Source organism: Actinokineospora iranica (genome assembly GCF_900101685.1).
Taxonomy (GTDB): domain Bacteria; phylum Actinomycetota; class Actinomycetes; order Mycobacteriales; family Pseudonocardiaceae; genus Actinokineospora; species Actinokineospora iranica.
This window is the reverse complement of record NZ_FMZZ01000006.1, coordinates 284,727-341,529: the sequence shown is the minus strand read 5'-3', so window position 1 is coordinate 341,529 and position 56,803 is coordinate 284,727. Positions and strand designations below refer to the sequence as shown.

The window sequence follows — 56,803 nt, the reverse complement described above, 5'->3', positions numbered from 1 at the left end:
GGACACCCTGCGGTCCCCGGGCGGGTGCCCGTGGGACGCGGAGCAGACCCACGAGTCGCTGCGGCAGTACCTGGTCGAGGAGTGCTTCGAGCTGCTTGAGGCCATCGACGACGGCGACCGCGTCGCGCTGCGCGAAGAGCTTGGCGACGTGCTGCTGCAGGTCCTGTTCCACGCCCGGGTCGCGCAGGAGCACGACACCGAGGCGTTCTCGGTGGACGACGTGGCTGGCGACCTGGTGGCCAAGCTCGTCGGCAGGCACCCGCACGTCTTCGCCGGTGGCGACCCTGCCGTGCGCGACGCCGCCAGCCAGGAGCACCGCTGGGAAGAGCTGAAACAGCGGGAGAAGCGCCGCGAGTCCAGTGTGGACGGTGTGGCGACCGGGCAGCCCGCGGCCGCGCTGGCCGCGAAGCTCACCCAGCGCACCGCCCGCGCCGGTCTGCCGCCGGACCTGCTGCCGCACGGCGACGATTACGGCTCCCGGCTCTTCGCGCTGGCCGCCGAGGCGAAACTCGCGGGCCACGACCCCGAGGGCGACCTGCGCGCGGTCGCCAGGGCCTTCGCCGCGGCCGTGCGCGCCGCCGAGGCGGCCGCCCGCGCGGAAGGCATCGATTCCGCCCGAATGGACCACGCCACCTGGCGCGCGCACTGGCCCACGCGGTGATCATCGGCCGGAGAGGGCCGCACCTGTCGGCGGCTATGGCTAACTTGGCAGGGTGACCGACGCCTATCTCAGATTCCCCCACCTGCATGAGGACCTGATCACCTTCGTCGCGGAAGACGACGTGTGGCTGGCACCGGCCGATGGTGGCCGGGCGTGGCGGCTCTCGGCCGACCAGGTTCCGGTGACCAATCCCAGGTTCTCCCCGGACGGCGCCACGATCGCCTGGACGAGCACCCGAGACGTCGAACCGGAGGTGCACGCCGCCCCAGCGGGCGGCGGCCCCAGCGAACGGCTCACGCACTGGGGCGACGTGCGCACCGCCGTGCTCGGCTGGACGCCGGGCGGGCGGGTGATCGCCCGCACGACGGCAGGCCGCTCGTCCCTGCGGGCGAGTTGGGCGCACGCTGTCCCGCTCGACGGGACGCCCAGTGAACAGCTTCCCTATGGGCCGGTCGGCGCCCTCGACATCGCCGCGTCCGGCGCGGTCGTCCTCGGCTCGGTGATCTCCCGCGAACCCGCGTGGTGGAAGCGCTACCGGGGCGGCACCGCTGGCAAGATCTGGGTCGACCCGGACGGCGCAGGCGAGTTCGCCCGCATCCTGTCCGAAGTGGACGGACATCTGGTCGACCCGATGTGGGTCGGCGACCGGATCGCGTTCCTGTCCGACCACGAGGGCGTCGGCAACCTCTACTCCTGCGCCGCCGACGGCTCGGACCTGCGCAAACACACCGAGCACGAGGACTTCTACGCGCGCAACGCCAGCACAGACGGCGCCCGCGTCGTCTACCACCGCGCAGGCGAGGTGTGGCTGCTCGACGGACTCGACGCCGCGCCGCGCCGCGTCGAGGTGCGCCTGGGCGGGCCGCGCGGCTCCCGGCAGCCCCGCCCGGTCACCGCCCGCGCGCACCTTGGCGACGTGGGGCCGGACAAGACCGGCCGCGCCAGCGCCGTCGAGGTGCGCGGCACCGTGCACTGGGTGACCCACCGCGACGGCCCGGTCCGCGCGCTCGCCGTCGAGCCCGGCGTCCGCGCCCGGCTGCCGCAGGTGCTCGGCGACACCGGCCAGGTCGTCTGGGTCACCGACGCCGACGGCGAGGACGCCCTGGAGTTCGCGCCGGTCGCGGGCCGCGAGCCCGGCGTCAGCCCGCGCCGCGTGGCGGGCGGCCAACTCGGGCGGGTGCTGGAGCTGGCGGCCTCACCCGACGGCCGCCGGGTCGCCGTGGTCACCCACGACGGGCGGCTGCTGCTGGTCGACGCCGACGACGGCGAGGTCCGCGAGGTCGTCCGCGTCCAGGAGATGGACCCGACCGGCCTGGTGTTCTCCCCGGACTCGCTGTGGCTGGCCTGGTCGCACCCCGGCCCGAGCCCGCTGCGGCACATCCGCATGGTCAACACCACCGACCTGAGCGTGGTCGACGTGACGCCGCTGCGGTTCGTCGACTCCGACCCCGCGTTCACCCTCGACGGCAAGCACATCGCGTTCCTGTCCACGCGCAGCTTCGACCCGATCTACGACGTGCACGTGTTCGACCTGTCCTTCGCCAACGGCAGCAGGCCCTACCTGGTGCCGCTGTCGGCGATGACCCCGTCTCCCTTCGCACCCGTCCGCGAGGGGCGGCCCTTCGGCGACCCGGACGACAAGGACGCGGGCGACGACGGCGCGCCGCGCACCTCGGTCGACATCGAGGGCATCGAGGACCGGGTGGTGGCCTTCCCGGTGCCCGCCGCCCGCTACTCGAGCCTGCGCGCGGCCAAGGGCGGCGTGCTGTGGCTGCGCGACCCGCTCACCGGCTCTCTCGGCGACGACCTGGACGACCTCGGCGAAGACGCCCCGCGCTCCGTGCTGGAACGCTACGACCTGGTCAAACTCAAGGTCGACACGCTGGTCGACGGCCTCGACGAGGTGTGGACCAGCGGCGACGGCACCCGCATCGTCGTCCGCGACGGCCGCTCCCTGCGGGTCCTGCCCGCCGACCGCAAGGCCGACTCCGACGACGGCTCCGAGGACAACATCAGCGTCGACCTGAGCCGGGTCCGCGTCATCCTCGACCCGGCGGCGGAGTGGCGGCAGTCCTTCGACGAGACCGGCCGCCTCATGCGCGACCACTTCTGGCGCGCCGACATGAACGGCATCGACTGGGCGGGCGTGCTCACCCGCTACCGCCCACTCGTGGAATCGGTCGGCTCCCACGACGAGCTGGTCGACCTGCTGTGGGAGGTCCACGGCGAGCTGAACACCTCACACGCCTACGTCACACCACCCCGCGGCGGCGCCGACCACAAGCGTCGGCTCGGCCTCCTCGGCGCCGACCTCGCCCGCGACGCCGACGGCGCCTGGCGGATCACCGCGATCGTGCCCGGGGAGAGTTCCGACCCCCGCGCCCGCTCCCCCCTGCGCGCCCCCGGCGTCGGCGCCCGCGTCGGCGACGCCATCGTGGCGGTCGACGGCAGGCCAGTGGACCCCTTACGCGGCCCAGCCCCCCTCCTGGTCGGCACCGCGGGCAGCCCCGTGGAGCTGACCATCGAACCCAAGGGCGGCGGCGCCACCCGCCGGGTGGTCGTGGTCCCGCTGCTGGACGACATGCCGCTGCGCTACCAGGCCTGGGTCGCCGACCGCCGCGCCCACGTCCACGCCGCGTCCGACGGCCGCATCGGCTACCTGCACGTGCCCGACATGGTCGCCAACGGCTGGGCGCAACTGCACCGAGACCTCCGCCTGGAGATGCGCCGCGAAGGCGTCGTGGTCGACCTGCGGGAAAACCGCGGCGGCCACCTGTCCCAACTGGTGGTGGAAAAACTCAGCCGCCGCATCGTCGGCTGGGGCCGAGCCCGCGACGGCTACTACGAAGAGACCTACCCCCTGGACGCCCCCCGCGGCCCGGTAGTGGCGGTCGCCGACGAGTTCTCCGGCTCCGACGGCGACATCGTCAACGCGGCGATCAAGGCCCTAGGCATCGGCCCGGTAGTCGGCACCCGCACCTGGGGCGGCGTAGTCGGCATCGACATGCGCTACCACCTGGTCGACGGCACCCTGGTCACCCAGCCCCGCTACGCCACCTGGATGGAAGGCTCCGGCTGGGGCATAGAAAACCACGGCGTCGACCCAGACATCGAAGTCGTGGTCACCCCCCAAGACCACGTGGCAGGCCGCGACCCCCAACTGGACACAGCCATCCGCGTGGCCCTGGACCACCTGGCCGAAAAACCTGCAGCCACCCCACCCGACCTCCCCCCACCCGGCTGACCCCCCACCCGGCGGTGGCCTTGAGACGTTCCCTCTTGGCCACCGCCGGACAGGTATCCGGCAGACTTCGGTGGCCAAGGTCGGTCACCGTCGCGTGCCTAGGGACCAAGCTGTTGTGAATTGGGCAGGTAGGCCTCGACTGCGCAGGCTTCCGCAGTCGTCACCTCAGTGGGTGAGCCGCTGTTCGTCACTGTGGCTGGTCGGGGCCGAGCCAGGCCGCGAAGTTCGCCACTGTGTCGGACTTCCGCCGGTCCAATGCGGCGATACCGCGCAACGTGTCCCGCACCATCGGGTGCAGGCGAGTTTGTTGGGGAGCCACCTTGCGCGCTCGGTTCAGTGCGTCAAGAGCCTTGGCTCCGTTTCCGCTGAGCAAACAAGCGCGTGCGGTGTCCTGCCAGTGGTGTCCAGCTCGCGGAGGCGCGACCGACTCCGGCAGACGCAGTGCGAAGCCTTCTTGCGCGGCCAGCCCTGGGTCACCGGCCTCCAACTCGACCGCTACAGAGTGGATACCAACGTTCGCTTGTCCGAAAAGAGTCCCGTATGCGTCCGACTCGCCGTCGACATGCGCGGCTACCTTCCGGGCCTCACTAAGGTGTTCTCGCGCTATATCCGGCCTCCTGAATCGCGCCGCCACAATCGCTCCGGCGAGGTGCCCATAACCTCGTACCGCGAGCGCGCCCTCGTCGTTTCCCTCGACCTGATTCAGGCCTTGCTCGATCAGCGTCAAGCCCACGTCATGACTGTCGTGGTACATCAACACACGCGCCCGCTTGATGAGCCCTTGGGGTGCGTACAGCGGATCGTCCGCACTCGCGGCATAGACGTCCAACCGGTCCAAAGCAGGTGTGGTCAGCTCCAGATAGCCGAATCGGCGCGCGATCCGCTCGACGGTTGCGTACGCGCTCGCCAACAGTGAGTAAATTGCTCCGCGCTGTTCGTGACTTGACACTGAATGGAGTGCCCCGTGAAGCTGGCGAATAAGCAGCGGAAGACGGGCCAACGCTTGCCGTCCTCGATCATTTCGATAGCGTATGTTGATGGCATCGAGCGAGCTTCGTAGCTCGTCAAGTGGCAGCGGCTCGATAGGTCGCACATGGTGACCCTCCGCCAGGATCGTACGGAGATCGTTTAGTCCGCCAAGCCCTCCCTCTCGTTCGATTATTTCTCGATAGGGCGTGCCGGTCAATTCATCGACACCTTTTCCTAGCACTCTCCCGACGGCGGACAAGAAACCCGGAGACGCAGGCTCAATGCCACGCTCTACCTTGCGGATCATGGAGACCGAATAGCCGGATTCGCGGGCAAGTCGATCTTGCGTCCAGCCCTTCAACCTGCGTGTCGTGGCAATGCGCGCACCGGGGTACTCGCGGTCCGTGTCTGTCACAGGGTCCTCCCGCCCGGTTGATCGAATGTTCTCACTTCGAGGGTACTCGCTGGACTCGTCACCCGAACGGACTGTCGCTTTACTGTCACTCAAGGTTCACGCCTGCGCTTACCGTGTGTTTCGGCAGGTCAGAGCTCCCACGCGGGGTAGCGGGGGAGCGCGACTGGGAACGGAGGAACGGGCCGCATGGGTAGGCGAGTAGTAGAGCGAGTGGCACGTGGATCGCGATGGCGCCTGCGACGATGGGTCTTGAGACGGGTCGCTCCTGTTCCACTGCCTGCGGTGCTTGCCGCTGGTCGGGAGTCGGTGTGTGAGCGGACGGCGTTCATCGCTCCCGCTGGACCTGTCTTTGACGGTGACGGTTTGCTTTTGGTCCCCCGGTACATGTCCCTTGTGGATCGAAACTCGGGTCGTGAGATAGCCGCTGCCCGTGGTGAGAGGCAGCCATGACGTCGACCGAGTCGATTATGCGCGTGTTGTGGGATGAGCTTGTTCGGCAGGGGCGGTGGACTTTCTATTTGTTCGGGGAGCGCGGTTCTCCTTATGCGCAGGGTGCGGTGTCGACGTGGCCGCATGTGCAAGACGTCCTGATTGTGTGGGATGAGTCGGACGCGATCGCATACCGGTCGCCGCGCGTTGAGGGGAGTGAGTTCGCGCCGACGCACGTGCTCAGGGACTATGTCTATCGAGGTCCGACGACGTGGACCCTGCGGTGGATTCTGGCGTGTGCCCCGCCCACGGACACGTTGCTGCCGTTGGATGCGGTGCCGCCGGGCTTTCCCATGCCGCGCAGCAGACTGCGACCCGCTCGGATTTTCCCACCAGGAGTGAAGGCTGGGGAGGTCCAGGCATAGTAGCTCCCCGCGCCGTTCGCCGCGCTCACCCGGACACCTTCCTGAAATCAAGGCTCCACCAATGGAATACAACTATGAAGTTATTGCACCAACCAGATGACGATCGTGCGGCCGAAGCGCTGGTCAACATCGAACTTCGGAATCCGGTTATCGCTCGTTGGCGGGCGATGATCGGTGATCCCTACGTGGTGCAGACCGATCAGGTGCTGCTGCGAATCTACCGTCGGATGAAAGTGACGTATATTTGCCGAAATGCTGAAATGGTCGACATGCGCGCGGCGTTCGTCGCCAACGAGGTCAGCGCGGAGGAACGCCGCGCGGCCATAGCGCGGTACGAGGCATGGAAAGTCAGGGCCGAGGGCTTCCGCTGCCTTCTGACCCGAGACGGGGAGAACATCATCTCCCTGGATGAAGCCGTACGACGAGGCTTTTGGAAGATGAGCCGAATCGAGAAAGGCCAGATTTCGGACTATACGGGCCTGACTGCCCTGCTTGCGAGCGAACAATCAACACAGCGCGCAGGCGCGCGAGGCCACCGATCTTGTGAGGTGGCCTAGTGAACGTCCTGGTTCCCTACATCACCAGGTGGAGCGGTGAGGACACCGCCCCGTTCCGGATCGTCGCCCGGCGGAATGGCATCGGCTACGCCGACGAGACCTTGGGCGAGCGGGACTCCCGGGGAATCCTCTGGACCCGCACCCCGTCCCGCCACGGCCAGGGCAAACCTGTGTTCGGGCAGATCCACGGCCCCCGCCAGCGCCGGGCGATGCGCAACCTGCTGTGCCAGGTCTGCGCAGGCCCCGCAGACCAGTCCACCGACGGGGTGCTGTGGATCTTGCAGGACCAGCGCGCGGACTGGCCAGGGTGGCCGAACCGCATGGGCGTCACCGAACCGCCCATCTGCCTGCCGTGCGCCGAGCTGTCCGCCCGCCTCTGCCCAGCACTGCGCCGGGGCCGAGTCCTCGTCCGGGCAGGCGCCCACCCACTCGCCGGGGTCCTCGGAACGCAGTACCGGCCCCGCCTCGGCACACCCGTCAAGACGGAAACCGGACTGGTCACGTTCGACAGCCCCCACATCCGCTGGACCCTCGCCGCCCAACTCTTCCGCGAACTCGACAACTGCACGATCCTGGAGACCCCGTGACCACAGCCAAGCAGTCACGACGAGACCTGCTTGACGACTTCGAGCGGCTCTGCGAGCACATGACCGAACGACAACTACGCGCGCTCTGCGAGCTTCTACGATCCTTTCTCGACACCCAACCAGCCCAGGCGAGCCGCTTGGCAGATCATGCCCCTGCCGACTGAACCCGGACTTCCCCGCTCGATCGGTAGTGCAAGGAGCACCCCCGTCCCCTGCCAACCGGCACCAGCGCCCGCCCGGTGCTCGATAGGGCGGAACTAGCCGCATACTCGAGCACCTGCCAACCACTCCACCCCCATCGAGCCAGCCCTCAGCCCCCCAACTCAGCAGCCTTCCGCGCATAAGCGGAAGCCCCACTGAACACATCCACCCCGTACTTCCGGGACTCGTTGTAAGTCAGCACAGCCTTCCACCACCCAGCCCCGGTAGCGAGATCACCACCACTCGCACACAGATACCGAGCAGCGGTAAGCGCGGAATCGTCCACATTCTGTGGGTCCGGCAGCGCGCCGTCCCCACTGGCCCGCTGCGACCACCGAGCCCAAGTGGTCGGCAGGAACTGCATCGACCCAACCGCGCGGTCCCACTGCGGATCGCCGTCCAGCCGACCGTCGTCTGTGTCCGGAATGGCCTTGACCCCGGGTGACCCGTCCAGCGGAACCCCGATGATCGGCTTGGACAGTGTGCCGTCCGACCCGACTCGGCTGCCGCTGTAGTGCCCATGGTGCGACTCGACCCGACCGACCCCGGCGAGCGTCACCCAAGTCAGGTTGCAGCCAGGCGTCCGGTCCCGAGTAGCCAACTCGGCATTGGCGTAAGCGATCGCGGTCCGCGCCGGAATGTCGGTCTCCGAGGCGATCTTCTCCGCCCACGCCCGCAGGTCCTGCCCGGCGGGCGTGGGCCGAGCCTGCGGCGCCGCGGCGCCGGGAACGACGTCAAGCAGCGGCACCACAAACCGGTCTTCGCCGGCGGGCGGACGTTTTGGGGGGTTCGCGGCGTCCAGGAGCAGGAACGTCGCCCCGGCCAGGGTGATCAGCACGGCGACCAAGAGCAGGCGCGCGGCCAGGTTGGGGCCGCGGCCCGGGGGTGGCTCGGGCGACGGCCATGAATCGACGGGCAGCGTGGTCGGCGGGGGTGTCGGAGATGCGGCCACGAAATCCAGGTTACGTGTGCGCGCGCCCGGATTCCGCCCGCCGTGCGCCGAAAGCCCCCTGGCAGCCTGGTCAACCAGCGGAAACACCGTCCGGCTTGACGGCTTGCAGCGCGTAGATCAGCGGGATGCGCGGCGCGCTGTCGGGCAGTCGGTACCAGCCGCCGTCCGGGTTGGCCATCGTCGACCAGCGCCGCCACGGCAGTCGCTCGGTCTCGCGCAGCAGCGTGATCCGCAGACCTGCTCCGACCAGGGCGTTGACGACCTCGCCGATGCCGTGTGGCCACTCGTAGGAGACCTTCGCCTCGGGAAGTGGGGGGCCGTCGGTGTAGGTGCGGGTGCCGTCGTGTTCGACGCCGCCGCGGCCGCCGAGGAAGTCGTGCCGCAGCAGCAGGTCTTCGCTGCCGTCCGCGGGCGGGGTGGGGCCGAGCGCGTTGAGCAGCGGGTGGAACTCCACGACGTACACCTGGCCGCCGGGGCGCAGCAGCGCGGCGACCTGCTCGGCCCAGGCGGGCAGGTCGGGCAGGTAGCAGATGGCGCCCTTGCCGGTGTAGACGATGTCGAACCGCTCCCGGCCGAGCGCGTCGGCCGCGGCGTGCACATCGGACTTGACGTAGTCGACGGTCACGCCTTTGTCCCGCGCGAGCCGCTGGGCCGCCCGCACCGACTCGGCGGAGATGTCCAAGCCCACCGTGCGCGCCCCGCGCCTGGCGAAGGCGATCGTCTCCGCGCCGATGTGGCATTGCAGGTGGGCGACGTCCTTGCCGTCGAGGTCGCCCAGGTCGTCCCATTCGAAGTCGGCGAACCAGACCTCCGGGTCGCGGTTGGCGACGTCGTAGAAGGCGCTGGCGACATGGATCGGGGTGCGGGCGTCCCAGTTGGCCTCGTTGGCCTGGATCATCCGCTCGGTCGCGCTGTCGAATCCCATGATCCCATCCTGGACTGGGAAACCGGACGGCGTGAACCCCGGAAAACTATCGGTCGCGTTCGACGGAGATGCGGGCGTTGACCTCGCCGAGCGCTTCCTGGTATTCCGGGACGGGGTTCATCGCGACCGCGATCCGCAGTTGCGTCTGCGCCTCGGGGAGCCTGCTCTGCCGCTGCAGGGTCTTGCCGAGGGCGAACCGCGCGTAGTGGTCGGTCGGGTCCAGTTCCAGCACCCGCAGGAACGCCTGTTCGGCCCGCCGCAGCTGGGCCGAGCCCAGGTAGGCGCGGCCAGCGAGCAGTTGGACGCTGGGCGCGTTGGGCTCCGCGTCGAGGACGGGGGCCAGGGCGGCCAGGGCGTCGAGCGGCCTGCGTTGCGCCACGAGTGACTCCGCGTGGCGGAACGCCTCGAACGTATTGCCTGGCTCCTCCGTCATAGTCAGATCAACACTACCTGCGTAAGCGCTGTTCCTCGACCCTCCGCAGGAGTGATCGCCGGGTGTCGCCCGTATCCCGGAGGTGCCTTCGTCAAGTTTTGAAACTGGCCCGCTACGCTCGTCTTGGAGTAGTACGACGCTTTGTGAGGAGCACCACGTGGCTGTCATCGAGCAGGTCGGCGCACGCGAGATCCTGGACTCGCGCGGCAATCCCACCGTGGAGGTGGAGGTCGCGCTGGACGACGGGACGCTGGCCCGCGCCGCCGTGCCCTCCGGGGCGTCGACCGGTGAGCACGAGGCGGTGGAGTTGCGCGACGGCGACGCGAACCGCTACTTCGGCAAGGGCGTGGAGAAGGCCGTCACCGCGGTCCTCGACGAGATCGGGCCCGAGTTGCAGGGCATCGACGCGGTCGACCAGCGCATCGTGGACCAGAAACTGGTGGACCTCGACGGCACGCCGGACAAGTCCCGCCTCGGCGCCAACGCGATCCTGGGCGTGTCGCTGGCGGTGGCCAAGGCCGCTGCCGAGTCCAGCGGCCTTGAGCTGTTCCGCTACCTGGGCGGCCCGAACGCGCACGTGCTGCCGGTGCCGATGCTCAACATCCTCAACGGCGGCGCGCACGCCGACACCGAGGTGGACATCCAGGAGTTCATGATCGCGCCGATCGGCGCGGAGAGCTTCCGGGAGGCGCTGCGCTGGGGCGCGGAGGTCTACCACTCGCTCAAGTCGGTGCTCAAGAGCAAGGGCCTGGCCACCGGCCTCGGCGACGAGGGCGGCTTCGCCCCGAGCCTGACCACCAACCGCGAGGCCCTCGACCTGATCATGGTCGCGATCGAGAAGGCGGGCTACACCGCGGGCCGCGACGTCGCGCTGGCGCTGGACGTGGCCGCCACCGAGTTCCACTCCGACGGCGCCTACACCTTCGAGGGCGCGAAGAAGAGCGCCGAGCAGCTCATCGCGTACTACACCGAACTGGTCGACGCCTACCCGATGGTGTCCATCGAGGACCCGCTGTCCGAGGACGACTGGGACGGCTGGGTGCGGCTGACCGCCGAGCTCGGCGAGCGCGTCCAGCTCGTCGGCGACGACCTGTTCGTCACCAACCCCGACCGCCTCGAAGAGGGCATCGCCCGCCGCGCGGCCAACGCCCTGCTGGTGAAGGTCAACCAGATCGGCACGCTGTCGGAGACCCTGGACGCGGTGACTCTTGCCACCTCTTATGGCTACCGCAGCATGATGAGCCACCGTTCCGGTGAGACCGAGGACACCACCATCGCCGACCTGGCCGTTGCCACCGGTGTCGGCCAGATCAAGGCGGGCGCCCCCGCGCGCAGCGACCGGGTCGCCAAGTACAACCAGCTCCTGCGCATCGAGGAGACCCTGGGCGACGCGGCGCGGTACGCGGGCGACCTCGCGTTCCCCCGCTTCACGCCGGAGTCCTGACCCCGATGGTCGGACGCGGCGCCGAACGCGGCGGTCGCGGGCGGCGGAGCGAGACCTCCGCCGCCCGCAGACCCGAGCGCGTGCGGCGCCGCGCGCGTCCGACCTCGGCGCAACCCCCAGCGGAACCCCCTCGTCCGGCCAGGTCGGCGGGACCCCAGAAACGACGCAAACGCGGCGCCATCCTGGGCCTGTCGACCACCCGACGGGCGGCGGTGTTCGCGACGGTCGTCTGCGCGCTCGCCCTGAGCGTGGCCGTCCCGCTGCGCACCTACCTGTCGCAGCGCTCGGATGTGGAAGTCCAACAACAACGCCAGGCCGAGTTACGCGCCAAGGTCGACGAGCTGCAGCAGCGCAAGGAGCAGCTCGCCGACCCCGAGCAGGTGCTGGCCGAGGCCCGCAGGAGACTGCGGTACGTGATGCCGGGAGAGACGCCGTACATGGTCGAGTTGCCACCGGAGGCGGGCGGCCCTGGCGCGAGCCAGGAGCCGACCCAACCCATTCCCGACCAGGCCTGGTACCAGGCCCTGTGGGACGCGGTGACGGGGGAGCGCCGGTGACCCTGGAACCCGTGACCGAGGCCGACCGCGAGATCGTCGCCGCCCAGCTGGGCCGCGCTCCCCGCGCCATCCGCGCCGTCGCCGCCCGCTGCCCCAGCGGCCACCCCGCCGTCATCCAGACCAACCCGAAGCTGGAAGACGGCACGCCCTTCCCCACCCTGTACTACTTGACCTGCCCCAAGCTGGCCGCCGCCATCAGCACCCTGGAAACCACGGGCGTCATGAAGGACATGACCGACCGCCTGTCCACCGATCCGGACTTGGCGGCCCACTACCTCCAGGCCCACAAGTCCTACCTGGCCGAACGCGACGCCCTGGAGCCCCTGGGCACCGATGTGACAGCGGGCGGAATGCCGGGCCGGGTCAAGTGCCTGCACGCCCTGGTGGCCCACTCCCTGGCCACGGCCCCCGGCACCAACCCCTTCGGCGACGAGGCACTGGCCCTGCTGGCCCCCGCTTGGCCCACCGGCGACTGCGCCGCGGTGTAGTTCCTAGGCGGTGTGCTCGATCTGGATCAGATTGCCGCAGGTGTCGTCAAGGACAGCCGTGGTGACCGGCCCCATCTCCAACGGCTCCTGGGTGAAGCGCACCCCGAGTTCCCGCAGCCTGCGAAACTCAGCGTGCACGTCTTCGACGGCGAAGGCCGTAGCCGGAATCCCGTCCGCGACCAGCGCCTCCTTGTACGGCTTCACCGCCGGATGCCCGTCGGGCTCCAGCAGCAGCTCAATCCCGTCGGGGTCCTCCGGCGACACCACGGTCAGCCACCGGTCCGTCCCCACCGGCACCTCGGTCTTCTTCACGAAGCCCAGCACGTCGGTATAGAACCGCAGCGCCTTTTCTTGATCGTCAACGAACACGCCAGTCAGATGAATCCGCACCGGTCTCTCCCTGTGCATCAGGCCTGAGCCACCGAGTAACGATGCGCTCAAGCGGTTCAGTGTTCAATTCGTGAAACTTGTAGCGCCCCTCGCGCCGCGAAACGACCAACCCAGCACCCTCCAACACGGCCAAGTGCTGACTGATCGCCTGCCGCGACAGCCCCAACCCGTACTTGGTCACCAGCCGCCCGCAAATCTCGAACAAGGTCTGCCCATCCCGCTCCACCAGCTCATCCAGGATGCGCCTACGGGTGGGATCGGCCAGCGCCTTGAAGAGATCCTCCGCCACACCCCCACCATAGGCAAGTCACCACTTGCCTATCAACTCGGGTCCCTCTCCCAGCGTCACCAGGTGCTCGGCGCGTCGAGCAGGAGCAGCAGACCGCTCTCCTGCCTGCCGGACCCGGCCCTGCCAACCCCACGGTCAACCCACCTGAGGGGTGACCCGATCAATCAGAGATCCCACATCGACCCCACGCGCAAGCGTGCCCAAAGTCCGGCCGGAATCTGCCAGTCGAGCGAGAAAAGCGTCAGCCATCGCGGGAACATGCCGCAACAGCAGGCTTCCCTGCAAGGACAGCGTGATCAGCTCGGCCAACCGACGCGCCCGGGCGGGCTCGGCGGTCTTCACCTCGGTCCACAATGACGCCACCACGGCATCGAGTCGATCGTCAATCCCGGCGGTGGCCGACAACTCGGCCAGCAAAGCGTCCACAGTAGACGAGTCTCGCGACAGCGCCCGCAGGACGTCGAGCGCCGTCGCATTCCCCGAACCCTCCCAAATGGACATCAACGGCGCCTCGCGGTACAGCCGGGGCATCCCCGACTCCTCCACGTACCCGTTGCCGCCCAGGCACTCCAACGCCTCCGCCACCACCATCGGCGCCCGCTTGCACACGTAGAACTTCGCCGCGGGCAGCGCGATCCGCAGCAACGCGCCCGCGCCGCTGTCCACTTCGGCCGCCAACCGCAGCCCCAGCACCGTCGCGGCCGCCGACTCCAGCGCCAGGTCCGCGAGCACCGCCGCCATGGCGGGTTGCCGACGCAACACCGTGCCGAACGCCGCTCGGTGAGCCGCGTGGTGGGCGGCCTCCGACAGCGCGATACGGATGTTCGCCGTCGACCCGAGCACGCAGTCCAACCGGGTCATCGTGACCATCTCGATGATGGTCCGCACCCCGCGGCCTTCGTCGCCGACGCGCCAGCCGACCGCGCCCGCGTACTCGATCTCCGCGGACGCGTTGGACTTGTTCCCCAGTTTGTCCTTGAGCCTTTGCAACCGCAGCGCGTTGCGGCTTCCGTCCGGCAGGACGCGGGGTAGGACGAAGCAGGTCAGGCCGCCGGGGGCCTGCGCGAGGGTCAGGAACAGGTCGTTCATCGGCGCCGAGGTGAACCACTTGTGCCCGACCAGCGAGTACGTGCCGTCCGCCAGCGGTGTCGCGGTGGTGGTGTTCGCGCGGACGTCGGAGCCGCCCTGTTTCTCGGTCATCGACATGCCCGCGAGCAGCCCAGCCTTGCCGCCCGGTTCGCGCAGGCCGGGGTCGTAGACCGGCGAGGTCAGGCCGGGCTCGAACCGCGCGGCCAGGTCAGGGGCGTGCCGCAGCGCGGGCACCGCGGCGTAGGTCATCGAGATCGGGCAGCCGTGTCCGGCCTCGACCTGGGACCAGAGGGTGAACGCGGCGGCCCTGCGCAGGTGGGCGTGCTCGTCCTCGGCCGCCCACGGCGCGGCGTGCAGGCCGTGGGACACCGCCCGCGACATCAGCCAGTGCCACGACGGGTGGAACTCGACCGCATCGATCCGGTGGCCGTAGCGGTCGTGGGTGCGCAGGACCGGCGGGTGCTCGTTGGCGAGCCGCCCGTGCTCGCGCGCGGTGTCCGAACCGGACTCCAGGGCCAGCGCCGAGAGCGAGCCGACCACCGTGTCGGAGCCGAACGCGCTGACCGCGCCGACCAACGCGGGGTCGCAGGCGAGCGGGTCGAATCCGGACAGCGGCGGGGCCTGGTTCACGACCTCGTGGGTCGCGCCGACGGCGTCCTCGGTGGCGGTCATTACCCGAGGGTATCCGGACTCAAACGGATCTTAGCCGACCAATTTTTGTCTCTCTGGGTTAACAACGGTCGTCCAAAAGGGCAAGTTGATGACGACTTTTGAATCTTTATTACGTGAATGTAGCCACGGACGGTGACTCCCGGGGAGAGATGAGGCACAGTGGTTGACCAGGACGAGCGTCACACAGGTCGGCTAACCGCCGGCGGTCACACAGGGCGAGGGACGGGGTCACGGTGAGTGTTCCGAAGGCCAGGGGCAAGGTCGGCAAGCACCGGCACCAGAAAAAGCGCAAGCGCGGGGCGGCCGCGGCGGCGGGCGCGCTGCTGCTCGTGCCCGTGGTCGCCGCGGGCGAGCCGACGGACTGGGTCACCCAGGAAGACATCGGCCCGATCGCCCTCGCGGGCAACGTGGGCGGCGGCCTGATGGGTCTGACCGACCCCAGCAAGGTCAGCGCCAACGGCGCGATGCCGCAGAGCCAGCAGCTCGGCGCCGAGGTGCTCGAACTCGCTGCCACGCCCGCGCTACTGGCCCAGGGCGCCGGTCCCGAGGTGTCGATGCCCGGCGGCCCGCTCGGCATCCCCGGCGTGATGCTGCAGGCCTACATGCGCGCCGCGCAGACCCTGGCCACCACGACCCCGGGCTGCCGCCTGGACTGGCCGCTGCTGGCCAGCATCGGCCGCATCGAGTCCAACCACGCCCGCGGCGGCCGGGTCGACGCGAACGGCCTCACGGCCACGCCGATCCTGGGCCCGGTGCTCAACGGCGGCGGGTTCGCCGCGATCGCCGACACCGACGGCGGGTCCTACGACGGCGACGCCCGGTGGGACCGCGCGGTCGGGCCGATGCAGTTCATCCCGTCCACCTGGAAGGGCTACGCGTCCGACGGCAACGGCGACGGCAAGACCGACCCGAACAACGTCTACGACGCCACCCTGGGCGCGGGCAAGTACCTGTGCTCCGGCGGGATGGACCTGTCCAACCCGCAGCAGCGCGCGACCGCGGTGTTCCGCTACAACCACTCCGACAGCTACGTGCGCACGGTCCTGATCTGGGCCGAGGCCTACGCCAAGGGCGTCACGCCGGTCCCGACCACGCCGGTCGCCGCTGCCGAGCAGCTGGCGATCCAGAAGCCGCTGGTTCCGCAGCAGCCGGGCACGCCTGCCCCGGGCACGACCCAGCCGGGAGCGCCGTCGCAGAGCACGTCGAGCACGGTCCCGCCGTCGTCCTCCGCGCCCGGCGCCACGTCGTCCGCGCCGTCGTCCACGCCGCCGAGCAGCAGCGCGCCGACGAGTTCGGCGACCCAGCCGTCCACGACGCCGCCCGCCACGACGTCGCCCGCCACGACGACGCCGCCGTGCCCGACCGGGCCGGTGGCCCCGCCGACCAGCACCACGGCGCCGACGGCGACCGCGACGCCCAACCCCTGCGCCACTCCGACCACGACCCCGCCGTCGAGCGCGTCGACCCCGCCGTCGAGCACCTCGGCTCCCGCGTCGAGCACCTCGGCCGCGGCCTCGACCTCGGGTCCGGCAGGTTCGAGCGTGGTGACCAGCTCGTCCTGACCGAGCGCGCGAAGCCGAGACACGGAGGCCGCACCATACTCTTCGGAGTGTGGGCGGCCTCCGTGGTTATCCACATCCTCTGAAGTCATCCACAGGCGCGGCGGACTCACAGCCGACGCGCCCGCCCGCCTTTAGGCTGCGGACATGACCAGGGTTGCCGCCATCGACTGCGGGACTAACTCCATCCGGCTGCTCGTCGCCGACATCTCGGTGCGCGACGACGGTTCCTTCTGGCTGCGCGACGTGCACCGCGAGATGCGGGTCGTCCGGCTCGGCCAGGGCGTAGACGCGACCGGCGTGCTCGCGCCCGACGCGCTGGCCAGGACCTCCGCCGCGCTCGCCGACTACACCGCGATCATGCGGCGCAAGGGGGTCGAGCGGGTCCGCATGGTCGCCACATCGGCCACCCGGGACGCGAAGAACCGCGACGAGTTCTTCGCGATGACCCGGGCGCTGCTCGGCGTCGAGGCCGAGGTGATCAGCGGGGACGAGGAGGCGCGGCTGTCCTTCGTCGGCGCGGTCGGCGACCTCCCGCCCGAGGACGGCCCGTTCCTGGTGACCGACATCGGCGGCGGCTCGACCGAGCTGGTGCTCGGCGACTGGGACGGCGCCCGCGCCGAGGTCCACGCCGCGCTGTCGGTCGACATCGGCTGCGTCCGGATCACCGAGCGGGCGCTGCGCGGCGACCCGCCCGGCGCGGCCGAGGTCGCCGAGGCCAGGGCGCTGGCGGCGCGGGTCCTCGACGAGGCGTTCGCCGCGGTGCCGGTCGAGCGGGCGCGGACCTGGGTGGGGGTGGCGGGGACGGTGACGACGCTGTCGGCGGTCTCCCTCGGCCTGCCGCGGTACGACCCGGAGAGCATTCACCTGAGCAGGCTCACTGCCGACGAGATCGCCACCATGACGAGTCGTATGCTTACGGCCAGTCACGATGAACGGGCAGCCATCCCGGTGATGCACCCCGGCCGGGTGGATGTGATCGGCGGCGGCGCTGTGATCGTGCAGACTCTTGCGGAGAGGATTTTTCGTGAGACGGGCATCACGGCTTTGCTTGTCAGTGAGCACGACATCCTCGACGGGATAGCACTGTCAGTGGCGGAGGTGGCCGACTCTGTGTGACAGCTCAGAGGTCGTCTCAACCATGACCTGACACTTTTTGGACAGAAATGTGTCCGCCTAGCGGGCACTTGCCGATCCGACTATCCGCCAAATGGATGAACTACCTTCGATTGTGACTCGTTTGTGACGTCCGTGATCGCCGTGGTAATCGCCCCTCCGGTTAACTTCCATTCACTTTCGGAGCGGGCGGTTCCGCTTCGTGACCGACGGAGCCGATGGCGGACCAAGCCCGAGAGCACGTCGACAAGAGCCTGGGAGGAGACCCATGCGTAAACCACGCTGGATAGCGGCGTCGGTGATGCCGCTCGCGCTCGCGCTCACGATCGCGGGGTGCGGCGGGGGCAACGAGGACGGCGGCTCCGGAGGAGGCGCGGGGAGCGGCGACGGCGCGCTATCCGTCTTCGGCACCGAGCCGGAGAACCCGCTGGAGCCCGGCAACACCAACGAGGCGGGCGGCAGCAAGGTCGTCCGCGCTCTGTTCACCGGCCTCTATCGGTATGACGCGGTCACCGGCAAGCCCATCGAGGCGATGGTGGAGAAGTTGGAGACGACCGACTCCAAGGTCTTCACCATCAAGATCAAGTCGGGCTGGAAGTTCCACGACGGCACCGACGTGAAGGCCAAGAACTTCGTCGACGCCTGGAACTACACCGCCTACAGCCCCAACGGCCAGCAGAACGGCAGCTTCTTCGAGCAGGTCCAGGGCTACAAGGACGTGCACACCGATGACCCGGACGGCACGGCGGGCCCGCAGAAGGCGCCCGAGCCCACGGCCAAGGAGATGTCCGGCCTCAAAGTCGTCGACGACACGACCTTCGAGGTCACCCTGTCGGCGCCGTTCGCGGTGTTCCCGCTCAAGCTCGGGTACAACCCGTTCATGCCGCTGCCGGACTCCTTCTTCGCCGACCCGAAGACCTGGGAGGCCAACCCGGTCGGCAACGGCCCGTTCCAGTTCGTCTCCCGGCAGCCGAACTCGCACATCACCCTGACCCGCTTCGACGGGTACAAGGGTGACGACGCGCCGAAGTTCAAGGACCTCACCTTCAAGATCTTCCAGACGAACGAGGCGGCCTACACCGCGGTCGTCTCCGGTGAGCTGGACTTCCTGGACACCGTTCCGCCTTCCGGCCTCGCGGGCGGCAAGTACAAGCAGGACCTCGAAGGCCGCAACAACTCCGTCCCGTACATGGGCAACCAGACGCTCACGGTCCCGTCGTACGACCCGACCTACCAGAGCACGGACCTGCGCAAGGCCATCTCGATGTCCATCAACCGCCAGGAGATCATCGACAAGATCTTCGACGGCACGCGCATCCCCGCCGACGGCTGGGTCAACCCCGCGGTCCCCGGCTACGCCAAGGACCAGTGCGGCGAGGTCTGCACGTTCAACCCGACCAAGGCCAAGGAGTACCTGGCCAAGTCCGGCTTCACCGGCTCGATCTCGCTCAAGACCAACGCCGACGGCGGCCACAAGGACTGGATGACCGCGGTCTGCAACAACGTCATCAACACCCTGGGCATCGGGTGCACCTACGACCCGATCCCGACCTTCGCCGAGACCCGCCAGCAGATCAACTCGCGGCAGATCCGCGGCCTGTTCCGGTCGGGCTGGATCGCGGACTACCCGTCGATCGAGAACTTCATCAACCAGCTCTACCGCACCGGCGCGTCCGCCAACGACGGCGAGTACAGCAACCCCAAGTTCGACGAGCTGGCGGCCAGGGCCGACGCCTCGCTCTCGGTGGACGAGGCCAACAAGCTCTACCAGGAGGCCGAGCGGCTGCTGGCCGAGGACATGCCCGTCATCCCGCTGTGGAACCAGACCTCGCAGTACGGCTGGTCCGAGCGGCTGGACAACGTCCGCCTGACCACGCTGCGTGAACTGGACCTGTCCACCGTGACGGTCAAGAACTAACCAGGGCCACTCCGGGCCGGGGCGCGGCGATCCCGTGCTCCGGCCCGGAGTCAGGTGGGGAGAAAACTGATGGGACGCTACGTCCTCCGACGGCTCTTGCAGCTGATCCCGGTCTTCATCGGGACCACGTTCTTGATCTACTGGCTGGTCTGGAGCCTGCCCGGCGACGAGTTCTCCGGAAAGTGCGGCGACCGGCCCTGCCCCGACTCCTACATCAACCTGATGAAGGAGAAGTTCAACCTCGACGACCCGCTGATCGTGCAGTACGGCAAGTACATGCTCAACCTGCTGCAGGGCGACTTCGGGGAGACCTTCCGGGGCATCGAGGTCGGCGACCTGATCGCCGAGGCCTACCCCAACACCATCCGGCTGGCGCTGGTCGCGCTGGCCATCGAGGCGCTGATCGGCCTGACCGCAGGAATCCTGACCGGCCTGCGCGGCCGGGGTTTCCTGGACAACCTGACGCTCGTCTCGACCCTGTTCCTGATCTCGCTCCCGGTGTTCGTCACCGGCTTCGTCCTGCAGATCGTGCTCGGCTTCGAGCTTGGCTGGATCAAGACGACCGTGTCGGCGTCACCCGCGCCATGGGAACAGCTCATCGTGCCGGGCTTCGTCCTGGGCAGCCTGTCGATGGCGTACGTGACGCGGCTGACCAGAACCTCGATCGCGGAGAACAAGCGGGCCGACTACGTGCGCACCGCGGTGGCCAAGGGGCTGCCCCAGCGCCGCGTGGTCGGGGTGCACCTGCTGCGCAACTCCGCGATCCCGGTGGTCACCTTCCTCGGCACCGACCTGGGCAACCTGATGGGCGGCGCGATCGTCACCGAGGGCATCTTCAACATCAAGGGCATCGGCAACCTGGTCTACCGGGGCATCCTCGGCAAGGAGGGCCTGGTCGTTACCGGCGTCGTGACGCTGCTGGTGATGGTGTACCTGCTCTCGAACCTGCTGGTGGACATGCTCTACGCCGTCCTCGACCCAAGGATTCGCTATGACTGACCCGAGCACCGCGGCCAGCGGCGCCGCGGTGACCACGGCCGCGGACGACTTCGTCACCGCCGCCGAGCACGCCGAGGCCAAGCCGGGCAAACCCCGCAGTCTCGCCTCCGACGCCTGGCACGACCTGCGCAGGCGACCGCTGTTCGTCATCTCCGGCGCCATGATCGTGCTGGTGATCGTGATGGCGGTGGCGCCGGGCCTGTTCACCTCCGTCGACCCGACCTACGCCGACCTCTCGCGCAGCCGCGTCGGGCCGTCCGCGCAGGCCTGGTTCGGCTACGACAACCAGGGCGCCGACGTCTTCGCCCGCACGATCTACGGCGCCCGCGCCTCGATCATCGTCGGCGTCGCGGCCACCATCCTGACGGTGCTGATCGGCGGCACGCTCGGCCTGCTCGCCGGGTTCTACGGCGGCTGGATCGACGGGCTGATGTCGCGTGTCGCCGACGTGTTCTTCGGTCTGCCCTTCGTCCTGGGCGCGATCGTGATCCTGACCAGCCTCGGCGGAGGCGGGAACTCGGCCACCGAGATCATGTTCCTGGTGGTCCTGTCGATCTCGCTGCTGTCCTGGCCGGTCTGTATGCGGATCATGCGGTCGGCGGCGATCACCGCGAAGCAGCAGGACTACGTGAAGGCAGCCAGGGCGCTGGGCGCGGGCGCGCCGCGGATCATCCTGCGGCACATGCTGCCCAACGCGATCGCGCCGGTGCTGGTGTACGCCACGATCGCGCTCGGCGCGTTCATCGGGGCAGAGGCGACCCTGTCGTTCCTCGGTCTCGGCCTGCGCGCGCCGGTCGTGTCCTGGGGCGTGATGATCGCGGACTCCCGCGACATCATCCGCGTCGCACCGCACACGCTGCTGTTCCCCGCGGCCTTCCTGACCGCGACCGTGCTGGCCTTCGTGATGCTCGGCGACGCCGTGCGCGAAGCGCTCGACCCGAAGATGAGGTAGGGGCGTATGCCCACGAACACCGCACAGTCCACTGTGGACTCCGAGGGGGCCGGGCCGGACCCGGCGGCGCCACTGCTGGAGGTCGACGACCTCTACGTCGAGTTCCGCACCCGCGACGGCGTGGCCAAGGTGCTCAACGGCGTGAGCTACCGGGTCGAGGCGGGGGAGACCCTGGCCGTGCTCGGCGAGTCCGGCTCAGGCAAGAGCGTCACCGCCCAGACCGTGATGGGCATCCTGGACATGCCGCCCGGGCACATCACCGGCGGCGCGATCCGGTTCCACGGCGAGAACCTGCTCGCCGCGACCGACCGGCGCAGGCGGGAGGTGCGCGGCTCGGGCATCGCGATGATCTTCCAGGACGCGCTCTCCGCGCTGAACCCGGTCTTCACCGTCGGCTTCCAGATCGAAGAGCAGCTTCGGATACGCCGGGGCATGTCCCGCAAGGACGCCCGCAAGCGCGCCGTCGAACTGCTCGACCTGGTCAAGATCCCCAACGCCAAGGGCCGGGTCCGGCAGTATCCGCACGAGTTCTCCGGCGGGATGCGCCAGCGCGCCATGATCGCGATGTCGCTCGCGCTCGACCCGGAGATGCTCATCGCCGACGAGCCGACGACCGCGCTGGACGTCACCGTGCAGGCCCAGATCATGGACCTGCTCAAGGAGATCCAGGTCGAGCGCAACATGGGCCTGATCCTGATCACCCACGACCTCGGCGTCGTCGCCGAGGTCGCGGACCGGATCGCGGTCATGTACGCCGGGCGGATCGTGGAGCAGTCCGACGCGCGGTCGCTCTACCGCAAACCCGGCCATCCCTACACCCTGGCGCTGCTGGACTCGCTGCCCCGGCTCGACCTCAAGGGCGCCGAGCTCAACACCATCAAGGGCCTGCCGCCGAGCCTGCTCAACGTCCCGCCCGGCTGCCCGTTCCACCCGCGGTGCCCCCGCGTGGAAGACGTCTGCAAAACCGACGTCCCCCCGCAGCACCGGCTGATGCCGGGCAGGCTCAGCGCCTGCCACTTCGCCGAGGAGCTGATCGCCGGTGACTGACAACATCATCGAGGTGCGCGACCTGGTCAAGCACTTCCCGGTTCGGGTCGGCGTGCTGTTCAAGCACACCGTCGGGCACGTCCGCGCGGTCGACGGCGTGTCCTTTGACCTCAGGCGCGGCGAGACCCTCGGCGTCGTCGGCGAGTCCGGCTGCGGCAAGTCGACCCTCGCGCAGGTCCTGATGCGCCTGGAGCCGCCCACCGGCGGCAGCGCGACCTTCGAGGGGCGCGACATGTTCGCGATGAAGGGCGCCGAGCTGCGCAAGCTGCGCCGCGATATCCAGATCGTGCTGCAGGACCCCTACACCTCGCTGAACCCGAGGATGACCGTCGGCGACATCGTCGGTGAGCCGTTCGAGATCCACCCCGAGGTGGCGCCGAAGGGGTCGCGGGCGAAGAAGGTCCGCGACCTGCTCGACGTCGTCGGCCTCAACCCGGAGCACATCAACCGCTACCCGCACCAGTTCTCCGGCGGCCAGCGCCAGCGCATCGGCATCGCCCGCGCGCTTGCCCTGCGGCCCAAGGTGATCGTCTGCGACGAGCCGGTCTCCGCGCTGGACGTCTCGATCCAGGCGCAGGTGATGAACCTGCTCGGCGACCTGCAGACCGAGTTCGGACTGTCCTATGTGTTCATCGCGCACGACCTGTCCGTGGTCCGGCACCTGTCGGACCGGGTCGCGGTGATGTACCTGGGCAAGATCGTCGAAATCGGCACAGAGCAGGAGATCTACGAGCACCCGACCCACCCCTACACCCAGGCGCTGCTGTCCGCGGTGCCCGTGCCCGACCCTGAGCTGCGCGGCCAGCGGAAGGTCATCCGGTTGGAGGGCGACGTCCCCAGCCCGGTCGACCCGCCGTCGGGCTGCCGGTTCCGCACCCGCTGCTGGAAGGCGCAGGACATCTGCGCCGAGGAGGAGCCCGCGCTGATCACCAGGGTGGCGGCGCACCCGAGCGCGTGCCACTTCGCCGAGGAGAAGTCGGTCGTTCCCTGAGGTCGGGGGCAGCACCCAGGGATTGGATGACAAGTCGAGGAGGAGATCGTGAAGCGACGCAAGACAGTGGTGGCCGCCTTAGCGGTGCCTTTGGTCGTGACGCTGTCCGCGGTGGTGGGGCCGGGTTCGGCCACCGCCCAGCCGGACCTGTCCGGCAAGACCGTCGAGTTCAACATCCTCACCGCGGACGGCGCCAGCGTCGAGTCCGTCGAGGCGGCCGTCCGCGCCGCGGGCGGCACGGTGGTGGCGGCCAACCGGGCCGCGGGCCTGGTCACCGCCACCGCGCCGGAGAACGGCTTCACCGCCCGGCTCGCGGGCGCCAAAGCCGTCGACAGCGCTGCCCGCGCCAAGTCCATCGGCCAGGCGCCGCGTGACGCCAAGGCCGCGGGCAAGGCCGTCAAAGAGGAGATCAGGGCGGCCGTCGAGCAGGAGCACAAGCTGGTTAAGGCGGGCAGGCGCGGCCCGGCCTATGCGGCCACCGCGGGCATGGACCCGTTGGACGGGCAGCTGTGGGGCCTCACCTCGGTCCGCTCGCACCTGGCCCGCACCAAGCAGGCCGGGGACAAGCGCGTCAAGGTCGGTGTCCTCGACACCGGTGTCGACGCCAGCCACCCCGACATCGCCCCCAACTTCGACCACGCGCTGTCGCGCAACTTCACCCGCGACATCCCCACCGACGAGACCGGAGCCGTGGTCGACGGCCCGTGCGAGTACCGGGGCTGCGTCGACCCCGCCGACGTCGACCACGGCGGCCACGGCACGCACGTCGCGGGCACCATCGCCGCGGCGGCCGACGGGTTCGGCATCTCCGGCGTCGCGCCGAATGTGTCCATTGTGAACATTCGCGGCGGCCAGGACTCCGGCTTCTTCTTCCTGCAGCCGGTCGTGGACGCGATGACCTACTCCGGCGACGCTGGCCTCGACGTGGTCAACATGTCGTTCTTCGTCGACCCGTGGCTCTACAACTGCAAGAGCAACCCGGCGGACAGCGCCGAGCAGCAGGCCCAGCAGCGCATCACGATCAAGGCCATCAGCCGGGCGATGAACTACGCCTACCGCAAGGGCGTCACCCAGGTCGTGTCGCTGGGCAACCAGCACCAGGACCTCGGCGCCCCGCTGCCGGACACCATCAGCCCGAACTACCCGGCGGGCGCGGCCCACAACCGCGTCATCGACAACGCCGACTGCCTGTCGCTGCCGGTCGAGGGCCCGCACGCGATCGGGGTGAGCTCGTTCGGCCCGTCCCAGGCCAAGGCGGACTACTCGAACTACGGCTTCGAGCGCATCTCCGTCTCCGCCCCCGGCGGCTACTTCCGCGACGGCCTCGGCACCCCGGCCTACCGCACCAACGAGAACCTGATCCTGTCGGCCTACCCCAAGAACGTCGCCCTCATCGAAGGCGCCATCGACGAGGCAGGCAACATCACCCCCGACGGCGAGGCCCTGGGCGTCCAGAAGGCCTGCAAGCCCAACGGAACCTGCGGCTACTACCAGTTCCTCCAGGGCACCTCCATGGCGTCCCCGCACGCCTCCGGCGTCGCAGCCCTGATCGTCGCCCAATACGGCAAGTATTCTCGCGGCGGCGTCACCCTGTCCGCGGACAAGGTGCGGACCGTCCTGGAGGGCACTGCGGCTGACATCGCTTGCCCCACTCCCCGCACGGTCGACTACACGCTGGTTGGGCGTCCAGCGGAGTTCAACGCCACCTGTGAGGGAACCCCGGCTTACAACAACTTCTACGGCCATGGTGCTGTGGATGCTTGGGCCGCGGTCACGAACGGCATGAAGTTCCTGAGGTAGCTTTGTGTGCTCGGCGGGCCCCTCCGGTTTCGGAGGGGCCCGTTGTGGTGTGTGGGGGGTGCCCGATTGGGTGGAGTGGTTTGGCTGGGGCCCCTACGAAGGAAGATCGCCGTGTGAAAGACGGGTGGGAAGCCTTCGGCCGCACACGTGCGTAGCCAGCTTAGCGATCTTCCTTCTCCCCCAGCCAAACCACTCCACCCAATCGGGCGCTTGGCGGCCTCGGGCGCGTTTTTCTTGTGGGTATGGGTGGGGGTTGGCGGTGGGGTCAGCGGTTGGCGGCTTTCTTGACGAAGGCGGCCAGGTCCTTGGCCTGTTGGATTCGGGATGGCTCGTGGACGTACATCATGTGGCCTGCTGGGTAGTAGGCGACTTCGATGTTGTCCCGTAGTTCGGTGGGAATGCGGAGTTGGGCCAGGGTGTGTTCGGTGGCGAAATACGGTGTGGCGCCGTCGGTGTAGCCGGAGGCGACGTGGATTTTCAGGTGGGGGTTGCCGCGCATCGCCGCGGCTAGTTTGTGGGCTACTGTGACGTGGGCGTTCTCGAATTCCTTGTACGACCAGTCGCGGTTCACCTGCATACTGAGGACTTCGTAGGGCAAGTCGTTGGGGTAGGCCAGTTCCGTGTGCAGGTAGTGGTTGATGCCCGCGGTGTAGGCGCCCATGATCGCGGTGGTGGTGGGGTCCTCGGTGAGGCGTTCGCCGCCGTAGTCGGCTTCCCAGCCGGTGAAGCGGCCGTCGAGGCGGCCGACGGTTTGCCTGCGGTGCCGCAGGAGTTCGGTGAAGAACCGGATGTGCTCTACGCGGAGGTCGACGCGGTCCACGTAGTCCTCGGACAACCCGGTCAGCCGCGCCAGCTTCGCCACCACGGCCGACCTGTCCTGAGTGGACAGTCGGGAGCCCTGGGACAGCGCGTGCGGGTAGTCGCGGGCCGCGAACTCTTCGGCCTCGGCCAGCACTTCCGCCAGCGGCCGGTCGCCGTGCAGGCCGTGGTAGTGCGCGATCGCGGCGTAGGTCGGCAGGAACAGGGTGTAGGGCAGGTCGTTGCCCTCGCTGAAGACCAGGGTGCTGAAGTCCAGCACCGCCGAGATGAGCATCAACCCGTTGAGGTACATGCCATGGCGGCTCTGCAGGTGCTGCGCCAGCCCGGCCGCGCGGGTCGTCCCGTACGACTCGCCGGCGAGGAACTTCGGCGACACCCACCGGCCGTTGCGGGTCGTCCACAGGCGGATGACCTCGCCGACGGACTCCAGGTCGGCCTGGAAGCCGTGGTAGTCCCCGGGTTTCTCGCCCTTCACCGCCCGCGAGTAGCCGGTGGACACCGGGTCGATGAAGACCAGGTCGCTGTGCGCGAGCAGGGTTTCGGCGTTGTCGACCAGCCCGTACGGCGGCGCGGCGAGGTCGCCCGCGTCGCCGGAGACGACCCGGCGGGGGCCGAGGACGCCCAGGTGCAGCCAGATGCTCGCCGACCCGGGGCCGCCGTTGAAGGCGAAGGTCACCGGGCGCTGGGCGGGGTCGGCGCCGTCGAGGGTGTACGCGGTCACGAACACCTCGGCCTTGGGCAGGTGCCCGTCGAACTTGCCGTCGGTGACCACTTCCTTGCGCAGGACCAGGCGCCCGGTCGTCGCGGTGTAGTCCAGCTTGCGCCTGCGCACGGTCACCGAGTGCGCGGTCGTGACCAGGTCGTCGATGGGGTCGGGGGCGGTCTGCTGCTCGTCGGCCGCGTCCTGGGATGCCATGCGCCGACCCTACGTGGTGGAATCGGCCCGGTGAGGACACTCGCGGAACTGGACCAGGCGGTCACCGAATGCCGCGCCTGCCCCAGGCTCGTCGCCTGGCGCGAAGAGACGGCCAGGGTGAAACGCGCCGCCTTCCGCGACCAGGACTACTGGGCCCGCCCCGTCCCCGGCTTCGGCCCGGCGGACGCCGCGCTCGCCATCGTCGGCCTCGCCCCCGCCGCGCACGGCGCCAACCGCACCGGCCGCATGTTCACCGGCGACCGCTCCGGCGACGTCCTCTACGCCGCCCTGCACGCCGTCGGCCTCGCCTCCCAGCCCACCGCCACCCACATCGGCGACGGGCTGGAGCTTTACGGCACCCGCATCACCGCGCCGGTCAAATGCGCCCCGCCGGAGAACAAGCCCACCCCAGAGGAACGGGACAACTGCCGCCCCTGGCTGGAGCGCGAACTCGCCCTGCTGCGCCCGACCCTGCGCGCGGTCGTCGTCCTCGGCGCTTTCGGCTGGCAGGCCCTGCTCCCGATCCTGGCCACGGCGTGGTCCGTGCCGCGTCCCCGCCCCCGCTTCGGCCATGGCGTCCGCCACGACCTCCCCGCCCTCGACGGCGGCCCGCCGCTGGCCGTGCACGGCTGCTACCACGTCAGCCAGCGCAACACCTCCACCGGCCTGCTGACCCTCGACATGGTCTGCGACGTCCTCGCCGCGGCGGCCACGCCGCTGGGCATCCGCCGTTAGGCGCAAACTCAAGCGCAGCCACCGCGCCTGGGAGTATTGGGGTATTCCAGGCGGGCCAAGGACTCCAGGTGACTGCTCTTGTCGTGCTGCTGCCCGGAATCCAGGTCGCGGAGTCCGATTAACGCATTTCCCATGGTGAGGGTTGATCTGCCCGCAGGCAGTGCCCCTGGATCGCTTCAGTTTCCGAGTGGGGTTCAGGTTCGCTACGCTGGTCCAATCGGGTATAACTGCGGTGTCTGTGTTACAGGGCGACAGCGGAGTGCGACCCTGCTAGGGCGGCGTTGTAGTTCGGCATGAGCCTGTGGCAAGATCAACTTGCTGCGGTCGCGCGGACGGGGGTTGGCAGTGGGGAGCACGTCGAGATGTCTCGACCGCCACCTACCCAGGGCAACCCGTATTCGTGTTCCGATTGATTCGGACGTTGTTCCGCGCTCTGACACTCATACGGTCAGGAATCCAATGATATGAACGGACAGCGCGCGCGGAAGATCGCCGCTTACTCGGCTTACAGTGTCGGAGCGGGAGTGGTGGCTGTCGCCGCAGGCGTTCTCGTCGCGGGCATCATGGCGTCGGCGAGTTCGGCGTGGAACTTCGTTCCCATCGCCATCAGCGCGGCTGTCGTCATCAGCGCGGGTCTCTGGGCGGACAGAGCGGTGCCGTGGCTCATGACCTCCCGCAAGCGGGCAGCGGAGCGGGCGCTACTTCTCTCCGATCTTCTTCACCAAGCGCCGAACCGCGAACTTGATGATCATCACCAGCGGGATCGAGCCCACAGCGGCGGCGACGGCCACTGGGCGCCAGCCGCCAGAGGCGAACACTAGGACCAAAAAGGCGCCGAGCACCACCACCACGGTGAGAATCAGCAGGACCACCGGGTACACGTTGTAGAAGATGTAGGCGGCCTTCAGGCCTATTTCTCGCACGCGTGGGTCTTTCGAGGACCGCATCTTCTCAATGTCGCCGGTGTACTGCTTGTACAGGCCGCTTCCCTGGGTATAGGTCAGGTCGTCGGTGGACTGGGGAGGTTCCTCTTCGCGGCCTGGGTCGGGGGAGTGCGCGGGAGCCGCGTTCTCTGTCATGGCTGTGTGCTCCGGATGGGGAAAAGAGCAAGGGGAAAGTGGGGGTCACCGCCTACGCCGCGGTCGCTTCCGCGTCGCCACTCCGACGTCACCGGGCGTCGAGTAGCTTGATCTGCTCCTCGATCAATGCCAGGGAATCGTCCTCGGACAGCGCCGCCCGCACCGAGTCATCCCATTTCGTCTGATATGTCCGCACCAGCTCGTCGTCGCCCGCGGTGAAGAAGTCCTTGTCGAGCATTTCAAGGAACAGCACGGTCTCTACCTCGGACTCCAGGTCGCCTTCGACGTCGAGGAGGATGAACGGGCCGTCGAGCGCGGCGTGCCAGCCCGCCGCGTAGCCGATCACGCGGATCGTGACCTTCTGGTCCTCGGCCAGCGCGCGCAACTCGCGCAGCTGCTCGGACATCACCTCGGGGCCGCCGATCACCCGGCGGATCACGCTCTCATCGATCAGCAGCGCCATCTCCGGCCCGTCCGCCCCGCGCAGGCGCCGCAGGCGCTCCCGGCGGGCCTCCTCGGCCAGGTCGAGTTCCGCGCCGCTGAAGTACTGCGCCAGCAGCGACCGCGTGTAGCGGGGGGTCTGCGCCGGTCCGGGCACGAGCAGCGGGTGCGCCTGGCGGATCGCGGTTGCCGCAGACTCGTAGCTGAACAGGTTGCTGACCGGTGTGTTCAACACGCTCGCGAACCGGTCGTACCACGCGCGCTTGCGGGTTTCCCGCGCCATCGCGACGAACTGGTCGACCTGCTCGGGATCGGTGACGCCGTACTCGGTGAGCAGCGCCTTCATGTCTGAGGCGGACACGCCGCCCGCGCCTGCCTCCAGGCGGATCAGCTTGGACAGCGACCACTCCATGGCGGCGGCGACCTCGGGCTGGGTCCGGGCGCGCTCTTCACGGAGCCTGCGGACGCGACGGCCCACCAGTCGCCGGTAGAACCGAGGGTCCCGCGTCCTGGCCATGGTCCACTCCTCCCGTGTCCCCGAGCTGACCTTCACTCTACGAGGTGTCACCCGTACTCAGTTTGACACCTGTCACTTTGGCACCACTCACCTGGTCAAGGAACTTATCATGCGGATTCGCGTTCCGCGGACTCGCGCTGTCCGTGCCGCCACACTTTGACACCACCCGTTCTCCCACGCGTTGGTGGCAGTCGACTACGAAGAGTGACGATGCGGGACGGCTCTCGCTGATTTCGGGAATGCGACACCCAAGCAGCGGATTCATCAACACCGGGCGGGGCGGAATAATCGACCTGTTCGCCTCCGTGGCAGGAGGTCGGGGAGGGTGGTCGCCATGTCGGTCTCGAACAATGTGGTCTGGCGGAAGAGCGCGCGCTGCGAGAGTGGAAAGTGCGTGGAACTCGCCTGGGGCGGCACGGCGACTTTCATCCGCGACTCGAAGAATCCTGGACAGATCGTGGACATCCCCGCCGGGGCCGCCCGGCTGCTCATCGACTTCGTCCGCGACTAGGGCCCTGGCCAGCGGCTACCGCCGCTTCGGCGCGCGGGGTCGGGTATGTGTCGAACGGTGATCAGGGTACGTCACGGGTGCGCTGAAATGACGCAAAACAGTGATTCGCGGGTATTTATTGACGTCCCCCCCTGGTGTTGGTTCGAGTTTCTTCGCCCCATTGCCCCCATGGGCCATGTCGGTTCCTACAAAAATGGGCACAAAAAGGGGTGCGGGGTGTCGTCGGTGTCCATTTTCTGTCATTGTGACATCAGGCTTCACGTCCTGTGGTGATCGACGTCGCGACGGCATTCGCCAAGCGGGCAGCGGGTTCGGCCGCCGGTCACTCTGGATGTCCGCGGCGGCACTCCAAGTGACCACTGTGGACCGGTTCGGACAAAGCGGCGAGGTCAGGCACGGCCTGGGAAAACGGGTCAGCGACCCGGGTCACACCAGCATGGGGGCGGCGCGCGGAGGTGGAAAACCAGTGCGACCATTGCGGCATGGCGCATGGAAAGTCGGAGCCCACCCGCATCCTCATCCTGGGTGGCGGTTACGTCGGTTTGTACACGGCGCTCGGGCTCCAGCGAAAGCTCCGTTCCGGTGAGGCCTCGGTCACGGTGATCGATCCGCAGCCGCACATGACCTACCAGCCGTTTCTCCCCGAGGCGGCCGCTGGCGCGATCGAGCCGCGGCATGTGGTCGTGCCGCTGCGGCGCGCGCTCAAGCGCTGCCACGTCATCACCGCGCGGGCCACCGGCATCGAGCACGCCCGCAAGGTCGTCACCATCGAGGCCGCCGACGGGCACACCGAGGAGCTGGGCTACGACGTGCTCGTCGTCGCGCTCGGCTCGGTGGCCCGGCTGCTGCCGATTCCCGGCCTGGCCGAGCACGGCATCGCGTTCAAGACCATCGGCGAGGCCATCTACCTGCGCAACCACGTGATGACCAAGCTCGACCAGGCCGACAGCACGCTCGACCCCGAGCTGCGCAAGAAGCTGCTGACGTTCACCTTCGTCGGCGGCGGCTTCGCGGGCATCGAGGCGCTGGGCGAGCTGGAGGACATGGCCCGCTTCGCCACCCAGTACTACAAGAACGTCGAGCCGGAGGACCTGCGGTTCGTGCTGGTCGAGGCCGCGGGACGGGTGCTGCCGGAGGTCCGCGAGAGCCTCGGCGTCTACACCGTCATGCAGCTGGAGAAGCGCGGTATCGAGGTCTACCTGTCGACGCTGGCCAAGTCGTTCGAGAACGGCCACGTCGTCCTCTCCGACGGCACCGAGTTCGACAGCGACACCATCGTCTGGACCGCGGGCGTCAAGTCCAACCCGGTGCTCGGCGCGTCCGACCTGCCGCTGACCAAGCAGGGCAGGCTGCGCGCCACCGCCGCGCTGCGCGTCGAGGGCCTGCCCGACGCGTGGACCGCCGGTGACTGCGCCGCGGTCCCCGACCTGTCGCGCACCCCGGACGACCCGACCGCGATCTGCGCCCCGAACGCCCAGAACGCCGTCCGGCAGGCCCGCCTGCTGGCGAAGAACATCGTGGTGGCCCTGCGCGGCGGCAAGCCCAAGGAGTACTACCACAAGAACATCGGCTCGGTCGCGAGCCTGGGCCTGCACAAGGGCGTCGGGGACGTGTTCAACGTCAAGGCCAAGGGCTTCATGGCCTGGGCGATGCACCGCGCCTATCACGTGAAGGCGATGCCCACGGTCAACCGGAAGGTCCGGATCACGCTGGACTGGTTAACGGGAGGACTCTTCCGGCGTGAGGTCATCTCGATGGGTCAGATCAATGATCCGAAGGCGGAGTTCGTCAGAGTTTCCAAAGGTTGACCGGCAAACGGCCCAAAGCGCATTGGGCCACCCGGCCGGAAATCCGAGAAACCCGTCCCGAGACATGGAATCGCGCCTTAGGCTGCGGCTGCCCCCGTAGCCCAACAGGCAGAGGCAGCCCCCTTAAAAGGGGTCGAGTGCCGGTTCGAATCCGGTCGGGGGCACAAAGCGGAACTGTCCACTCACGCAGAGTCAGTGCGGTGGGCGTCCGCACTGGACACGTGCCCGCGCGGACTTGTCGATGACTTGTCGATGTTTTGCCAACCGCGCGGGCCCCCGGGCGCTTGTTCGCCAGGATGTCCACTATGGAGCCGGAACGAACCCTCTAAGCTCGGCCAGGTGGCGGAGTACCGGATCGACGACCTGGCGAGAGCGGCAGGCACCTCGGTGCGCAACGTGCGCGTTTACCAGGACCGCGAGCTGCTGCCACCGCCCGAGCGCCGCGGCCGCACCGCGATCTACGGCGACCGGCACCTGTCCCGGCTGCGGCTGATCCTCAACATGCTCGACCGCGGCTACGCGTTCGCGCAGATCAAGGAGATGCTCGACGCCTGGCAGTCCGGGCACAGCCTGGCCGACGTGCTCGGGCTGGAGGAGGCGACCGGGGCGGCCTCGTCGCACGAGCGGCCCGCTGTGGTCGCGCTGGCCGAGCTGGGCCGCATGTTCGGCGCCCAGCTCACCCCGGCCAATATCGCCAAGGCGTTGCGATTGGGCATCCTGGAGCGGCATGGCGCGCACTTCGTCGCGCCGAGTCCGAAGCTGCTGGAAGTGGGCCACGAACTGGTCCGGCTCGACGTTCCGCTCGTCGAGGTGCTGGACTTGGCCGCGGAACTGCAGACCGAGACCGACCGGGTGACCGGTTTGCTGGTCAACCTGGTCCGCAAGTACGTGTTGGACCCCAAGGGCCCCGACTGGCTGCCCAGTGGCGAAGAACTGCCGCACTACGCGGACGTGATCTCGCGGCTGCATCCATTGGTCATGTCCGCGCTAAGCGCCGCCGTCGACCGGTCGGCGCGGCGGGTTATCCCGGACATCATGGGCGATCGATTGATCGCATTGGCGGAACGGGCGCGCGCGGCGCAAGAGCGGGAATAGCGGAGCCGCTCATCCATTCATCCGGTCATTGTCGGGGGGGCGCGACGGAGCCTTGCACCTTGTCAACGGCCGTTGTAACGTTCGTCATTGTCAGGTAATGCCCAGGTCATCGCAGCCCGCCGCCCCGCTTCGGGCCGACGACGCACGCCCGAAGGAGCCGTCATGGCCAGCGAACCGCTCCGCTTCCCCGGCTCGACGCGCCACCCGGTGCCCAGGCGCCGCACCGTGCGCTCCGGCGCGGCCGAGCTGGCGGTGTTCGAGCAGGGCGACCCCGGCTCGCCGACCCTGCTGCTGGTCCACGGCTACCCCGACACCCACCGGCTCTGGGACGACATGGCCGAACGGCTCGCCGAGAGCTTCCACGTCGTCCGCTACGACACCCGCGGCTCCGGCGAGTCGACCGCGCCCCGCAAGCGGTCGGCCTACCGCACCCGGCACCTCGCCGAAGACCTGTTCGCCGTCGCCGACGCCGTCAGCCCGGACGAGCCGGTGCACGTCGTCGCGCACGACTGGGGGTCCATCCAGGCCTGGGAGGCGGTCACCGAGCCGGACGCGGACACCCGCATCGCCTCGTTCACCTCCGTCTCCGGGCCGTGCCTGGACCACGTGGGCCACTGGATGCGGCGCAGGCTGTCCCGGCCCACCCCGGCGAACGTCCGCGGGCTCTTGGGCCAGCTCGCGCACTCCTGGTACATCTACCTGTTCCACCTGCCCGTGCTGCCCGGCCTCGCCTGGCGCACCCTCATCGGGCCCCGCTGGGGCGAGATCCTGCGCCGGGTCGAGGGCGTGCACCACCGGCCCGCGCCCACCATCCGCGCGGACGCGGCCAGGGGCGTCCAGCTTTACCGGGCGAACATGGTCCCCCTGCTCAGCCGCCCCCGGCAGCGACGGGCCACGATGCCGGTGCAGGTCGTCATCCCGACGCGAGACCGGTTCGTCACCGCCGCCCTCGCCGAGGACCTGGAACGCTGGGTCGGACGGCTGTGGCGGCGCGAGGTCGTCGCCGGGCACTGGGCGCCCGCGGCCCGCCCGGACGTGCTGGCGCGGATGGTCGAGGAGTTCGTCGAGCACGTCAACGGCGCCCCGATGACCAGGAGCCTGCAACGCGCCAGGGCAGGCACGCCCGACCGCGGCCTCACCAACCGGCTCGCCGTCGTCACCGGCGCGGGCAGCGGGATCGGCCGGGCCACCGCCGCGGCGTTCGCCGAGCGCGGCGCCGAGGTGGTCGTCGCCGACATCGACTTCGACGCCGCCCGCCGCACCGCGGCCGAGATCGGCCCCGCCGCCTACCCGTACCGGGTGGACGTGGCCGACGACGAGGCCATGCGCCAGTTCGCCGAGGACGTGGCCACCGAGCACGGCGTGCCGGACATCCTGGTGAACAACGCGGGCATCGGCATGGCCGGGTCGTTGGGCACCAGCGCGGCCGACTGGCAGCGGATCGTGGACGTCAACCTGCTCGGCGTGGCCAACGGCTGCCGCGAGTTCGGCGCGCTCATGGCCGAGGCAGGCGAAGGCGGGCACATCGTCAACCTGGCCTCCGCTGCCGCCTACACGCCCAGCCGCGCCATGTCGGCGTACGCGGCGACCAAGGCGGCGGTGCTGATGCTCTCCGACTGCCTGCGGGCCGAGCTGGCCGACCAGGGCATCGGCGTCAGCGCCATCTGCCCCGGCATCGTCGCCACGGACATCACCAAGACGACCCGGTTCACCGGCGTCGACGAGGTCGAGCAGCGGCGGCTGCGCCAGCAGGCGACCAAGGCCTACGCCCGCCGCGGCTTCGGCCCGGAGCGGGTGGCCGAGGAGATCCTGCGCGCGGTGGACCGCGGCACGGCCGTCGTCCCGGTCACCCCCGAGGCCAAACTCGCCCGCATCGGCGCCCGGTTCGCCCCCGGCCTGATGCGCCGCGCCGCCCGACTCGACGTGCTTCGCTGAAGGAGGCCGCGCGATGCCTGACCCCACCGACAAGGTCGTGCTGCACGCCCGGGACGTGCGCTTCGACTGGTCCACGGTTCCCGCGCACTGGCTGCCGGGGGAGCCGGTGGCCTCGCACGCCATGAACACCCTGCACCTGGTCCTGCCCGAGGGCGAACGCTGGTTCGTGCGGGTGTTCAAGCAGGCCCTCCCGCACATCCGCGACGAGGAACTGCGGGCGGACGTGCTGGGCTTCATCGGCCAGGAGGCGATGCACGCCGAAGCGCACCAGGGGGCCGCCGACCACCTCGCCGCGCAGGGGCTGGACCCGGCACCGTTCGTCGCGCAGATCGAGTGGCTGTTCCGTTCGCTGCTCGGCGACCGCGATCTGACCGGGCCCGCTGAGCACCAGTGGCTCTTGGAGCGGTTGTCGGTCATCGCGGCCATCGAGCACTTCACGGCTGTGCTCGGGCACTGGGTGCTGACCGCGCCGCTGGAATCCGCTGGCGCCGACCCGACGATGCTCGACCTGCTGCGGTGGCACGGCGCGGAGGAAGTCGAACACCGCTCGGTCGCCTTCGACCTCTACATGCATCTGGACGGGCGCCAGGGGCGGCGGCTGCGGGCCATGGTGATCGTGGGGCCGCTGCTGATGTGGATGCTGGTTCGCTGCACCCGGTGGCTGCTGGCGCACGACCCGCAGCGGCCTGAGCGTCCTCGGTGGCGGGATTACCGGCGGCTGGCCCGGCGTGGGCTGCTGCCGGGGCCTCGGGAGTTGCTGCCCGCGTTCTGGCGGTATCTGCCTCGCTCGTATCACCCGCGCGATGAGGGCTCGACCGAGTTGGCGGTGGCGTACCTGGCTAGTTCCCCCGCGGCCAAGGCGGCTGGGTGATGGCTTGGCCGGGCGGGTTCGGAAGGGCTGATCGTGTCGGTTAGGGGCGGGATGGTGTTTTCCGGGGCCGGGTCCGGGGACTGGAGCGCGCCGCCGGATCTGTACGGGCGGCCGCGGGCGGACCGGGCGATGCTGGGGGTGGCCCGGGTGGTGTCGGGGGTGCTGCGGCTGAGCCGCCGCGGCGTTCGTCGGCAGCCGGTGGTGCGGCCGGTGGACCGGGACCTGCGGCTGGTTGTGCGGGCGGTCACCGCCGAGGCCGACGGTGTGGTGTCGCTGCGGTTGGCGGACCCAGCTGGGGCCGCGCTGCCGCCGTGGCGGCCTGGGGGGCATCTGGATGTGGTGCTGCCCTCGGGCAGGTGTCGGCAGTATTCACTGTGCGGGGACCCGGCGGATCGCCTCGGGTACCGGATCGCGGTTCGGCTGGTGCCGAATGGCGGCGGTGGGTCCGTGGAGATCCACTCGTCGGTCGGCGTGGGAGACGTGCTGACGGTGCGGGGGCCGCGCACCGCGTTTCCGTTCGTGGGGCGGGGGCCGTACCTGTTTGTCGCGGGAGGTATCGGCATCACGCCGATCCTGCCGATGGTGCACGCCGCCGAGAGGGCGGGGGCCGACTGGCGATTGGTCTACACAGGACGGACGCGGGCGTCGATGCCGTTCCTGGACGAGCTTCCAGGCGACGAGCGAGTGTCCATAGTGGAAGGGATGCCCACGGCGGCCGAATTGCTGGCCACCGCGCCGGAAGGGGCCTCGGTCTACCTGTGCGGGCCGCCGCCGATGGTGGCCGCCGTCCGGGGGGAGTGGGGTGGGGCGCTGCACTTCGAGCGGTTCTCCGCCGCGCCGGTGGTGAACGGCAAGCCGTTCGAGATGCAGGTGGGCGTGGGCGGGCCGGTCGTGCCGGTAGCCGCTGACGAGACCGCGTTGACGGCGTTGCTGCGCGTGCGGCCGGATGCGGCTTACTCGTGCAGGCAAGGGTTTTGCGGCACCTGCGAGGTCAAGGTGGCCGCGGGCGCCGTCGACGGCCGGGGACGTGCTCTGTCCGAAGAGGACTCAATGCTGGTGTGTGTCTCGCGGGCGGTCGGCGACCGGCTCGTGCTGGATGTGTGAAGGGAAGTCCCCATGACCATCGAGGTCGCCTACGACCGGCGCGGCCAGGGCAGCCCGCTGGTGCTGCTGCACGGCATCGGACACCGCTGGCAGGCCTGGGAACCGGTGCTCGACCGGCTCGCCGAGCGGCACGACGTCATCGCCGTCGACCTGCCCGGCTTCGGGGCGTCCCCGGCGCTGCCGCCGGACCGGACGCATGACGTCGACGGGATGATCGGGGCGCTCGGGGAGGTCTTCGCGGATCTCGGGATCGGGCGACCGCACCTCGCGGGCAACTCGCTAGGCGGGATGCTGGCGCTGGAGATGGCTTCCCGTGGACTGGCCGCGTCGGCGACCGCGTTCTCGCCTGCCGGGTTCTGGACCCCGCGCGGGCGGGCCTGGGGTATCCGAGTTCTCCGAGCGGTGCGGCTGACGGCGCGGGCCCCGCTGCGCGAGGCGCTGGTCCAGCGGAAGCTGGTGCGGGTTCTCGGTGGCAGCGTTCTGTTCGGGAAGCCTGGCGTGATCAGTGCCGAGGTGATGCTCGCCGACATGGCCGCGATGGTGGCCGCGCCGGGCTTTGACGCTGTCATCGCCGCGGGTGGGGCTGATTATGTGTTCGCCTGCCCGCCGCCCGCGGTGCCGGTGACGGTCGCCTGGGGGAGTCGGGACCGGGTGCTGTGGCCTCGGCAGGCCCGTCGGGCGGCGGAACTGCTGCCCGCTGCCCGGCATGTGTCGCTGCGGGGGTGCGGGCATGTTCCGATGAGCGACGATCCGGGGCGAGTGGCGGATCTGATCTTGGAGACTTGTCGGGATGCTCGGCTTGTGTGATGGGCTTCTCGGGCTCTCGTGGGTCTGCTCGATGGGGTGGAGTGGTTTCTTCGGGGCCCCTACGAAGGAAGACCGCCGTGTGAAAGACGGGTGGGAAGCCTTCGGCCTCACACGTGCGAAGCCAGCTTAGCGATCTTCCTTCGCCCCAGAAGAAACCACTCCAACCCCATCGAGCACCTGGCGTGGGGCTGGGGTGGGCGGGGCTTGGGGTTTGGGCTTGGGGGAAAGGCAGAAGCCCGCCTTCGCGAGGGGCGAAGGCGGGCCTCTGTGGGGCTGGTGTCAGTTGGGTCAGTCGCTGCTCTGGAGCATGTAGAGCAGGCGCAGGATCTCCAGGTACAGCCAGACCAGGGTGGTCATCAGGCCGAAGGCGACGTACCAGGCCCACTTCGACGGGGTGCCGCTGCGGATCATCTGGTCCGCCATGTCGAAGTCGAGCAGGAAGTTGAACGCGGCGATGCCGATGAACAGCAGGGAGATGCCGATGCCGAGCGGACCGGCGTCACGCAGGCCCAGGTTCACGCCGAACATCGACAGGAGCAGGTTCACCAGCATGAGGCCAGCCGCGCCCATGGTGGCGCCGATGATCCACTTGGTGAGCTTCGGGGTGACCTTGATCGCGCCGGTCTTGTAGACCACCAGCATGGTGATGAACACCAGGGCGGTGCCGAGGACGGCCTGGAGGGCGATGCCGTTTCCAGGGAGCAGGGCCTCGAACACGCCGGTGATCGCGCCGAGGAAAACGCCCTCGGCGGCGGAGTAAGCGAGGACAAGGGCCGGGTTGGGCGTCTTCTTGAAGATGATGACCAGCGACAGCACCAGGCCGACGATCAGGCCACCGATCATCGGGGGGTACGGGCTGATGGACCCGCCCAGCACCGCCATCGCGGTGATGATGCCCGTCAGCAGTGCGGTGCCCAGGGTCATCGCGGTCTTGACGACCACGTCGTCCACGGTCATGGGACGGTCGCTGGCCGCCGCTGGCGCAGCGCCGTAGCCGCCGTATCCGGGGGGACCCGGCTGCTGGTAGCCCTGGGCCTGGGGTTGGAAGCCGGCGTACGAGCCGTAACCGCTGTTCGGCAGGTTGCGGAACGCGGGGTTGCTGGTAGAGCGCACCTGATCCTCCTGGGCCTGAATGGCGCCTTGCACGGGTTCAACGATCGACCCGGCTGACCGGTTCCCGTTGGGTAAAACACACTTTACCCACACCGGCGACGCCGCCGATTCGGAACCTGGGATGCCCGGTCTCGATCCACTGATGACGCTCAGCGTAACCAAGGCAGGGCGTGGAGCAGCGGTGATTACTCCCTTCGGGCGGCAACTGTGACCTTTGGTGGGTCCGACCGGGGGCGATGCCGCCGCGCGCGGGACGGGTGAATCCTCCCAATGGAGGGTTGCGGGCCTGGCCAAGAGCAACAAGGCTCGGCCACGGTGCGCGCTGAGTGTCCACACGGTCACGTGACGTGGCCCACGTCTCCCCGGCCCTCGGTTCGCGCCACCGGGATCGTCAGGGACACCAGGCGCGGACGGCGTGCGCTGCCGACGCGCGGCAAGGAGCGGACTACACAATGGGGCGAACCACACTGGGCGCGCGCCTGACCGCGGGGGCAGCGGGCGTCGCGACGCTGGCCGCGGTCTTCCTCGCGGTCGGCGCGCCGACCGCCACCGCCGAAATCCAGAACGGGCTGGGCTACGAGACCGCCCCCGCCCAGCCGTACCAGGGCAACCCCGACGCCTCGGACTGGCTCGGCTCCTACATGGTCGGCGGGAAGCAGGTGTGGTGCGTCCAGTACGCGCACCACGCGCCCGACTCCGACGAGCAGTACCACCCGGGCGAGCCGCTCAAGACCAAGTGGGGCACCGAGCTGAAGCCCGCCGTCGCGGCCGACATCTCTTATCTCCTCTTGCGCTACACGAACACCAAGAGCGCGGACGAGTCCGCTGCCCTGGCCCACCTGCTGCACCAGTGGACCGCGGCGCCGCTGCACCCCGACCAGCTCGCCCCGACCAACGACTTCCGCACGATCGCCTACAACGCCCAGTACCACCTGGACAAGCTGCCCGCGTCCGCCAAGGCCGCGGTCGACCGGCTCAAGGAGGACGCCAGCGCCAACCACGGCCCGTGGACGACGGCGATCACCAAGCCTGCCAAGCCGCAGATCATCGGCACCCCCGACACCTGGACGATCGAGGTCCGCAACGCCGCGGACAAGGGTGTGGCCAAGGTCCCCGTGACCATCACGCTCACCGACGCCACCTCCGGCGGTAAGAGCACGCTGACAGTCCCCACCAAGGACGACGGCAGCGGTGTCGCGCTGGAGGTCATCCCGACCGGGCCGAACCCGTCCGTGAAGATCAGCCTGGCCAGCCCCGCCGACCGCCCGGTCGTGCAGCAGGCCGTCCAGGTCAACACCCAGCGTGTGGTGAGCACCGGCGGCGAGAAGGAGCTCACCGCCGAGAGCAAGACCACCGCGGTGACCGCCCCGGGCGCGGCCAAGGTGACCAAGACCGACGAGAAGACCGGCAAGGGCATCGCCGGGGTTTCCCTGCGGATCACCGCGGCCGACAAGACCGCCCCCGCGGTCGCCCAGGACGGCAAGCCGCTCGTCGGCGAGGACACCAAGCCGCTGGTCGTGGTGACCGGCGCGGACGGCACGGCCGACGTGCCGAACCTGAGGACCCCGCAGGAGATCTGCGTCACCGAGGTCGCCGCGCCGCCGGGCTACGAGCAGGCGTTCGACCCGGCGGCCCCGCCGTCGGCGTGCGGGAACGTGGAACCGGGCGGCACGCTTGCCGTGAAGCTGGTCAACAAGCCGAACGTGCCTACCGTGCCGCAGACAATCCCGGCGGGTGACACCCCGGCCCTCGCGGCCGCCGTGCTCGACGACGGCGGGCCGTCCACCGGCCTGCTGGTCGCGCTGAGCGCGCTGCTGCTGCTCGCGGCGGGCACCGGAGCCACGATCGTGCGACGGGCCCGCGGGCCGCAGGTGGTCGGCCGCCGGATGCGCAAGGACTGGGGGCACTAGCGGCATGGCCCACCGAGGTTCGAGGTTCGCCCCGCCCGCGGTCGCGGGCGGGGCGGGGCTGCTCGTCGTCGCGGTGACGGCGCTGACCTTCGCCGTCCCGGAACGGGTGAGCGGGCTTCCCTTCGCCGGGGCGGCCGCGGTCTCCCTCGCCGAGGTCCGCAACGCCGCCGCGATGAGCGGCGCGGTCGCGGAGAGCCTGCGCCTGCGGATCAAGCCCGCGCCGGAAGCGCCCGTCCCGCAGGCGCCTGCTCCGCAGCAGGCCCCGCCGCCCGTCCCGGCGGCCGCCCCCGCGCCCGTCGCGCCCAAGCCGTCCGGGCAGCGCCCCGGCACGGTCCGGCTGGCCAAGGGCGGCACGGCGACCCTGATCCGCAAGGAACTCGACGCCGACGCCACCCTCCCGGTCCCCGGCGGGGTGCGGGAGGCGACCTGGTGGGGCGCCGGGCTCGACGCGCCCACCGGGGCGACGGTGTTCGCCGGGCACGTCAACTGGAAGGGCCAGACGGGCCCGTTCGCCGAACTGTGGGATGCGCGCGAGGGCGATACCGTGTCCGTTGTGGACGCGGAGGGGCGTCCCTGGCGGTACCGCGTCTCGCGCGTGGAGACCGTCGCCAAGCACGACCTGCCGCACCGCGCCGAAGAGTTCTTCGGTCAGGCGGGCCCGCACCGACTGGTGCTGGTCACCTGTGGCGGCCAGTGGGTCGGCGGGCAGGACGGGTACGAGTCGAACCGCGTCGTGATCGCGGTTCCGCAGTAACAGCGGTTCCGCAGTAACAGCGGTTCCGGCATAAGAGCCCGCTACAGCGTAAGAGCGGCCGAGGGCGACGCGCTCTCGGTGAAGGCGTCTATCCGTTCGGGGAGGAAAAGCCGCAAACCCTGGTGGGAGACACGATGAGCAGACGTTGGGACACCATCGGCATCGGTCTGGGACTGGTGGTGACCTTCATCGTGTTGGTGGTGCTCGGCACGATCCGGCCCGACGGCGGCCCTCCCGCGATCCGGCCCGACAGCGGCCCCCGCACCGTGCCGGGCACCTCGGTCCCCCAGGGCGCGGCGAGTCCCGCGGCCTGGATGCGCAAACTGGTCCCCGGTGAGAGACCGCCCCAGTTCGTGTTGTTCTCCTTCGACGGCGCGGGTTCCCACCAGCACTGGCAGCGCTTCCTGCGGGTGGCGAGCGACGTCGACGCGCACTTCTCCGCATTCCTCTCCGGGATCTACCTGCTCACCGATTCACAGAAGACCGACTACACCGGACCCGGCCACCGGCCCGGCCGCGCCACGATCACCTTCGGCGGGTCCGAGGAGAACGTTCGCGCCCTCGTCGGCGACCTGAACACCGCCGTCGCCGACGGACACGAGATCGGCACCCACTACAACGGACACTTCTGCCGGGGCGCGGAGCCCAGCGTCGGCCGGTGGGACACCGCCCAGTGGACCAGCGAACTCGACCAGTTCTTCACCTTCCTCGACCGCGCGGAAGCCCTCGGCCTGCGGATCGACCGGGACGCCGTCAAGGGCGGGCGCACGCCGTGCCTGGAGGGCCGCTTCGACCAGTTGGCGCCCGCGCTGACCGCGCGCGGTATGACTTACGACTCCAGCCAGGTCACCGACGGCATGGCTTGGCCGACGCGGCGGGACGGCCTGTGGGAGTTCCCGTTGCCGAGCGTGCGGGTGCCCGCCGCGGGGTTCCGGCACGCGATCATGATGGACTACAACTTCTGGTTCCTGCTCAGCCGAGGCAAGGACGAGCCCGCCCGGGCGGAGGAGTTCGCCCGGATCACCCTGGAGACCTACCAGCGCGCTTACCAGGCCGCGTATAACGGAAACCGGGCGCCGATGGTCGTGGGCAACCACTTCAACGACTGGTCCGGTGGCGCGTTCATGACCGCGACGGAGCGGTTCATGGGCGAGGTGTGCGTGCGCGCGGAGACGGTCTGCGCGACCCACAGCGAGGTCGTCGACTGGCTGGCGCTGCAAGACCCGGCCGTGCTGGCCGCCTACCGCGCCCTGCCCAACGCCCAGATCACCGAGTAGGGCTGACCACTATTCAGTGAACCGACTTGCCTGGGATAATGAAAACCGATACCAATACGTAGGTCCTAGCTCCTCGCTTCTGGAGACCTCACGTGAAGATCGCCTTCGTCGGCAAGGGCGGCAGCGGCAAGACCACGCTCGCTTCGCTGTTCCTCCGTCACCTCGCCGCCGAGACGCCCGCGCCCGCCATGCTGGCGCTGGACGCGGACATCAACCAGCACCTCGGTGTCGCCCTCGGCGCGCCGGAGGCCCTGGTGATGCCCACTCTCGGAGCGAACCTCCCCGTCATCAAGGACTACCTGCGCGGCGACAACCCGCGCGTGCTCTCGACCTCCGACATGGTCAAGACGACCCCGCCCGGACGCGGGTCGCGGCTGGTCGGCATCGATGAGGACAACCCCGTCTACCGGGAGTGCGTGCGCGAGGTCGGCGGCATCCGGCTCGCGGTCACCGGGCCGTTCACCGAGGGCGACCTCGGCGTGTCCTGCTACCACTCCAAGGTCGGCGCGGTCGAGCTGCTGCTCAACCACATGGTCGACGGGGCGGGGGAGTACGCCGTGGTCGACATGACCGCGGGCGCCGACTCGTTCGCGTCCGGCCTGTTCACCCGGTTCGACGTCACCTTCCTGGTGTGCGAGCCCACCGTGCGCAGCATCGGCGTCTACCGGCAGTACCTCGGCTACGCCCGCGACTTCGGGGTGCGCCTCGCGGTCGTCGGCAACAAGATCAGCGACGGCGAAGACCTCGACTTCCTCCGCGAGCAGGTCGGCGACGACCTGCTCACCTGGGTCGGCCGGTCCGCGCACGTGCGCGCCGCCGAGCGCGGTGACCTGCGTCCCATCGACACCCTGGAGCCGGAGAACCGCGACGCGCTGCGCGCCATGCGGACCCTGGTCGACGGTGTCGAGAAGGACTGGCCCACCTACCAGCGCCAGGCCGTCGAGTTCCACCTGCGCAACGCGCGGGCGTGGGCGAGCGACCGCGCGGGCCGCGACCTGGCCGATCAGGTCGACCCGGACTTTGTGCCCGGCCCGGTGGCGCTGGCCCATTAGGACTGATCGGGGCCACGGACGGCGGGCTGCGGTGTTGCCGTTCGTGGTGGCCCGGGTACCGTCATTCCATGGCCTCCCAGCAGGATCGCGACCCCGTGGCTTTCACGGTCGTGCGACACGGGTTCGACCGGACCCAGGTGACCCAGCACGTGCAGCGGTTGGAGGTCGAGGCCGCCCGCGCCGCCACCGAGCGCGACGAGATCCGCGTCCGGCTGGACGAGACCACGGGCCAACTCGAACTCGCCCGCCGCGAGATCGCCGCCCTGACCGAGCGCCTGGACAAGATCGGCACCGCCGCCGCGGCTGCGGCCGCCCCCAACGCGGCCGAGCGGGCGGCCCGGTCCCTGGTCGTGGCCAAGGCGCAGGCATCGGAGATCAACAGCCGCGCGAAGGCCGCGGCCGAGACGGTGTGGTCGGCGGCGGAAGACGCCTCAGCCGCCCTGCGCGAGCGCTACACGGCCCTGCTGGCCGAGGTCGACCGCCAGCACGCCGAGGTCCACGCCGCCCACAAGAAGATCATGGACGAGGCCAAGGCCAAGGTCGCCGCCATGACCACGGAGGCCGAACGCAGGCAGAAGGAAATAGACGACCTCGCCGAACGCGACCGCCAGCGCGTCGAGGAGCGGTTCCAGCAGGAAACCAAGGCCAAGCGCGAAGAACTCGCCCGCGAGATCGAAACCGCCCGGCTGACCAGCACCGAGGAAGCCAACCGCCGCGTCCGTGAGGCCATCGAAGAAGCCGATCGGATCATCACCGACGCCACTGGCCGCGTCGAACGCCTCGACGCGCTGCGCGACCAGTTGGCAGGCAAGCTGCGCGGCACATCGGACCTGATCAACCAGAGCGTGGACCTGTTGGAGCCGTTGGAAGCCGAAGCCGAGTTGGTGCCGGAGTCCCTGGAGTCCCTGGAATTGGTCGAGCCACCGGCGCCGCTGGAAGAAGAGTCCAACCGGGACCACAGTCGGGCCCAGTAGCGCGATCGGCGTTGTCACGCCCTGCTTTCCCGCGGCTTCGTGAATTCCGCTGGGTCTTTATGGCAATCGCTGACACCACGCGCCAAAAAGCCACCAGCTTCCGCCTGGGAAATCGGCGGAAGCTGGTGGCGGTATTCGTCAGGCAGGCTTGTTCCCCGCCGAGGCGATCAGCTCAGGCGTTCCAGGACCATGGCCATGCCCTGGCCGCCGCCGACGCACATGGTCTCCAGGCCGAACTGCTTGTCGTGCCACTGGAGGGAGTTGATCAGGGTGGTGGCGATGCGCGCTCCGGTCATGCCGAAGGGGTGGCCGATGGCGATGGCGCCGCCGTTGACATTCAGTTTGTCCTCGTCGATGCCGAGGTCGCGGGCCGACGGGATGACCTGCGCCGCGAAGGCCTCGTTGATCTCCACCAGGTCGATGTCGTTGATGGTCAGGCCCGCCTTGGCCAGCGCGCGCTTGGACGCCTCGACGGGGCCAAGGCCCATGATCTCCGGCGACAGGCCGGAGACGCCGGTGGAGACGACGCGGGCCAGGGGGGTGAGGCCGAGGGCCTTGGCCTTGGTGTCGGACATGATCACCAGGGCGGCGGCGCCGTCGTTGAGGGGGCAGCAGTTGCCCGCGGTGACGCGGCCGTCGGGGCGGAAGACCGGCTTGAGGGTCGCCGTCTTCTCGTAGGTGATGCCGGGGCGGGGGCCGTCGTCGGTGTCCACGACGCGGCCGTCGGGGAGGGTGACGGGGGTGATCTCGCGGGCCCAGAAGCCGTCCTTGATGGCCTGCTCGGCGAGGTTCTGCGAGCGGACGCCGAAGTGGTCCATGTCCTCGCGGGTGACGCCCTTGAGCAGCGCCAGGTTCTCCGCGGTCTGGCCCATCGCGATGTAGGCGTCGGGGACGATGCCGTCGGCGCGCGGGTCGTGCCACTCGTCGGCGCCGCTCTCGGCCACCGCGGCGGTGCGGGCGACGGCGTCGGCGAACAGCGGGTTCTGCGTGTCGGGCCAGGAGTCGGAGCTGCCCCTGGCGAAGCGGGACACCGTCTCGACGCCCGCCGAGATGAACACGTCGCCCTCACCGGCCTTGATCGCGTGCAGCGCCATCCGGGTGGTCTGCAGCGACGAGGCGCAGTAGCGGGTGACCGTGCAGCCGGGGATGTGGTCGTAGCCGAGCAGCACCGACACGATCCGGCCCATGTTGAAGCCCTGCTCGCCGCCGGGCAGGCCGCAGCCCAGCATCAGGTCGTCGATCTCGGTCGGGTCGAGCGCGGGCACCTTGTCCAGCGCGGCGCGGACCATCTGCGCGGCGAGGTCGTCGGGGCGGATGTCGACCAGCGACCCCTTCCCGGCGCGCCCGATGGGGGATCGGACGGCGGAGACGATGACTGCCTCAGGCATGGCGGGTACTCCTTCGCGATTGCCGGTCTGCACGACCCGGCCGATGTTACTCGCAAGTAACCGTAACCGCGCAGAGCATTCGGGACGGTGTGACGGCCCTGCTCAGCGGGCTGCCTCCGCACTTTTCCACACCCCGGCCGCCGCGCACAGCGGGGCGAGCATCACCTCGGCGGCGAGCGCGTAGCCCGCCCCGTTCGGGTGAAATCGGTCCGGGCTGAACAGGTCCTGCGGCCGCGCCAGGAAGTGCGGCGACAGCAGCGCGGCCAGCGGCACAGACGTCGCCTCGGTCCGGGAGAGCTCCCGGGCCTGCGCCCTGGCCAGCGCCAGGCTCCACCGCCGCGCGACGGTCCGCAGCGGCTGCGGGATGGGCGCGATCGCGCCCAGGTCCGGGCACGTGCCCACGACGACCCCGGTGCCGACCGCGAGCAGCCTGCGGACCTGCGCGGCGAGCAGCGCGGCCGACGCCGCGACGCTCATCCTGGCCGTCACGTCGTTGCCGCCGACCAGCACGACCGCCACGTCCGGCGGGTCGGCCAAGGCCCGGTCCACCTGGTCGATCAGGTCAGTCGTGCGCGACCCGCTCACCGCGTACGTGGTCAGCCGCACCGGCCTGCCCGACTCCTCGGCCAGCCCGCGCGCCAGCAGCACGCCGGGCAGCAGGTCGGGCGACTCGGCGCCGAGCCCGGCCGCGCTGGAGTCGCCGAAGACCGCCAGCGTCAGCATCCGGTCGACCGGCACGGGCACCGGCCCCGGACCGTGCGGCAGGTAGCCGCCGTCGGCGTTGAACGGCAGGTCGCGCGGCACGCCGATGACCGTGCGGGCCCGCCGCGACTGGGTATTGAGCACCGAATACGCCGCGCCGGACAACCCGCCGACCGAGCCCGCCGCCAGCGCCAGCATCCGCAGCCCCCTGATCCAGCCCATCGCCTGCCTCCTCCCGCAACACGGGTTACTCATCACCTATCGCGAGACCCCCCGGTTCCTTGTTACCAAGAGGCGTCAACCTGGCGCCCGGATACCGCAGGGCTAGGCTTCGTCGCAGGGCCGCATCGCAGGTCCTGGACGTGATCACCCCCAAAGGAGACCCCGGTGGAGTACGTCGAGCACATCATCGATCTTGTCGGCGACACGCCGCTGGTGAAGCTGAACTCGCTCGCCGCGGGGCTGTCCCCGACCGTGTTGGCCAAGGTGGAGTACTTCAACCCCGGCGGCAGCGTGAAGGACCGTATCGCGCTGCGCATGGTCGAGGCCGCGGAGAAGTCCGGCGAGTTGCGCCCCGGCGGCACGATCGTGGAGCCCACCTCCGGCAACACCGGCGTCGGGCTGGCCATGGTCGCCCAGCGCAGGGGCTACAAGTGCGTCTTCGTGTGCCCGGACAAGGTCAGCGAGGACAAGCGCAACGTCCTCAAGGCCTACGGCGCGGAGGTCGTGGTGTGCCCGACCGCGGTGGCCCCCGAGCACCCCGACTCCTATTACAACGTCTCCGACCGGCTCGTCCGCGAGATCGAGGGCGCCTGGAAGCCCAACCAGTACGCCAACCAGGAGAACCCGGCGAGCCACTACGCCTCCACCGGTCCTGAGCTGTGGAAGCAGACCGACGGCCGGATCACGCACTTCGTCGCGGGCGTCGGCACCGGCGGCACGATCAGCGGCACCGGCCGCTACCTCAAAGAGGTCTCCGAGGGCCGGGTCAAGGTCATCGGCGCGGACCCGGAGGGCTCGGTCTACTCCGGCGGCACCGGCCGCCCGTACCTGGTCGAGGGCGTCGGCGAGGACTTCTGGCCCGAGACCTACGACCGCGGCATCGCCGACGAGATCATCGCCGTCAGCGACGCGGAGTCCTTCGAGGTCACCCGACGGCTCGCCCGCGAGGAAGGCCTGCTGGTCGGCGGCTCCTGCGGCATGGCCGCCGCAGCCGCGCTGCGCCTGGCCCAGCGCCTCGGCCCGGACGACGTCGTGGTCGTGCTGCTGCCCGACGGCGGCCGCGGCTACCTGTCGAAGGTCTTCAACGACTCCTGGATGGCCCAGTACGGCTTCCTCCCGCCCGAGCACTCCGGCGCGACCGTCGGCGACGTCCTGCGCCGCAAGAGCGCGACCGGCGCGCTGCCGGAGTTCATCCACGCCCACCCCACCGAGACCGTCGCCGACGCGGTGGCGATCCTGCGGGAGTTCGGCGTGAGCCAGATGCCCGTGGTCAACGCCGAACCGCCGGTCATGGCCGCGGAGGTCGTCGGCGCGGTCAACGAGCGCGACCTCCTCGACGCCCTGTTCACCGGAAAGGCCGCCCTCGCCGACCGGCTCGACCGGCACATGTCCGGCCCGCTGCCCACCATCGGCGCGGGCGAGCAGGTCACCGCCGCGATGAGCGCGCTGGCCGCGGCCGACGGCGCCCTGGTGCTGGTCGACGGCAAACCCGCGGGCGTGGTGACCAGGCAGGACCTTCTGGGTTTCCTTGCGGGCAGGTGAAGCCCCGGGAACGGTGTCCGGCGCGGCGCGCAGTGCAATAAGCCATCCGATAGCGTTACCGGCGATGCGAGACGACATTCCAGGTCAAAAGGGGTGGGAAACCCGATGAGCTCTCCCCAGCCGCCGAATCAGCCGTGGCAGGGCGGTCAGCCCCCGCAGTGGCCTGGTCAGCCAGGCCAGGACCAGGGGCAGCCGCAGTACGGCCAGCCACCGGGCTACCCGCCCGCGCAGCAGCAGCAGCCGGACCCGAATCAGCCGCAGTACGCCCAGCCGCCCGGCCCCAACACCGGGGCCGACGGCGTCGAACGCACCCAGGCCATCCGCCCAGGCCAGCCGGTGCCCGGCCAGGACACCCCCGGCCAGGACACCCCCGGCCAGGACACCCCCGGCCAGGAGGACGAGGGCTCCGACCGCACCCAGGTCGTCCGCCCCGGCCAGGGCGCGCCCAACCAGAGCCAGCCCGAGGCCACCCAGGTGGTGCAGCCCGGCTCGATCCCGCAGGCAGCGCCGCAGTACACCCCACCGCCCAGCGCGACGGACTCGCCCGCGGGCGGTTTCGGCCAGCCCCAGTCCCCGTACGGCCAGCCGCAGTACGGGCAGCAGCCGCAGGGGTACGGCCAGCCCCAGCCGGGCTACGGCCAGCCGGGCGGTTACCCGCAGCAGGGCGGCTTCGCCCAGCAGGGCGGCTTCGGCCCCCAGCCGAACTTCGGCGGCCAGAGCGGCAACACGGCCGTGGTGGCGATGATCGTGCAGGGCGCGATCGCCCTGCTCGGCCTGCTCGGCGTGATCGGCAGCCTGTCGTCGCTGTCACCGGCGTCCGCCGTCGGCGGCCCGGTCGTCGTTTTCGTGATTCTGCAGCTTGTCGCCTCTGCCTTGGCGCTCGCGGGCGCGGTCCTGTTGTTCCTGCGCAAGACCGAGTTCGCGCACCTGCTGGTGATCGCGGGCGGCGGCCTGCTTGTGCTGACCACGATCTTGGTGATGGTCACTTACGCCATCATCGGCGGGACTCTCTCGATCGTGTTGGGCCTGCTCATCGCGGGTGCGGGCGCGATGTACTTCTTCCCGCAGACCAGGCCGTACCTGGTGTCGAGCCCGCCGCTCGGCAGCGGTTCAGGTGGCCCCACCGGTGGGTTCGGCCAGCCGCAGCAGCAGGGTTACGGCCAGCCGCAGCCGGGCTACGGCCAGCAGGGCGGCTACGGCCAGCCGCCCCAGGGGTACGGGCAGCAGCCGCCGCCGCAGCCGGGCTACGGGCAGCCGCCCCCGCCGGGCTACGCCCCGCCGACCGGCCAGCAGCCGGGCTACGGGCCGCCGCCGCAGCAGGGGCAGCAGCCGCCTCAGCAGTGGTAAGAGCGTTAACGACCATTCGATGGACCCCGACACGAAGTCGGGGTCCATCGGCGTCTGAGGGAACGGCGCGGGCCTAGCCTGAGTCGCACAAGGCGTCATCCGTTTGGAGGGGGAGCAAGCCATGGGGTATCCGCAGCAGCCCTACCCGCAGCAGCCGTATCCGTACGGTGGCTACCCGCAGGGCGGTTACCCGCCGGGTGGCTATCCGCAGCCGCCCGCGCGTCCGGCCAACCCCGCCACCGCGATCCTGGCGCTGCTGTTCGCGCTGCTGATGGCGGCCTGCTTCACCTGGGCGTCGATCAACTTCCTGGTCTCGTTCAGCCGGGGTCCCGGTCTCGGTTTCGTGTCCGGAGGCGGGTTGGTGATCGTCGTCAGCCGGTTCGTGGTGGCGGGCATGGCGCTGCTCGGCGGGGCGCTCATGCTCGCCAGGCTGAAGGCGGGCGGCGTGCTCGTCCTGATAGCCGCGTTCCTGGGCATTCTGTCGGTGCTGCTGGAGCCGGTGGTGTCCGAGCTGTTCAGCGTCTTCGGTTTCGGTCGCTACTTCGAGTTGCTGTTCAGCTTTGTCGCCACATACACGACATTGCTTGTCTTCGGTCTGGTGACGGCGGTGAGCACGCTGGTGTTCGCGGTCCTGCCCGCCACCTTCAAGTGGCTGGCCCCGCAGCGGCGCGGGTACCCGGGGTACTAGGCACACCGACCGTTCCGGCCGATACACCATCGTGGGCAAACATTCCCCAAAGTGGGATAAGTCCCACATCGTGGTCATGGTGGTCCATGGCCGTAGCCTGGTCACATGGCAGAAGACACGTCGCCTGTGGACGCGACACGGTGGGGCTTCGAGACCCGGGCGATCCACGCGGGCCAGGAGCCCGATCCGCGTACCGGCGCGGTGATCGTCCCGATCTACGCCACGTCCACCTTCGCCCAGGACGGGGTCGGGGGCGTTCGCGACGGGGGCTACGAGTATTCGCGCACCGCCAACCCGACGCGGACCGCGTTGGAGGAAGCGCTGGCTTCCCTGGAGGGCGGTAAGTTCGGGCTCGCGTTCGCCTCCGGGATGGCCGCAGCCGATATCGCGCTGCGGTCGATGACCCGGCCCGGCGACCACGTGGTGCTCGGCAGCGACGCCTACGGCGGCACCTTCCGCCTGCTGGACAAGGTCCTCTCGCTCTGGGGCGTCGAGTACACCTCGGTCGACCTGTCCGACGTCACCGCCACCCGCGCGGCCGTGCGGCCCAACACCAAGGTCATCTGGTCGGAGACGCCGACGAACCCGCTGCTGGGGATCGCCGACATCGCCGCGCTGGCCGCCGTCGCCGCCGAGGCCGCGGCGAAGCTGGTCATCGACAACACCTTCGCCACCCCGTACCTGCAAAGCCCGCTCGGCCTCGGCGCCGATGTGGTGCTGCACTCCACCACCAAGTACCTCGGCGGGCACTCCGACGTCGTCGGCGGCGCGCTGGTCACCTCCGACCCGGAGTTGCAGGAGAAGTTCGCGTTCCTGCGCAACGCCGCAGGCGCGGTGCCCAGCCCGTTCGACTCGTGGCTGGTCCTGCGCGGGGCGAAGACCCTGGCGCTGCGCATGGAGCGGCACAGCGACAACGCCGAGCGGGTCGTGGAGGCGCTGGTCAGCCACAACCGGGTCACCAAGGTCTACTACCCTGGCCTGGCCGACCACCCAGGCCACGAGATCGCCGCCAAGCAGATGCGCCGCTTCGGCGGCATGGTCTCCTTCTCGGTGGCGGGCGGTGAGCAGGCCGCTCTCGACATCGCCGCGCGCACCAAGCTGTTCATCCTCGGCGAGTCCCTCGGCGGCATCGAGTCCCTGATCGAGCACCCCGGCAAGATGACGCACGCCAGCACCACCGGCTCACCGTTGCAGGTCGCGGGCGACATCTTGCGCCTGTCGGTCGGCATCGAGGACGGCGCCGACCTCGTCGGCGACCTCCTGGACGCCCTCGGCTGACGCCTCACATGACGCGAGGCCCGCTCACCCGAGCGGGCCTCTGTCGTCAGTGGATTCAGGGGCGCACCTGGTGCAGGCGGTCGACCGCCGAACCAGGGTGCGACCCCGGCACGATCTCCGGCCCGCCGGGAGCCGCGGGCAGGTCGGCCGGGTCGACACACCCGCCGACCAGTTCCAGTTCGGCGCCGCGCTGCACGAACTCACCCGCGCTGGCGCACCCGGCGCTGCCGACGGTGAAGACAGCGACCCCGGCCAGCACCAACGCCGCGGCCGCGGCGCCCGCGAGGGGGACCGCACCGGCAATTCGAGTGCCGAGGGCCATGCCAGTTTCTCCCCACCTGGATACTTCTGCGGACGAGGGTACCCGCCCCACCTGAGGAGTCGCTGAGTGTGGCCCCCGACACCGGTCTCAGAGGTTGCCGCGCCGCTCCTGCTCCCGCTCGATCGCCTCGAACAGGGCCTTGAAGTTCCCCTTGCCGAACCCGAGCGACCCGTGCCGCTCGATCATCTCGAAGAACACCGTCGGCCGGTCGCCCACCGGCTTGGTGAAGATCTGCAACAGGTACCCGTCCTCATCCCGGTCGACCAGGATGGCGTGCTCCTTGAGCACGTCGATGGGCACCCGCACCGACCCGATCCGCGCCCGCAACTCCGGGTCCTCGTAGTAGGAGTCCGGCACGTCGAGGAACTCCACCCCCGCCGCCCGCATGGCCTTGACGGTGGTCACGATGTCATTGGTGGCCAGCGCGATGTGCTGGCAGCCCGGCCCGCCGTAGAACTCCAGATACTCGTCGATCTGCGACTTCTTCTTCGCGACGGCGGGCTCGTTCAGCGGGAACTTGACCCGGTGGTTGCCGTTGGACACGACTTTGCTCATCAACGCCGAGTACTCGGTGGCGATGTCGTCGCCGACGAACTCCGCCATGTTCACGAAGCCCATCACGCGGTTGTACCAGTCGACCCAGTAGTCCATCTGTCCCAACTCGACATTGCCCACACAGTGGTCGATGGCCTGGAACAACCGCTTGGGCGCGTCCGAGGGCCGGGCGACCGCCCCTTCCGCGGCCACATACCCCGGCAGATACGGCCCGTCGTAGCGGGACCGATCGACCAGCGTGTGCCGGGTGTGCCCGTAGGTCGCGATGGCCGCCACCCGCACCGTCCCGTTCTCATCGGACACGTCGTGCGGCTCATCCAGAATGGTCGCCCCCTGCCTGCGCGCGTGCGCGACGCACCGATCGACATCGGGCACCGACAAAGCGAGGTCGACCACCCCGTCCCCATGCACCCGGTGGTGGTCGAGCAGCGGACTGGCGGGGTCGACGCCGCCCTTGACCACAAACCGGGCGGACCCCGACTCCAGCACATACGCCTTGTGATCGCGATTGCCGGACTCCGGCCCGCTATAGGCGACCAACCGCATCCCGAACGCGATTTGGTAGAACAACGCGGTCTGCGTGGCATTGCCCACCACGAACACCACCGCGTCCATCGCGTGCACCGGGAACGGGTCCCGGCTCTCGTCGTAGTCGACCAGCCCGACAAGCTGACGGAGTTGGTCGTAGCTCACCTCATCCAGCCCAGGCTCACGGTGACCGAGGGTGCCGGTCATGACGTCCTCCTACCTTCGCAGCGGTAAGACGAGCATGTGCCGACCAGTCATCTTGCGCAAGGCAGTGCCGTTTCACTGGTCACATCGCCTAGTCTGACACCAGACCGGCTCGACAAAATGGTCACTCTGCCCAGGAGGTCCACCCCAGTGCCAGAAGACCCCGAATCCACCCTGGACGCCTTGGACGCCCGCCTCCTGCTCCTCCTCACCGACGAACCCCGCCTAGGCGTCCTGGAATGCTCAAGGCGCCTGGGAGTGGCCAGGGGCACAGTCCAAGCCCGCCTGGACCGCCTAGAGCGACGCGGCGTCCTCACCGGCTTCCCACCCGCCCTGGACCTGGCGGCAATGGGCTACGGCCTAACAGCCTTCGCAGTCCTGGAGATCGCACAGGGCAAACGCACAGAAGTAGCGAACCGCCTAAGAGCAATCAACGAGGTCTGCGAAGTCCACGCCACCACCGGCCAAGGCGACCTCCTAGTCCGCATGGTCGCCAAGAACAACGACGACCTACAACGAGTCATAGACCAGGTGGTAGACGTCGAGTGGGTCAGCAGAACCTCAACCTCGATAGCCCTCTCCACCCCAGTAGCCCCACGAGTCCGCCCCCTCCTGGAACGCGCCGCAAGAGCCGACCAACAGACACCAGCCCCCACCCGACAGGCACCCGCCCCGCCAACTGCTCGATGGGGTGGAGTGGTTTCTTCGGGGGAGAAGGAAGATCGCTAAGCTGGCCGCGCGTGTGATGCCGCAGGCTTCCCACCCTCTTTCACACGGGCGATCTTCCTTCGTAGGGGCCCCGAAGAAACCACTCCACCCAATCGAGCACACCGGCCACAGCACCCCAAGACAGAACGAGGGCCGGCTTTCCTGGAGACAGGAAAGCCGGCCCTCGTTGAAGCAGTCTCAGCCGCTGTAAGGCACAGCCTTGTGCAGAGTCACCTTCTGCGTCTTCCCGTTGGGCAGCTCGTACTCCCGGGTCTCGCCCTCCTTGGCGCCCAGCAGCGCCCGCCCCAGCGGCGACTCGGGCGAGTACACCTCCAGCGCCCCCTCACCGCCGCCCTCTTCGCGCGTGGCGAGCAGGAACTGCTCTTCCTCGTCGTCCCCGTCGTAGCGCACCGTCAGCACCATCCCGGGCTCGGCGATGCCGTCGTTGGCGGGGGCCTCGCCGACCTTGGCTCCGCGCAGCAGCTCCTGCAGGTGGCGGATGCGCGCCTCCTGCTGGCCCTGCTCCTCGCGAGCGGCGTGGTAACCCCCGTTTTCCTTGAGGTCACCTTCCTCGCGGCTGGTGTTGATCTTCTGCGCGATGACCGGGCGGTTCTCAATCAGCTCGTCGAGCTCGTGCTTGAGCCGGTTGTAGGCCTCCTGGGTCAACCAGGTCACCTGGGTGTCGCTCACGGTCACCAACTCCTCGTCGTACTCCGGGCCCGTGGTTTCGGGCCAGGCAGTCCCGGGCTTCGTGGGGCACCCGGAATGGAAAAAACACGGCCCTCCTAGGGGCCGTGCAGGTAGCCGAGGGTAGCACGAACAGGGGTTTCTTCCCGCCCGAAATGTCCGTTTCTCTGCCGTTAAGGCCGCAGTTCACCCCGTTGGCGGCTGATCTGTGGACAAGTAAGCGGGGACCTGGTAAGAGCAACCGAAAACGTCCGCTGTCACTGGTTCGGACGCGCCCCGGATGACCGTCGTCACCCGCGCCGACGGCTCGCCCGGCGCGATGTAGACCTCCTTGCGCCCGTTCTCCGTGCCGTCGATTCCGCGGACCCGCACGATGCACACGGCGGGCCGCTCCGGCGTCGTCCGGGTCACGTCGAAGGTCAGTTCCATGCGGTTGTCCGGCTGGTTGCTAAACGCGGTCCGCTGCGCCTCGATCGGCGCCGTCCCCAGGTTCTTGTAGCCGAGATAGGTCACCGCCCCGCCCGCCAGCAGCCCGCAGACGATCAGCACGAGCATGGTCCGCGGGGACCGGCGCGCGCGCGTCGACCCATAGCGGCCCTCCGGTAGGGCTCGACCGGCCACGGTCATCGCGGGGACCTCCTGGGAGCGGTTGTCCGACCGGTGGGAACAATGGGCCCCGCCGGGGGCGTTCGACTATCCGGGTCGAGTATCCGCCGCGTGCGGAGTCCACGTATCAGGAGGGGGCCGAGAGAGGTCATGGCCGAGAAGCTGCGTTTGATGGCGGTCCACGCCCACCCGGACGACGAGTCGAGCAAGGGCGCCGCGACGATGGCCCGCTACGTGGCCGAGGGGCACGAGGTCATGGTGGTGACCTGCACCGGCGGCGAGCGCGGCGACATCCTCAACCCGGCCATGGACCGGCCGGAGGTCGCCGAGGACATCCCGGCCGTCCGCAGGCAGGAGATGGCCAAGGCCGCCGAGATCCTGGGCGTGCGGCACCGCTGGCTCGGCTTCGTCGACTCGGGCCTGCCCGAGGGCGACCCGAAGCCGCCGCTGCCCGAGGGCTGCTTCGCGCTGGTGCCGCTGGAGGAGTCCGTCCCGCCGCTGGTCGAGGCCATCCGCGAGTTCAAGCCGCACGTGATCATCACCTACGACGAGAACGGCGGCTACCCGCACCCCGACCACATCCGCTGCCACGAGGTCTCCGTCGCCGCCTTCGACGCGGCAGGCGACCCGGAGCTCTACCCGGCGGCCGGGGAGCCCTGGACCCCGCTCAAGCTGTACTACTCGCACGGCTTCTCCCGCGCCCGCCTGGTCGCCATGCACGAGGCGGTCATCGCCGCGGGCCTGGAGTCCCCGTACACCGAGTGGCTGGAGAACTGGCCCGCCGACCGCGGCGACATCGCCCACCGGGTCACCACCCGCGTCGAGTGCGCCGACTACTTCGAGGTCCGCGACGCCGCCCTGCTGGCGCACGCCACCCAGATCGATCCGGAGAGCCGCTGGTTCGCCGTCCCGCTGGACATCCAGCGCGCGGTGTGGCCCTATGAGGAGTATGAGCTGGTCCGCTCCCTGGTGGACAGCACCCTGCCCGAGGACGACCTGTTCTCCGGCATCAGTGAGAAGGTGTCCCTGTGATCGAGCTGACCGGTCCGGACCTCTCGGCGACGGTGCCGATGGTCCTGGCCCAGACGCAGCCGCCCCCCCGCCCGGCCGACCCCGGCGGCCAGGGCGAGGACTTCGGCAAGTCGAGCCCGCTGGGCTTTCTGATCCTGGTCCTGTTCTTCGTGGCGGTGGCGTTCCTG

The 56,803-nt window shown here is 69.5% G+C and carries 52 protein-coding genes, 1 tRNA gene and 1 pseudogene (2 of these 54 only partly in view); 36 read left to right on the top strand and 18 right to left on the bottom strand.

Annotated features, from left to right (window positions below):
- Both BLS56_RS15275 and BLS56_RS15270 read left to right on the top strand, forming a co-directional pair.
- A protein-coding gene (locus BLS56_RS15275) for a MazG family protein (protein WP_091450786.1) crosses the window boundary here: on the top strand, positions 1–661 show its 3' portion. The gene continues 287 nt to the left of window position 1, outside the view; 661 of the gene's 948 nt are visible here — the last part of the coding sequence; its start codon lies off the left edge, out of view; its stop codon occupies positions 659–661.
- A gap of 52 nt (positions 662–713) precedes the next feature.
- Positions 714–3,905 (top strand): S41 family peptidase, encoded by a 3,192-nt coding sequence (locus BLS56_RS15270; RefSeq protein ID WP_091450785.1) that lies wholly within the window; start codon positions 714–716, stop codon positions 3,903–3,905.
- 187 nt (positions 3,906–4,092) lie between these two features.
- Here BLS56_RS15270 and BLS56_RS15265 read toward each other — a convergent pair whose 3' ends face one another.
- On the bottom strand, positions 4,093–5,289 hold the full coding sequence (locus BLS56_RS15265; protein ID WP_091450783.1) for a helix-turn-helix domain-containing protein: 1,197 nt from the start codon (positions 5,287–5,289) through the stop codon (positions 4,093–4,095).
- Positions 5,290–6,217: 928 nt separating this feature from the next.
- Between BLS56_RS15265 and BLS56_RS15255 the strand changes: the two genes are divergently transcribed.
- Both BLS56_RS15255 and BLS56_RS15250 read left to right on the top strand, forming a co-directional pair.
- A complete protein-coding gene (locus tag BLS56_RS15255; protein WP_139190711.1) occupies positions 6,218–6,700 on the top strand; it encodes a hypothetical protein in 483 nt (160 codons plus the stop codon).
- Positions 6,700–7,287, top strand: a complete 588-nt coding sequence (locus BLS56_RS15250; protein WP_091450777.1) for a hypothetical protein — start codon at positions 6,700–6,702, stop codon at positions 7,285–7,287. The genes BLS56_RS15255 and BLS56_RS15250 overlap by 1 nt, the downstream gene beginning before the upstream one ends.
- 310 nt (positions 7,288–7,597) lie before the next feature.
- Here BLS56_RS15250 and BLS56_RS15245 read toward each other — a convergent pair whose 3' ends face one another.
- The 3 genes from BLS56_RS15245 to BLS56_RS15235 form a co-directional block, all read right to left on the bottom strand.
- Positions 7,598–8,440, bottom strand: a complete 843-nt coding sequence (locus BLS56_RS15245; RefSeq protein WP_228771652.1) for a lysozyme family protein — start codon at positions 8,438–8,440, stop codon at positions 7,598–7,600.
- 70 nt (positions 8,441–8,510) lie between these two features.
- Positions 8,511–9,365, bottom strand: a complete 855-nt coding sequence (locus BLS56_RS15240; RefSeq protein WP_091450775.1) for a class I SAM-dependent methyltransferase — start codon at positions 9,363–9,365, stop codon at positions 8,511–8,513.
- A gap of 46 nt (positions 9,366–9,411) precedes the next feature.
- The gene (locus BLS56_RS15235) at positions 9,412–9,798 is read right to left on the bottom strand and encodes a tetratricopeptide repeat protein (RefSeq protein ID WP_091450774.1); all 387 of its coding nucleotides are present in this window, start codon (positions 9,796–9,798) and stop codon (positions 9,412–9,414) included.
- 157 nt (positions 9,799–9,955) lie between these two features.
- Between BLS56_RS15235 and eno the strand changes: the two genes are divergently transcribed.
- The 3 genes from eno to BLS56_RS15220 are packed head-to-tail and all read left to right on the top strand — an operon-like array spanning position 9,956 to position 12,287.
- Positions 9,956–11,242 carry a phosphopyruvate hydratase gene (gene eno / locus BLS56_RS15230; protein ID WP_091450772.1) on the top strand — a complete coding sequence of 429 codons (1,287 nt, stop codon included), beginning with the start codon at positions 9,956–9,958 and terminating at the stop codon, positions 11,240–11,242.
- Positions 11,243–11,247: 5 nt separating this feature from the next.
- A complete protein-coding gene (locus BLS56_RS15225) occupies positions 11,248–11,799 on the top strand; it encodes an FtsB family cell division protein (protein ID WP_091450770.1) in 552 nt (183 codons plus the stop codon).
- Positions 11,796–12,287: a DUF501 domain-containing protein gene (locus BLS56_RS15220; protein ID WP_091450768.1), complete on the top strand. Its 492-nt coding sequence runs from the start codon at positions 11,796–11,798 to the stop codon at positions 12,285–12,287. Before BLS56_RS15225 ends, BLS56_RS15220 begins: the two co-directional genes overlap by 4 nt.
- A 3-nt stretch (positions 12,288–12,290) precedes the next feature.
- Here the strand turns inward: BLS56_RS15220 and BLS56_RS15215 are convergent, their stop codons facing one another.
- The 3 genes from BLS56_RS15215 to BLS56_RS15205 all read right to left on the bottom strand — a co-directional run bounded on the left by BLS56_RS15215 (position 12,291) and on the right by BLS56_RS15205 (position 14,727).
- Positions 12,291–12,677 (bottom strand): VOC family protein, encoded by a 387-nt coding sequence (locus BLS56_RS15215; protein WP_091450767.1) that lies wholly within the window; start codon positions 12,675–12,677, stop codon positions 12,291–12,293.
- Entirely contained in the window at positions 12,646–12,966 is a 321-nt protein-coding gene (locus BLS56_RS15210) for an ArsR/SmtB family transcription factor (protein ID WP_091450765.1), read from the bottom strand. Before BLS56_RS15210 ends, BLS56_RS15215 begins: the two co-directional genes overlap by 32 nt.
- 135 nt (positions 12,967–13,101) lie before the next feature.
- On the bottom strand, positions 13,102–14,727 hold the full coding sequence (locus tag BLS56_RS15205) for an acyl-CoA dehydrogenase family protein (protein ID WP_091450764.1): 1,626 nt from the start codon (positions 14,725–14,727) through the stop codon (positions 13,102–13,104).
- A 233-nt stretch (positions 14,728–14,960) separates the two neighbouring features.
- Between BLS56_RS15205 and BLS56_RS15200 the strand changes: the two genes are divergently transcribed.
- The 8 genes from BLS56_RS15200 to BLS56_RS15165 all read left to right on the top strand — a co-directional run bounded on the left by BLS56_RS15200 (position 14,961) and on the right by BLS56_RS15165 (position 25,109).
- Entirely contained in the window at positions 14,961–16,289 is a 1,329-nt protein-coding gene (locus tag BLS56_RS15200; RefSeq protein ID WP_228771651.1) for a lytic transglycosylase domain-containing protein, read from the top strand.
- Positions 16,290–16,433: 144 nt separating this feature from the next.
- Entirely contained in the window at positions 16,434–17,405 is a 972-nt protein-coding gene (locus tag BLS56_RS15195) for a Ppx/GppA phosphatase family protein (RefSeq protein WP_091450762.1), read from the top strand.
- A gap of 265 nt (positions 17,406–17,670) precedes the next feature.
- A complete protein-coding gene (locus BLS56_RS15190; protein WP_175482838.1) occupies positions 17,671–19,320 on the top strand; it encodes a peptide ABC transporter substrate-binding protein in 1,650 nt (549 codons plus the stop codon).
- 69 nt (positions 19,321–19,389) lie between these two features.
- Positions 19,390–20,319 carry an ABC transporter permease gene (locus BLS56_RS15185; protein ID WP_091450760.1) on the top strand — a complete coding sequence of 310 codons (930 nt, stop codon included), beginning with the start codon at positions 19,390–19,392 and terminating at the stop codon, positions 20,317–20,319.
- Positions 20,312–21,271: an ABC transporter permease gene (locus BLS56_RS15180; protein WP_091450759.1), complete on the top strand. Its 960-nt coding sequence runs from the start codon at positions 20,312–20,314 to the stop codon at positions 21,269–21,271. Before BLS56_RS15185 ends, BLS56_RS15180 begins: the two co-directional genes overlap by 8 nt.
- Positions 21,272–21,277: 6 nt before the next feature.
- Positions 21,278–22,318 (top strand): ABC transporter ATP-binding protein, encoded by a 1,041-nt coding sequence (locus tag BLS56_RS15175; protein ID WP_091450757.1) that lies wholly within the window; start codon positions 21,278–21,280, stop codon positions 22,316–22,318.
- Positions 22,311–23,309, top strand: a complete 999-nt coding sequence (locus BLS56_RS15170; protein ID WP_091450755.1) for an ABC transporter ATP-binding protein — start codon at positions 22,311–22,313, stop codon at positions 23,307–23,309. Before BLS56_RS15175 ends, BLS56_RS15170 begins: the two co-directional genes overlap by 8 nt.
- A gap of 48 nt (positions 23,310–23,357) precedes the next feature.
- Entirely contained in the window at positions 23,358–25,109 is a 1,752-nt protein-coding gene (locus BLS56_RS15165) for a S8 family peptidase (RefSeq protein ID WP_228771650.1), read from the top strand.
- Positions 25,110–25,374: 265 nt separating this feature from the next.
- On the opposite strand, the gene BLS56_RS15160 is transcribed toward BLS56_RS15165, so the two are convergent.
- Positions 25,375–26,844 (bottom strand): S10 family peptidase, encoded by a 1,470-nt coding sequence (locus BLS56_RS15160; RefSeq protein WP_091450754.1) that lies wholly within the window; start codon positions 26,842–26,844, stop codon positions 25,375–25,377.
- A 30-nt stretch (positions 26,845–26,874) separates the two neighbouring features.
- On the opposite strand from BLS56_RS15160, the gene BLS56_RS15155 reads away from it, so the two are divergent.
- Entirely contained in the window at positions 26,875–27,579 is a 705-nt protein-coding gene (locus tag BLS56_RS15155; RefSeq protein ID WP_175482837.1) for a uracil-DNA glycosylase, read from the top strand.
- 505 nt (positions 27,580–28,084) lie between these two features.
- Here the strand turns inward: BLS56_RS15155 and BLS56_RS32285 are convergent.
- The 3 genes from BLS56_RS32285 to BLS56_RS15145 form a co-directional block, all read right to left on the bottom strand.
- A complete protein-coding gene (locus BLS56_RS32285; RefSeq protein ID WP_228771649.1) occupies positions 28,085–28,246 on the bottom strand; it encodes a hypothetical protein in 162 nt (53 codons plus the stop codon).
- Positions 28,247–28,277: 31 nt separating this feature from the next.
- Entirely contained in the window at positions 28,278–28,658 is a 381-nt protein-coding gene (locus BLS56_RS15150; protein ID WP_091450752.1) for a hypothetical protein, read from the bottom strand.
- A gap of 88 nt (positions 28,659–28,746) precedes the next feature.
- On the bottom strand, positions 28,747–29,616 hold the full coding sequence (locus BLS56_RS15145; protein WP_091450750.1) for a DUF5753 domain-containing protein: 870 nt from the start codon (positions 29,614–29,616) through the stop codon (positions 28,747–28,749).
- 334 nt (positions 29,617–29,950) lie between these two features.
- Between BLS56_RS15145 and BLS56_RS15140 the strand changes: the two genes are divergently transcribed.
- From BLS56_RS15140 to BLS56_RS15105, 8 genes are all read left to right on the top strand, one after another.
- Positions 29,951–30,127: a DUF397 domain-containing protein gene (locus tag BLS56_RS15140; RefSeq protein WP_139190709.1), complete on the top strand. Its 177-nt coding sequence runs from the start codon at positions 29,951–29,953 to the stop codon at positions 30,125–30,127.
- Positions 30,128–30,609: 482 nt separating this feature from the next.
- On the top strand, positions 30,610–31,935 hold the full coding sequence (locus tag BLS56_RS15135; protein WP_091450746.1) for an NAD(P)/FAD-dependent oxidoreductase: 1,326 nt from the start codon (positions 30,610–30,612) through the stop codon (positions 31,933–31,935).
- Between the two features lie 90 nt (positions 31,936–32,025).
- Positions 32,026–32,099: transfer RNA gene (locus tag BLS56_RS15130), tRNA-Leu, on the top strand.
- A 175-nt stretch (positions 32,100–32,274) separates the two neighbouring features.
- Positions 32,275–33,030 (top strand): MerR family transcriptional regulator, encoded by a 756-nt coding sequence (locus BLS56_RS15125; RefSeq protein ID WP_091450744.1) that lies wholly within the window; start codon positions 32,275–32,277, stop codon positions 33,028–33,030.
- A gap of 162 nt (positions 33,031–33,192) precedes the next feature.
- A complete protein-coding gene (locus BLS56_RS15120) occupies positions 33,193–34,965 on the top strand; it encodes an SDR family oxidoreductase (RefSeq protein ID WP_091450742.1) in 1,773 nt (590 codons plus the stop codon).
- A gap of 13 nt (positions 34,966–34,978) precedes the next feature.
- Positions 34,979–35,836 (top strand): metal-dependent hydrolase, encoded by an 858-nt coding sequence (locus BLS56_RS15115; RefSeq protein ID WP_091450740.1) that lies wholly within the window; start codon positions 34,979–34,981, stop codon positions 35,834–35,836.
- Positions 35,837–35,887: 51 nt separating this feature from the next.
- Positions 35,888–36,940 carry a PDR/VanB family oxidoreductase gene (locus BLS56_RS15110; protein WP_091450738.1) on the top strand — a complete coding sequence of 351 codons (1,053 nt, stop codon included), beginning with the start codon at positions 35,888–35,890 and terminating at the stop codon, positions 36,938–36,940.
- Between the two features lie 12 nt (positions 36,941–36,952).
- Positions 36,953–37,747: an alpha/beta fold hydrolase gene (locus tag BLS56_RS15105; RefSeq protein WP_091450736.1), complete on the top strand. Its 795-nt coding sequence runs from the start codon at positions 36,953–36,955 to the stop codon at positions 37,745–37,747.
- 288 nt (positions 37,748–38,035) lie between these two features.
- Here BLS56_RS15105 and BLS56_RS15100 read toward each other — a convergent pair whose 3' ends face one another.
- Positions 38,036–38,860 carry a Bax inhibitor-1/YccA family protein gene (locus BLS56_RS15100; protein WP_091450734.1) on the bottom strand — a complete coding sequence of 275 codons (825 nt, stop codon included), beginning with the start codon at positions 38,858–38,860 and terminating at the stop codon, positions 38,036–38,038.
- Between the two features lie 452 nt (positions 38,861–39,312).
- On the opposite strand from BLS56_RS15100, the gene BLS56_RS15095 reads away from it, so the two are divergent.
- The 5 genes from BLS56_RS15095 to BLS56_RS15075 all read left to right on the top strand — a co-directional run bounded on the left by BLS56_RS15095 (position 39,313) and on the right by BLS56_RS15075 (position 44,827).
- On the top strand, positions 39,313–40,770 hold the full coding sequence (locus BLS56_RS15095) for an MSCRAMM family protein (RefSeq protein ID WP_175482836.1): 1,458 nt from the start codon (positions 39,313–39,315) through the stop codon (positions 40,768–40,770).
- A 4-nt stretch (positions 40,771–40,774) separates the two neighbouring features.
- On the top strand, positions 40,775–41,524 hold the full coding sequence (locus tag BLS56_RS15090) for a class F sortase (protein ID WP_091450732.1): 750 nt from the start codon (positions 40,775–40,777) through the stop codon (positions 41,522–41,524).
- Between the two features lie 134 nt (positions 41,525–41,658).
- Positions 41,659–42,801 (top strand): polysaccharide deacetylase family protein, encoded by a 1,143-nt coding sequence (locus BLS56_RS15085; protein ID WP_091450731.1) that lies wholly within the window; start codon positions 41,659–41,661, stop codon positions 42,799–42,801.
- A 92-nt stretch (positions 42,802–42,893) separates the two neighbouring features.
- A complete protein-coding gene (locus tag BLS56_RS15080) occupies positions 42,894–43,853 on the top strand; it encodes an ATP-binding protein (protein WP_091450729.1) in 960 nt (319 codons plus the stop codon).
- A gap of 68 nt (positions 43,854–43,921) precedes the next feature.
- Positions 43,922–44,827, top strand: coding sequence for a coiled-coil domain-containing protein (locus BLS56_RS15075; protein ID WP_139190707.1), 906 nt, complete (start codon positions 43,922–43,924; stop codon positions 44,825–44,827).
- Positions 44,828–44,994: 167 nt separating this feature from the next.
- On the opposite strand, the gene BLS56_RS15070 is transcribed toward BLS56_RS15075, so the two are convergent.
- Together BLS56_RS15070 and BLS56_RS15065 are read right to left on the bottom strand one after the other, a co-directional pair.
- Positions 44,995–46,215, bottom strand: coding sequence for an acetyl-CoA C-acetyltransferase (locus BLS56_RS15070; RefSeq protein ID WP_091450725.1), 1,221 nt, complete (start codon positions 46,213–46,215; stop codon positions 44,995–44,997).
- A 102-nt stretch (positions 46,216–46,317) separates the two neighbouring features.
- Positions 46,318–47,139, bottom strand: a complete 822-nt coding sequence (locus tag BLS56_RS15065; RefSeq protein WP_175482835.1) for an SGNH/GDSL hydrolase family protein — start codon at positions 47,137–47,139, stop codon at positions 46,318–46,320.
- Positions 47,140–47,304: 165 nt separating this feature from the next.
- On the opposite strand from BLS56_RS15065, the gene BLS56_RS15060 reads away from it, so the two are divergent.
- From BLS56_RS15060 to BLS56_RS15045, 4 genes are all read left to right on the top strand, one after another.
- The gene (locus BLS56_RS15060) at positions 47,305–48,681 is read left to right on the top strand and encodes a cystathionine beta-synthase (protein ID WP_091450723.1); all 1,377 of its coding nucleotides are present in this window, start codon (positions 47,305–47,307) and stop codon (positions 48,679–48,681) included.
- 105 nt (positions 48,682–48,786) lie between these two features.
- Positions 48,787–50,028: a hypothetical protein gene (locus BLS56_RS15055; protein ID WP_091450721.1), complete on the top strand. Its 1,242-nt coding sequence runs from the start codon at positions 48,787–48,789 to the stop codon at positions 50,026–50,028.
- Between the two features lie 121 nt (positions 50,029–50,149).
- A complete protein-coding gene (locus BLS56_RS15050; protein ID WP_091450719.1) occupies positions 50,150–50,716 on the top strand; it encodes a hypothetical protein in 567 nt (188 codons plus the stop codon).
- Between the two features lie 105 nt (positions 50,717–50,821).
- Complete coding sequence (locus BLS56_RS15045) at positions 50,822–51,994, top strand: cystathionine gamma-synthase (protein WP_091450717.1); 1,173 nt, start codon at positions 50,822–50,824, stop codon at positions 51,992–51,994.
- Positions 51,995–52,049: 55 nt separating this feature from the next.
- Here the strand turns inward: BLS56_RS15045 and BLS56_RS15040 are convergent, their stop codons facing one another.
- Both BLS56_RS15040 and hppD read right to left on the bottom strand, forming a co-directional pair.
- Positions 52,050–52,316, bottom strand: a complete 267-nt coding sequence (locus BLS56_RS15040) for a hypothetical protein (RefSeq protein ID WP_091450715.1) — start codon at positions 52,314–52,316, stop codon at positions 52,050–52,052.
- Between the two features lie 87 nt (positions 52,317–52,403).
- Complete coding sequence (hppD, locus tag BLS56_RS15035; protein WP_091450713.1) at positions 52,404–53,606, bottom strand: 4-hydroxyphenylpyruvate dioxygenase; 1,203 nt, start codon at positions 53,604–53,606, stop codon at positions 52,404–52,406.
- 117 nt (positions 53,607–53,723) lie between these two features.
- Between hppD and BLS56_RS15030 the strand changes: the two are divergent.
- Positions 53,724–54,236, top strand: a pseudogene (locus BLS56_RS15030) (Lrp/AsnC family transcriptional regulator); the annotation flags it as partial.
- 273 nt (positions 54,237–54,509) lie between these two features.
- Here the strand turns inward: BLS56_RS15030 and greA are convergent.
- Positions 54,510–55,007 carry a transcription elongation factor GreA gene (gene greA, locus BLS56_RS15025; protein ID WP_091450711.1) on the bottom strand — a complete coding sequence of 166 codons (498 nt, stop codon included), beginning with the start codon at positions 55,005–55,007 and terminating at the stop codon, positions 54,510–54,512.
- 177 nt (positions 55,008–55,184) lie between these two features.
- Positions 55,185–55,625 carry a DUF4307 domain-containing protein gene (locus BLS56_RS15020; protein ID WP_091450709.1) on the bottom strand — a complete coding sequence of 147 codons (441 nt, stop codon included), beginning with the start codon at positions 55,623–55,625 and terminating at the stop codon, positions 55,185–55,187.
- 129 nt (positions 55,626–55,754) lie between these two features.
- Here BLS56_RS15020 and mca point away from each other — a divergent pair, with 129 nt between their 5' ends.
- Both mca and BLS56_RS15010 read left to right on the top strand, forming a co-directional pair.
- Entirely contained in the window at positions 55,755–56,636 is an 882-nt protein-coding gene (gene mca / locus BLS56_RS15015; protein ID WP_091450708.1) for a mycothiol conjugate amidase Mca, read from the top strand.
- A 38-nt stretch (positions 56,637–56,674) separates the two neighbouring features.
- Positions 56,675–56,803: the 5' portion of a hypothetical protein gene (locus tag BLS56_RS15010; protein WP_091450899.1), read on the top strand. It continues 78 nt past the right edge of the window; only the first 129 of its 207 coding nucleotides appear in the window; it begins with the start codon at positions 56,675–56,677; its stop codon lies beyond the right edge, outside the window.

Excerpts from the sequence above, each read along its gene's own strand:
- BLS56_RS15090 (WP_091450732.1), top strand. The coding sequence starts at position 40,775 with ATGGCCCACCGAGGTTCGAGGTTCGCCCCGCCCGCGGTCGCGGGCGGG.
- BLS56_RS15185 (WP_091450760.1), top strand. The coding sequence starts at position 19,390 with ATGGGACGCTACGTCCTCCGACGGCTCTTGCAGCTGATCCCGGTCTTC.
- hppD (WP_091450713.1), bottom strand. The coding sequence starts at position 53,606 with ATGACCGGCACCCTCGGTCACCGTGAGCCTGGGCTGGATGAGGTGAGC.
- BLS56_RS15140 (WP_139190709.1), top strand. The coding sequence starts at position 29,951 with ATGTCGGTCTCGAACAATGTGGTCTGGCGGAAGAGCGCGCGCTGCGAG.
- BLS56_RS15115 (WP_091450740.1), top strand. The coding sequence starts at position 34,979 with ATGCCTGACCCCACCGACAAGGTCGTGCTGCACGCCCGGGACGTGCGC.
- BLS56_RS15045 (WP_091450717.1), top strand. The coding sequence starts at position 50,822 with ATGGCAGAAGACACGTCGCCTGTGGACGCGACACGGTGGGGCTTCGAG.
- BLS56_RS15120 (WP_091450742.1), top strand. The coding sequence starts at position 33,193 with ATGGCCAGCGAACCGCTCCGCTTCCCCGGCTCGACGCGCCACCCGGTG.
- BLS56_RS15145 (WP_091450750.1), bottom strand. The coding sequence starts at position 29,616 with ATGGCCAGGACGCGGGACCCTCGGTTCTACCGGCGACTGGTGGGCCGT.
- mca (WP_091450708.1), top strand. The coding sequence starts at position 55,755 with ATGGCCGAGAAGCTGCGTTTGATGGCGGTCCACGCCCACCCGGACGAC.
- BLS56_RS15175 (WP_091450757.1), top strand. The coding sequence starts at position 21,278 with ATGCCCACGAACACCGCACAGTCCACTGTGGACTCCGAGGGGGCCGGG.
- BLS56_RS15240 (WP_091450775.1), bottom strand. The coding sequence starts at position 9,365 with ATGGGATTCGACAGCGCGACCGAGCGGATGATCCAGGCCAACGAGGCC.
- BLS56_RS15190 (WP_175482838.1), top strand. The coding sequence starts at position 17,671 with ATGCGTAAACCACGCTGGATAGCGGCGTCGGTGATGCCGCTCGCGCTC.
- BLS56_RS15075 (WP_139190707.1), top strand. The coding sequence starts at position 43,922 with ATGGCCTCCCAGCAGGATCGCGACCCCGTGGCTTTCACGGTCGTGCGA.
- BLS56_RS32285 (WP_228771649.1), bottom strand. The coding sequence starts at position 28,246 with ATGAGCCACGGCACCGCTCTGTCCGCCCAGAGACCCGCGCTGATGACG.
- BLS56_RS15195 (WP_091450762.1), top strand. The coding sequence starts at position 16,434 with ATGACCAGGGTTGCCGCCATCGACTGCGGGACTAACTCCATCCGGCTG.
- BLS56_RS15040 (WP_091450715.1), bottom strand. The coding sequence starts at position 52,316 with ATGGCCCTCGGCACTCGAATTGCCGGTGCGGTCCCCCTCGCGGGCGCC.
- BLS56_RS15225 (WP_091450770.1), top strand. The coding sequence starts at position 11,248 with ATGGTCGGACGCGGCGCCGAACGCGGCGGTCGCGGGCGGCGGAGCGAG.
- BLS56_RS15160 (WP_091450754.1), bottom strand. The coding sequence starts at position 26,844 with ATGGCATCCCAGGACGCGGCCGACGAGCAGCAGACCGCCCCCGACCCC.
- BLS56_RS15205 (WP_091450764.1), bottom strand. The coding sequence starts at position 14,727 with ATGACCGCCACCGAGGACGCCGTCGGCGCGACCCACGAGGTCGTGAAC.
- BLS56_RS15255 (WP_139190711.1), top strand. The coding sequence starts at position 6,218 with ATGAAGTTATTGCACCAACCAGATGACGATCGTGCGGCCGAAGCGCTG.
- BLS56_RS15020 (WP_091450709.1), bottom strand. The coding sequence starts at position 55,625 with ATGACCGTGGCCGGTCGAGCCCTACCGGAGGGCCGCTATGGGTCGACG.
- BLS56_RS15105 (WP_091450736.1), top strand. The coding sequence starts at position 36,953 with ATGACCATCGAGGTCGCCTACGACCGGCGCGGCCAGGGCAGCCCGCTG.
- BLS56_RS15180 (WP_091450759.1), top strand. The coding sequence starts at position 20,312 with ATGACTGACCCGAGCACCGCGGCCAGCGGCGCCGCGGTGACCACGGCC.
- BLS56_RS15150 (WP_091450752.1), bottom strand. The coding sequence starts at position 28,658 with ATGACAGAGAACGCGGCTCCCGCGCACTCCCCCGACCCAGGCCGCGAA.
- BLS56_RS15085 (WP_091450731.1), top strand. The coding sequence starts at position 41,659 with ATGAGCAGACGTTGGGACACCATCGGCATCGGTCTGGGACTGGTGGTG.
- BLS56_RS15095 (WP_175482836.1), top strand. The coding sequence starts at position 39,313 with ATGGGGCGAACCACACTGGGCGCGCGCCTGACCGCGGGGGCAGCGGGC.
- BLS56_RS15055 (WP_091450721.1), top strand. The coding sequence starts at position 48,787 with ATGAGCTCTCCCCAGCCGCCGAATCAGCCGTGGCAGGGCGGTCAGCCC.
- BLS56_RS15050 (WP_091450719.1), top strand. The coding sequence starts at position 50,150 with ATGGGGTATCCGCAGCAGCCCTACCCGCAGCAGCCGTATCCGTACGGT.
- BLS56_RS15065 (WP_175482835.1), bottom strand. The coding sequence starts at position 47,139 with ATGGGCTGGATCAGGGGGCTGCGGATGCTGGCGCTGGCGGCGGGCTCG.
- BLS56_RS15070 (WP_091450725.1), bottom strand. The coding sequence starts at position 46,215 with ATGCCTGAGGCAGTCATCGTCTCCGCCGTCCGATCCCCCATCGGGCGC.
- BLS56_RS15235 (WP_091450774.1), bottom strand. The coding sequence starts at position 9,798 with ATGACGGAGGAGCCAGGCAATACGTTCGAGGCGTTCCGCCACGCGGAG.
- BLS56_RS15110 (WP_091450738.1), top strand. The coding sequence starts at position 35,888 with ATGGTGTTTTCCGGGGCCGGGTCCGGGGACTGGAGCGCGCCGCCGGAT.
- BLS56_RS15135 (WP_091450746.1), top strand. The coding sequence starts at position 30,610 with ATGGCGCATGGAAAGTCGGAGCCCACCCGCATCCTCATCCTGGGTGGC.